This window comes from Kitasatospora sp. NPDC059088 (assembly GCF_042738155.1).
GTDB lineage: Bacteria > Actinomycetota > Actinomycetes > Streptomycetales > Streptomycetaceae > Kitasatospora.
This window is the reverse complement of the sequence record NZ_JBHYGR010000057.1, coordinates 4139-48259: the sequence shown is the minus strand read 5'-3', so window position 1 is coordinate 48259 and position 44121 is coordinate 4139. Positions and strand designations below refer to the sequence as shown.

Annotated in this window: 38 protein-coding genes and 1 pseudogene; 26 read left to right on the top strand and 13 right to left on the bottom strand. The window is 72.1% G+C overall.

Annotated features, from left to right (window positions below):
• Window positions 1-131 precede the first annotated feature (131 nt).
• Entirely contained in the window at window positions 132-1709 is a 1578-nt protein-coding gene (locus tag ACFWXO_RS24720) for an FG-GAP-like repeat-containing protein (protein ID WP_380525994.1), read from the top strand.
• A 77-nt stretch (window positions 1710-1786) separates the two neighbouring features.
• Here ACFWXO_RS24720 and ACFWXO_RS24715 read toward each other — a convergent pair whose 3' ends face one another.
• Window positions 1787-3151 (bottom strand): BTAD domain-containing putative transcriptional regulator, encoded by a 1365-nt coding sequence (locus ACFWXO_RS24715; protein ID WP_380525992.1) that lies wholly within the window; start codon window positions 3149-3151, stop codon window positions 1787-1789.
• A gap of 490 nt (window positions 3152-3641) precedes the next feature.
• On the opposite strand from ACFWXO_RS24715, the gene ACFWXO_RS24710 reads away from it, so the two are divergent.
• Together ACFWXO_RS24710 and ACFWXO_RS24705 are read left to right on the top strand one after the other, a co-directional pair.
• Complete coding sequence (locus ACFWXO_RS24710) at window positions 3642-4472, top strand: hypothetical protein (RefSeq protein WP_380525990.1); 831 nt, start codon at window positions 3642-3644, stop codon at window positions 4470-4472.
• A 102-nt stretch (window positions 4473-4574) separates the two neighbouring features.
• Window positions 4575-5051, top strand: a complete 477-nt coding sequence (locus ACFWXO_RS24705) for a hypothetical protein (RefSeq protein WP_380525988.1) — start codon at window positions 4575-4577, stop codon at window positions 5049-5051.
• A gap of 301 nt (window positions 5052-5352) precedes the next feature.
• Here ACFWXO_RS24705 and ACFWXO_RS24700 read toward each other — a convergent pair whose 3' ends face one another.
• Window positions 5353-5664: a hypothetical protein gene (locus ACFWXO_RS24700; RefSeq protein ID WP_380525986.1), complete on the bottom strand. Its 312-nt coding sequence runs from the start codon at window positions 5662-5664 to the stop codon at window positions 5353-5355.
• A gap of 152 nt (window positions 5665-5816) precedes the next feature.
• A complete protein-coding gene (locus ACFWXO_RS24695) occupies window positions 5817-7241 on the bottom strand; it encodes a S1 family peptidase (RefSeq protein WP_380525984.1) in 1425 nt (474 codons plus the stop codon).
• Window positions 7242-7572: 331 nt separating this feature from the next.
• Here ACFWXO_RS24695 and ACFWXO_RS24690 point away from each other — a divergent pair, with 331 nt between their 5' ends.
• Window positions 7573-8298, top strand: coding sequence for a hypothetical protein (locus ACFWXO_RS24690; protein WP_380525982.1), 726 nt, complete (start codon window positions 7573-7575; stop codon window positions 8296-8298).
• On the opposite strand, the gene ACFWXO_RS24685 is transcribed toward ACFWXO_RS24690, so the two are convergent.
• Complete coding sequence (locus ACFWXO_RS24685) at window positions 8291-9370, bottom strand: ParB/RepB/Spo0J family partition protein (RefSeq protein ID WP_380525980.1); 1080 nt, start codon at window positions 9368-9370, stop codon at window positions 8291-8293. The genes ACFWXO_RS24690 and ACFWXO_RS24685 overlap by 8 nt on opposite strands.
• Window positions 9371-9817: 447 nt before the next feature.
• Here ACFWXO_RS24685 and ACFWXO_RS24680 point away from each other — a divergent pair, with 447 nt between their 5' ends.
• The 6 genes from ACFWXO_RS24680 to ACFWXO_RS24655 all read left to right on the top strand — a co-directional run bounded on the left by ACFWXO_RS24680 (window position 9818) and on the right by ACFWXO_RS24655 (window position 14793).
• Window positions 9818-11776: an SMI1/KNR4 family protein gene (locus tag ACFWXO_RS24680; RefSeq protein WP_380525978.1), complete on the top strand. Its 1959-nt coding sequence runs from the start codon at window positions 9818-9820 to the stop codon at window positions 11774-11776.
• An 83-nt stretch (window positions 11777-11859) separates the two neighbouring features.
• Window positions 11860-12066 (top strand): hypothetical protein, encoded by a 207-nt coding sequence (locus tag ACFWXO_RS24675; RefSeq protein WP_380525976.1) that lies wholly within the window; start codon window positions 11860-11862, stop codon window positions 12064-12066.
• A gap of 105 nt (window positions 12067-12171) precedes the next feature.
• The gene (locus ACFWXO_RS24670) at window positions 12172-12960 is read left to right on the top strand and encodes an AAA family ATPase (RefSeq protein ID WP_375896427.1); all 789 of its coding nucleotides are present in this window, start codon (window positions 12172-12174) and stop codon (window positions 12958-12960) included.
• A gap of 145 nt (window positions 12961-13105) precedes the next feature.
• A complete protein-coding gene (locus tag ACFWXO_RS24665) occupies window positions 13106-13759 on the top strand; it encodes a helix-turn-helix transcriptional regulator (RefSeq protein ID WP_380525974.1) in 654 nt (217 codons plus the stop codon).
• A 32-nt stretch (window positions 13760-13791) separates the two neighbouring features.
• Window positions 13792-14262 (top strand): DUF3291 domain-containing protein, encoded by a 471-nt coding sequence (locus ACFWXO_RS24660; protein ID WP_380525972.1) that lies wholly within the window; start codon window positions 13792-13794, stop codon window positions 14260-14262.
• A 147-nt stretch (window positions 14263-14409) separates the two neighbouring features.
• Window positions 14410-14793, top strand: a complete 384-nt coding sequence (locus ACFWXO_RS24655) for a peptidoglycan-binding protein (protein ID WP_380525970.1) — start codon at window positions 14410-14412, stop codon at window positions 14791-14793.
• A 215-nt stretch (window positions 14794-15008) separates the two neighbouring features.
• Here the strand turns inward: ACFWXO_RS24655 and ACFWXO_RS24650 are convergent, their stop codons facing one another.
• Window positions 15009-15638 (bottom strand): CGNR zinc finger domain-containing protein, encoded by a 630-nt coding sequence (locus tag ACFWXO_RS24650; RefSeq protein WP_380525968.1) that lies wholly within the window; start codon window positions 15636-15638, stop codon window positions 15009-15011.
• A gap of 184 nt (window positions 15639-15822) precedes the next feature.
• Here ACFWXO_RS24650 and ACFWXO_RS24645 point away from each other — a divergent pair, with 184 nt between their 5' ends.
• Both ACFWXO_RS24645 and ACFWXO_RS24640 read left to right on the top strand, forming a co-directional pair.
• A complete protein-coding gene (locus ACFWXO_RS24645; RefSeq protein WP_380525966.1) occupies window positions 15823-16890 on the top strand; it encodes an alcohol dehydrogenase catalytic domain-containing protein in 1068 nt (355 codons plus the stop codon).
• Between the two features lie 102 nt (window positions 16891-16992).
• Window positions 16993-17976, top strand: coding sequence for an alpha/beta hydrolase (locus ACFWXO_RS24640; RefSeq protein ID WP_380525964.1), 984 nt, complete (start codon window positions 16993-16995; stop codon window positions 17974-17976).
• Here the strand turns inward: ACFWXO_RS24640 and ACFWXO_RS24635 are convergent.
• Window positions 17882-19066 (bottom strand): hypothetical protein, encoded by a 1185-nt coding sequence (locus ACFWXO_RS24635; protein WP_380525962.1) that lies wholly within the window; start codon window positions 19064-19066, stop codon window positions 17882-17884. The genes ACFWXO_RS24640 and ACFWXO_RS24635 overlap by 95 nt on opposite strands.
• Window positions 19067-19312: 246 nt before the next feature.
• Between ACFWXO_RS24635 and ACFWXO_RS24630 the strand changes: the two are divergent.
• Window positions 19313-19840: pseudogene (locus ACFWXO_RS24630) on the top strand (transposase); the annotation flags it as partial.
• Here the strand turns inward: ACFWXO_RS24630 and ACFWXO_RS24625 are convergent.
• Together ACFWXO_RS24625 and ACFWXO_RS24620 are read right to left on the bottom strand one after the other, a co-directional pair.
• A complete protein-coding gene (locus ACFWXO_RS24625; RefSeq protein WP_380525960.1) occupies window positions 19833-20318 on the bottom strand; it encodes a hypothetical protein in 486 nt (161 codons plus the stop codon). The pseudogene ACFWXO_RS24630 and the gene ACFWXO_RS24625 overlap by 8 nt on opposite strands.
• 624 nt (window positions 20319-20942) lie before the next feature.
• On the bottom strand, window positions 20943-21794 hold the full coding sequence (locus ACFWXO_RS24620) for a ribosome-inactivating family protein (RefSeq protein WP_380525958.1): 852 nt from the start codon (window positions 21792-21794) through the stop codon (window positions 20943-20945).
• Window positions 21795-23003: 1209 nt separating this feature from the next.
• On the opposite strand from ACFWXO_RS24620, the gene ACFWXO_RS24615 reads away from it, so the two are divergent.
• From ACFWXO_RS24615 to ACFWXO_RS24600, 4 genes are all read left to right on the top strand, one after another.
• The gene (locus tag ACFWXO_RS24615) at window positions 23004-23177 is read left to right on the top strand and encodes a hypothetical protein (RefSeq protein ID WP_380525956.1); all 174 of its coding nucleotides are present in this window, start codon (window positions 23004-23006) and stop codon (window positions 23175-23177) included.
• 380 nt (window positions 23178-23557) lie between these two features.
• Window positions 23558-23962: a peptidoglycan-binding protein gene (locus ACFWXO_RS24610; protein WP_380525954.1), complete on the top strand. Its 405-nt coding sequence runs from the start codon at window positions 23558-23560 to the stop codon at window positions 23960-23962.
• A 215-nt stretch (window positions 23963-24177) separates the two neighbouring features.
• On the top strand, window positions 24178-24567 hold the full coding sequence (locus ACFWXO_RS24605; protein WP_380525952.1) for a peptidoglycan-binding protein: 390 nt from the start codon (window positions 24178-24180) through the stop codon (window positions 24565-24567).
• A gap of 1704 nt (window positions 24568-26271) precedes the next feature.
• Window positions 26272-26910 carry a hypothetical protein gene (locus ACFWXO_RS24600; RefSeq protein WP_380525950.1) on the top strand — a complete coding sequence of 213 codons (639 nt, stop codon included), beginning with the start codon at window positions 26272-26274 and terminating at the stop codon, window positions 26908-26910.
• Window positions 26911-27213: 303 nt separating this feature from the next.
• Here the strand turns inward: ACFWXO_RS24600 and ACFWXO_RS24595 are convergent, their stop codons facing one another.
• Complete coding sequence (locus tag ACFWXO_RS24595; protein ID WP_380526004.1) at window positions 27214-28488, bottom strand: hypothetical protein; 1275 nt, start codon at window positions 28486-28488, stop codon at window positions 27214-27216.
• Between the two features lie 912 nt (window positions 28489-29400).
• Between ACFWXO_RS24595 and ACFWXO_RS24590 the strand changes: the two genes are divergently transcribed.
• Window positions 29401-30738, top strand: coding sequence for a hypothetical protein (locus ACFWXO_RS24590; protein ID WP_380525948.1), 1338 nt, complete (start codon window positions 29401-29403; stop codon window positions 30736-30738).
• Window positions 30739-30995: 257 nt separating this feature from the next.
• A complete protein-coding gene (locus tag ACFWXO_RS24585; protein WP_380525947.1) occupies window positions 30996-31421 on the top strand; it encodes a hypothetical protein in 426 nt (141 codons plus the stop codon).
• A 102-nt stretch (window positions 31422-31523) separates the two neighbouring features.
• On the opposite strand, the gene ACFWXO_RS24580 is transcribed toward ACFWXO_RS24585, so the two are convergent.
• Window positions 31524-31655, bottom strand: a complete 132-nt coding sequence (locus ACFWXO_RS24580; RefSeq protein ID WP_380525945.1) for a hypothetical protein — start codon at window positions 31653-31655, stop codon at window positions 31524-31526.
• 346 nt (window positions 31656-32001) lie between these two features.
• On the opposite strand from ACFWXO_RS24580, the gene ACFWXO_RS24575 reads away from it, so the two are divergent.
• Entirely contained in the window at window positions 32002-32391 is a 390-nt protein-coding gene (locus ACFWXO_RS24575; RefSeq protein WP_380525944.1) for a hypothetical protein, read from the top strand.
• A 13-nt stretch (window positions 32392-32404) separates the two neighbouring features.
• Window positions 32405-32578: a hypothetical protein gene (locus ACFWXO_RS24570; RefSeq protein WP_380525943.1), complete on the top strand. Its 174-nt coding sequence runs from the start codon at window positions 32405-32407 to the stop codon at window positions 32576-32578.
• A 617-nt stretch (window positions 32579-33195) separates the two neighbouring features.
• On the opposite strand, the gene ACFWXO_RS24565 is transcribed toward ACFWXO_RS24570, so the two are convergent.
• Together ACFWXO_RS24565 and ACFWXO_RS24560 are read right to left on the bottom strand one after the other, a co-directional pair.
• Window positions 33196-35424 (bottom strand): hypothetical protein, encoded by a 2229-nt coding sequence (locus ACFWXO_RS24565; protein WP_380525941.1) that lies wholly within the window; start codon window positions 35422-35424, stop codon window positions 33196-33198.
• Window positions 35425-35593: 169 nt separating this feature from the next.
• Complete coding sequence (locus ACFWXO_RS24560) at window positions 35594-36784, bottom strand: hypothetical protein (protein ID WP_380525940.1); 1191 nt, start codon at window positions 36782-36784, stop codon at window positions 35594-35596.
• A 177-nt stretch (window positions 36785-36961) separates the two neighbouring features.
• On the opposite strand from ACFWXO_RS24560, the gene ACFWXO_RS24555 reads away from it, so the two are divergent.
• Window positions 36962-37606, top strand: coding sequence for an SAVED domain-containing protein (locus tag ACFWXO_RS24555; protein ID WP_380525938.1), 645 nt, complete (start codon window positions 36962-36964; stop codon window positions 37604-37606).
• Window positions 37607-37700: 94 nt separating this feature from the next.
• Here ACFWXO_RS24555 and ACFWXO_RS24550 read toward each other — a convergent pair whose 3' ends face one another.
• A complete protein-coding gene (locus ACFWXO_RS24550; RefSeq protein WP_380525936.1) occupies window positions 37701-38144 on the bottom strand; it encodes a hypothetical protein in 444 nt (147 codons plus the stop codon).
• Between the two features lie 636 nt (window positions 38145-38780).
• Here ACFWXO_RS24550 and ACFWXO_RS24545 point away from each other — a divergent pair.
• The 4 genes from ACFWXO_RS24545 to ACFWXO_RS24530 form a co-directional block, all read left to right on the top strand.
• On the top strand, window positions 38781-39407 hold the full coding sequence (locus ACFWXO_RS24545) for a DNA-binding protein (protein WP_380525935.1): 627 nt from the start codon (window positions 38781-38783) through the stop codon (window positions 39405-39407).
• A gap of 7 nt (window positions 39408-39414) precedes the next feature.
• Window positions 39415-41643: a hypothetical protein gene (locus tag ACFWXO_RS24540; RefSeq protein ID WP_380525933.1), complete on the top strand. Its 2229-nt coding sequence runs from the start codon at window positions 39415-39417 to the stop codon at window positions 41641-41643.
• Window positions 41640-42347: a helix-turn-helix domain containing protein gene (locus ACFWXO_RS24535; RefSeq protein WP_380525931.1), complete on the top strand. Its 708-nt coding sequence runs from the start codon at window positions 41640-41642 to the stop codon at window positions 42345-42347. The genes ACFWXO_RS24540 and ACFWXO_RS24535 overlap by 4 nt, the downstream gene beginning before the upstream one ends.
• A 121-nt stretch (window positions 42348-42468) precedes the next feature.
• Window positions 42469-44121, top strand: a 1653-nt coding sequence (locus ACFWXO_RS24530) for a DEAD/DEAH box helicase family protein (RefSeq protein WP_380525929.1), incomplete at its 3' end; no start/stop codon positions are given.

The following is a 44121-nucleotide window of genomic DNA, read 5'->3' as shown; positions in this document are numbered from 1 at the left end:
GGTCACCGCCCCCCCGCGCGCCGGCCCCGGTCCCCGGCCGCCGGCCCGCCTCCCCCGGGCCCCGGGGGCTCGCCGTACCCCACCCCGCCCCCCCCTCCGCAACCGAACGACCGCACGTCATGGGGGAGACCTTGAAACGCATCCTGGCCCTCGGCCTGAGCACCCTGCTCGCCGCAGCCGCCGCACCGGCCGCCCACGCCGCCGCACCGGCCGCCCACGCCGCCACGCCGGCCACCACCACTACCACCACTACCGCCTTACCCTCGCTGCGCGTGATGCCGCTCGGCGACTCGATCACCGCGGGCGCCGGCAGCGCCACCGGCTCGTCCTACCGGGCCCCGCTGTGGAGCCTCGTCGCCGGCCAATCCCGTTACACGGTACGGTTCGTGGGCTCCCAGGCCGGCGGGCAGCTGCCCGACCTCGCCCACGAGGGCCACTCCGGCGACATGGTCGACGACCTGCGCGCCGGCATCGACCAGTGGCTCGCCGCCGCGCACCCGGACGTCGTCCTGCTGCACATCGGCGTCAACGACCTCGACCGCGGCGCCGACCCGGCGCACGCGCCCGAGCGCCTCAAGGCCCTCCTCGACCGGATCTACGCGGACCGGCCCGGCACCGCCGTGGTCATGGAGGGCGTGATCCCCACCACCCAGGGCCTCCAGGAGTCCCCGGCCGTCTACAACGACCGGGTCCGCCAGCTGCAGGCCGTCGAGGCCCAGGCCGGGAACTCCTTCCGGTACGTGGACCCGCCCGCCCTGGGCCCCGCCGAGATGTCCGACCGCCTCCACCCCAACGACAGCGGCTACCGGCGGATCGCGCAGGCCTTCTACGGCGGGCTGGACCAGGCGTTCTCCGACGGTGCGGCGCGGGCATCCGTGGCCTCCGACACCGCCAGCGAGTCGGGCGGCCTCGGCCGCGTCCGGTACGCCGACTTCGACGGGGACGGCAAGGCCGACTACCTCACCATCGGCGCCGACGGCGCGGTCGACGTCTGGCTGAACAAGGGCGGTGACGGGCGCGGCGGTTGGCAGTCGCTCGGCCAGGTCGCCACCGGTGTGACCACCGACCCGGCCCGGGTGCGCCTGGCCGACTTCGACGGGGACGGCAAGGCGGACTACGAGGTGATCAACCCGGACGGCTCGGTCCGCGTCTACCTGAACAAGTACACCGGCGGCCAGGGGAGTTGGCAGGACATCGGGGTCGTCGCCACCGGTCTGACCACCGACCCGACCAGGGTGCGCCTGGCCGACTTCGACGGGGACGGCAAGGCCTACTACGAGGTGATCAACCCCGACGGCTCCGTGCACGCCTACCTCAACAAGTTCACCGCAGGTCAGGGGAGTTGGCAGGACCTCGGGACCGTCGCGAGCGGTCTGACCACCGACCAGAGCCGGGTGCGCCTGGCCGACTTCGACGGCGACGGCAGGGCCGACTACGCCGTCATCGACCCCAGCGGCGCCGTACGGATCTGGCTGAACCGCGGCGGCGACGCCAGCGGCGGCTGGCTGGGCATCGGCCAGGCCGCCAGCGGGCTCACCACGGACCAGAGCCGGGTGCAGTTCGCCGACTTCGACGGCGGCGGCAACGCGGACTACATCCGCACCGACCCGCCGTCCAACGCCGCTCTCGTCTACGCCTGGAACGGCGGTGACGGCCGCGGGGGCTGGACCGGCCTCGGCCAGGTGGCCGGCGGAGTGCCCACCGGCTGACCGTACGTGCCCCGCGCCGCGCGGCCGACCGTACGTGCCGCGCGTGCCGCCCGGGCCCCCGGGCGGCACCGGCACGTTCAGCGCCGCACGCCCCGGAGCTGTTCGAGGCCGTCGAGGCTCCGCCGGAGCAGGGCGGGGATGGAGTGGTCCCGGCTGATCCCGGCCGCCTGCTCGAAGCAGGCACGGGCCTGCGGGAGCCAGCCGAAGTGGGCGTGGGCCCGGCCGGTGATGATCAGGCAGTCGGCGATGCCGCTCATGTCCCCCAAGCCGCGGCGGATCGCCAGCGACTCGTCGAGAGCGGCGAAGGCGTCCTCCTGCCGGCCCAGTCCGACCAGGCAGTCGCCGATGTTGGCCAGCGTCACGGCGACGTGCGTCAGGTTGCCGCGGGCCCGGCAGGCTTCGAGGACCCGGCGGAAGTGGGTGTGGGCGGCCTGGACGGCGAGAGCGGTCTTGCCGATGCCGCCCATGCCGGAGACGACCGCGACCCGGGGGAGGGTGCCGGCGGGCTCGGCCGCGAGGAACTCGGTCAGGGCTCGCAGGTCGCCCTCGCGGCCGGTGAAGTCGGCCAGGGCGGCGGGGAGTTGGGCCTGCGGGCGGACGGTTCTCACGGGCCGCCCGGTGGCGCCGGGCTCCCCGCCCCCGCCGCGTCCGCCGTGTTCCGCACCGCCCGCGCGGCCCTCCCCGCCCGCGCGTTCCCCGTACTCGTCCTCGTCGCGCAGGACCCGCTCATGCGCCGTCCGGACGGCGAGCCCGGGCCCGATGCCGAGCTCCTCGGCCAAGGCGCGGCGCAGCCGCTGGTGGACGGCGAGGGCCTCGGAACGCTGTCCGAGGCGGTGCAGGGCGCGCATCAGCTGGGCGTGGAAGGCCTCGTGCAGCGGGTGCTTGTTCGCCAGCGCGGTCAGTCCGGGCACCAGCCCCCGGACATGACCGAGGCGCAGCTCCGCCTCGATGCGCCACTCCAGGGCCTCCAGCCGGGCCTCCTGCCACTGGCGACGCGGAACCTGCGCCTCGGGAAGGTCCGGGAACTCGCCCAGCGGAACGCCGCGCCACAAGGCGAGCGCCGCCGCCGACTCCTCCCGCACGGCGTCCCAGTCCTCCCGCAACAGCGCCTCGCGGGCCCGCCGGACACCGAGGTCGAAGACCCGGGCGTCCACCTCGCCCGCGGCGACCTCCAGGACGTAGCCGAGCGGGGTGGAACGCAGGCGTTCGCCGCGCTCGTCGCCCAGCTGCGCGCGCAGACGGGCCAGCATGTTGTGCAGCGAGGCACTCGCGGAGGCCGGCGGGCTGTCGCCCCACAGGGCGGTCCTGAGCCGGTCCGACGGCACGGGCCGGTCGGGCTCCAGCAGGAGCACCGCGAGCAGCGTGCGGACCTTGGCGCCGCCGACCGCCCGCTCCTGGCCACCGATACGGACGAGAAGCGGGCCGAGCAGGCTGAAGTACATGATCGATCCCCCGGTCTGACACACCCCGCCGGCTGTTCGACCACGGTGATCACGGACACCGTAGGGGACAGGTGCCCGGGGCCTTCAAGAGGGCTCACCCGACGCGGTGCCGCCGCCCAGCGCTGTCCGGCGGCTGCGACCGCCGCGCCGCTGCTGCCCGGCCGTCGGCCTGGTCGGCCGTCAGGCCTTTCCGCTGCGGGCAGGCCTGACGGGCGGCTCGGGGTGGGGGAGGTGCTCGCCCGCGCCGGGGCCGCCGGGGCAGCGGTTGTCGGTCCGGGGACGAAGGATGTTATCGTCAAACTGACCTTAACCCGGGGTCGCCCGCCGTTTCGCGGGTGGAGCGGCCCGCCCTGCGCGGGCGGGTGGTGCTTCGGGAGGCGGACGCTCGAGATCGTCGGCGGTCCGGCCCGGCCCGGGCAACAACCATGGTCATGCAGGTCGAAACGACCGAGGAGGAATCAGAGCTGTGCGGGTGATGAGGAGGGGCGTCGTGGCGGCGGCCGCGGGGGCGGTGCTCGCGCTGGCGCTGGCAGGCTGCGGCGGGGAGTCGCACGGCGGTGGGGAGCCCCACGGCGGCGATGCGGCCCGGAGCGGGACCGAGGCGGCGACGAAGCGGGCCGACGCCCGGACCGACGCCCGGACCGTGCTGATGGCCGCGGCCAGGAAGACCGCGGAACAGGCCTCCTACAAGACGGTCCAGACGGGCGGGGGCGGATCCGACAGGTCCGAGATGTTCTTCCAGCAGCAGCCGTACGCCTCGGCCATCAAGTCCTGGGGGGAGAAGTCCGAGGACAACCCCAGCGGCTTCAACCACATCATCGCCACCGGCGACGGCATCTACATGAAGTCGGACCACGTCCCGGGCAAGAGCTGGTACCGGATGGACCAGAAGACGGCCGGCAGCCCCGGCAGCGCACGGGCGGCGGGGTTCGTCAACGAGATCGCGGGCTCGCTCGCCTCGACCGGGTCCACCTCCTGGGTCGGCGAGGAGCAGGTGGGCGGCCGGCCGGCCGACCACTACCGCGGCACGGTGGTCTTCGACGAGCTGGCCCACTACACCGGGCCCGCCATCAAGGACGAGGTGCGCGACTACTACGTCCAGTTGGCCAAGCGGCGGGGCGAGACCTCGGCGGACCTCGACATGTGGGTCGGCAAGGACGACCTGGTGCTGAAGTCGCAGCAGGTCACCACCGGCAGCAAGGGCCGGAGCGAGGTCGTCGAGGAATACTCCGACTTCGGCGCCGTCCCGGCCATCACGGCGCCCCCGGCCGACACCGTCGCCACCTGGGACGAGTTCGTCGCCGGCAAGGCGAAGCCGTAGCCGGGAGCACGGCCTCGGGCCGGCCGACCTCGGCTACGGCAGGGGGCGACGGTGACGCTTCCTCAGATGCGTCCGACCTGCCAAGATCCGCTGGTGAAACACGTGACCTACCGTCTCCACCCGGCACAGATACGCCGTCAGTGGATCTTCTCGACGCTCTTCCTGGCCGGTGGCGCCTACCTTCTCCACCGCGCTTCGTCCGTCCCGGCGGACCTCCGGACCGTCATCGTCGTGGCTTTCGGCGCTCTCCTGATCATCGGTGGGCTCCTCCAGGTGAGGGGCGCCTTCATCAGTGTGAGCTTCGACGAGCGCGAGATCTGGTGGACCGGGGCCCTGGGCTCCCGCAAGCGGTTCGCCTGGGCGGACGTCACCAACGTCGCAGTCGGGAAGAACCGCAACCGCCCCGACTCCGGGGACGTCGTGCGGGTCACCCACCGCGAGCACGGCGACTTCAAGCTGCCGGCGGTGATCGGCATGCCGGGCGCCTGGCGCGACCTGGACTTCGAGACCAAGGCGGCCGACGTCATCGCCACCTGGCGCGCGGCGACGGCGACGGCGACGGCCGGGCCCGCGACGTAGCCGGGCACATGCGCCCCGGCCCCTCGCTCGCCCTTCGGCCGAGGGGCCGCCAGGCCGAGGCCGCCGTCCTGGCCCTCTGCGACGACCCCGCGGCGGCCCTGACCGGCCCGGTCACCCGACCGCGGCCGCGCGCATCGGCGCCCTGTGCGACCAGGCCGGCCTCCGGGCGGCCGAATCGCAGTCCCACTCACTCCCCGCCCGACCCGCCCGCGCCGACCGCACGCAACCCGTTCCCGTGTGACACCCCTGCCGGTGTGCCGGAGTCGCGTGCGGTGTCGCCGCGACGCGGCGTCGGTGACGGTCAGTCGCTGCCCCGCCGCTCGACGACCAGGATGCGGGCCTCGGGGGCAGGGCGGGCGACGTGTTCGTCCCCGGGCTCCACGCAGCACACCTGGCCCGGTGTGAGGTGCTCGACCCGCTCGGTGCCGTCGACGCGGTAGTGCATGTCGACGGCGCCGTCGAGGACGACGAACACCTCCGGTCCGTCGTTGACGTGCCAGCGGTAGGGCCGGTCGGTCCAGTGCAGGCGCACGGTCGCGTCGTCCAGCTCCGCGAGGTCGAGCGCGCCCCACGGGCGTTCGGCGGTGAAGGAGGAGGAGTCGAGGAAGCGCACGGAGAACCTTTCCGTCCGGCGGCCACGCGGCCGGTCCTGCCCTTCATCCTGGGTCGGGAAGCGGGTCGGCGCGATCGGCGGAAGCGACTCGTCGCATCGACATCCTGCCACCCGGCGTCACCACTCCCGCCGGGTCCGGGCCCGGAGCCGGATCAGCTCGTCCTGAGGGTCCAGCCCATGTCGGCCAGGGTCTGGGAGATGGGGACGTACCACATCGCCTTGAAGCACCACGGGGGGCGGTAGCCGCCGTCGGACAGCTTGCGTCCGTTGCAGTTCATTTCGTTCTCCAGGGACGTGATGGTCCCTCGGGCCTGGTCCTTCCTCCCGCCGTCGGTCAGGGCGAACACCGGGCCGCCCGAGTCGCCGTTCGCGGCGGCGATCTCGTTGGGGTCGGTCTGGACGACCTTGTCGGCGAACTTGCGCAGGACCTTGTTCGGCCCCACGACATGCCGGTCCACCTCCTGGACGCGGAGACCGCAGTGGACGCCGGAGTTGGCTGCGGAATGGCAGACGTAATCGCCCACGTTGTTGCCACCGTATCCGGCGACGGGTTTGGCGTAACCGGTGCTCTCGTTCCAGGGGCCGTCGTAAACGTAGGCACCCGATCTTCCCGTGTGCGGGGCGATTCCGATGGTGTCGTCGGAGGCGTTCCCGTCCTTCTTCGAGGCGTTGCCCATGGGTTGCCTGCTGTACCAGGTCCGGTAGTTTCCCTCGCCGCAGTGCCAGGCGGTGGTGACCAGGTCCCTGGAATTGGCGCCGTACACCCCGAAGCCGGTCGAGCAGATCGTGCCGCCCGGGGTCTCGACGCCGGCGCCGCCGTGCCAGGGGGATCCGTCCTCTCCCCGGGTCAGGTCGATGACCTGGGCTTCCCGCCGGGCGTGGACCTCCACGCCGGCCAGGGCCGACGCGAGGGATTCGATCCGGGGCGTCAGTTCCTCGTCCGAGAGCGGGGCGGACGCGGAGTGCGCGCCCCTGGCCCGTTCGTCCTCGGGCTCGTAGCCGAGGTCGAGGCCGCTGCCGTCCAGAGACGGGCCGATGCTGCTGATGTGGCTGGGCCTGTCGGCGGTGAGGACCAAGGGCGTGCCGTCGGGCACGAGCCTGGCCCGGGCCGCGTGCAGTTCCGCCTTGGAGTACTTGGCCGGGAGCACCTCGACCTTCACCCCGTCCGGCAGGTCGCGGATCACGGCGGCCACCGGCTGCGGCAGGTCTCCCTTCCAGTGGAGCAGGACGCGGTTGGCCGCCGGGTCGACCTCCACCTCGGAGAAGCCCGGTATCCGGTCGCGCTCGAACTCCTCCCGTCCACCGGTGATCAGCTCCACGGCCCGGTCGAGGACCTCCTGTCTCCTCATCAGCTCGATGATCCCGGGGGCGACCTTGCCCGTCAGCGCCTCCTCACCCGAGGCCGGAACCGGCGCGGGCCGGTCCGTACCGCGGGCCTGGGCCGGACGGGGAACGTCCGGCGCGCCGCCGCCCGGGGCGGCCAGGGCCGGGACCGTGGCCGGCACGGTGGACAGCAGGGCCGTTGCCACCAGCAGACGCGTCCGGCCGGAATTCTTCCAGTGCTTTACATGCTTCACAGGGCTCCTCGGGAATGCGGTGCGAGGCCACTTGCGGCCCGCTGCACGGAACCTAGGCCGAATGATGGGGAAATCGAAGGCACGCCTTTCACCCAAGTAGATCGAATGCGATCTTTTCGGGCGTGAACAGGGCCCCTCCATCGATTCTTCACCCGTGCCGCCGGGAATCCCCCCGATCCGGACCGGGGCGCGGTCGGCCCGAATTCTTTGACTCTCCCGGCCGAAAGGGGAACCATTCCCCTCGACATCGGGAGGAATCATGGGGCAGGCGGGCAGCCGTCGCGGGACGCGCCCGGGGCGGCGCGGGTGGCCGGTCATCGTGGCGGCGGGGGTGGCAGGCGGTGCGGTCGCGCTGACCACATGGGCGACCGGGTCCCCCGGCGCGCGGGTGCACGAGGGCGCGGCCACTGGCCAGTTGCTGGCGAGTGCGGACGGACGCACCCTCACCCTCAGCGTCGGCTGGGGCTGCGAGTCGCGGCCGGAACTCGTGGTCCGTGAGCTGCCGGACAAGGTGAGGGTCTCGGTCCGGCACACGGTCCCGGTCACCGACCCGCCGGGGCTCTGCGACCCCATGGGCGGCTACGCGCGCATCACGGCCCGGCTGAAGGCACCTCTCGGGGACAAGCCGCTGATCGACGCGGTCACCGGTCGCCCCGTCATCCACTTCGACGGCCGCGACCTCGCCCTGCCGACGTACCTCCCCGACCAGTACTTCCCCTACCCGGAGGACCAGATCGCCCAGATCCCCGGCCTGGCCCCGTTCCCCGAGGACCGGCCGAACTGGGCCACGGGCTACCACGTCGGCACCGAACCCAGGGCCGGGGCCTCCCTGATCATCCGCCAGAGCAGGGGCGGCGCCGACCCCGCACCGACCGACCGGCCCACCGCCACGACCACGGTCAAGGGGCATCCGGCGGCCTTCACCAGCGCCGACCCGAACCTCGGGCCCCGGTCGCTGAGCTGGTACGACGGCACCTACACGTTCACCGTCTCCACCGGTGCGCCCGTCGCCCTCACCGACCAGGAGCTCGTCCGGGTCGCCGAAGGCCTCAAGTAGCCCGGGAGGCCCTGGTCCCCTCCTGCGCCGCCGCCTCGCGCGCCTCCAACTGCCGGGCGAACTCCAGCCACTCGGCGGCGTACCGGCGCGCGAGGCGCTGGACCTGGCCCCCGCAGTGCGGTGGCACGGCAGCGAACAGACTCGGCCAGTCGGCGGCGGCGCTCCGGTGCAGCAGCCACAGGAGCCTGCGGCCGTCCTCCTTGAGGACGGGCGAGGGATCGCGGGAGAGCCTCTCGACGAGCAGGTTCGCCCTGGGCCCCGGCAGGGCCGCTCCCCGCCCGTGGCCGTCGGCGTGCGGCGGAGGCGGCGTCGTGACGGGGACCGTCACGGCCGTGGCCGTGGCCGTCGTCGCCGGAACCCGGGCGCCGGGGGTCGACCGATCGGGAGGACCGGCAACTCCGGCCCCGGCCGACGACGCGGCCGGAGGCCGTCCCGCTCCGCGAACCACCGCCGGAACCGTCACGGGCCCCTCCCCGTTGCCGAGACGCCTGCGGACGTCGGCGACCGTCCCGGGTGAGATGCCCGCGAGCCGCGCGACCGTGCGCAGCGATGCCTGCGGGTCCTCGGCCATCAGGTCGGCCGCCCGCAGCCGCCCTTGGGTGGCGTCGAGGGCCCTGGTGCGACCGTCGAGCCCGATCCGGGCCGCCGGCTGGGTGTGCAACTGCGGCGAGGCGGCAGTTGCACGGCGTCGCGCGGACGCCACCGCCTTGGCACCGAGGCCCGACAGCCTGGCGATCGCACGGTCGGACAGTTGCGGATGGGTCACGAGGATCCGCTCGACCGCAGCGCGCCGGTCGGCCGGTGAGAGCGGCAGGCCGTGCCGGGCATTGGCCTCGACCGCGAGCAGGAAGGCCTCGTGGGCCGTGCCGTCGAAGAACTCCACGTCGATGAACGCCCGCCCCCGCTGCCGCGCGGCCTCGACGCGGTGCATCCCGTCGATGACCCGCAGGTCCGCACGGCGCACCAGTACGGGGGGCAGAGCTTCGTCGAGCGAGGCCAGGAACCCGACGTGCTCCGGGTCGAGCCCGCGGCCGCGCAGGGCGACCCCGGGCCGCAGGACCGAGAGCGGCACGGAACCCGACTCCCGTACGCCCCGCCCGGAGGGCCGGTGCACACGCGCTCCCCGCCGTGCGGCGGCGGCCGTGCGGACGGTCTGCTGGAACATCTGCTCTGCTCTCCCCATACGACACATGCGCCGCGGGCGCGCCGCCAAGGCGCACGGCCGCCGGCCGACGGACCGCCGTCGGCGGACCCCTCGAAGGCCCTGCGCCGGGCCGAAGCCGGATCCTAGGAAAGGCAGCTGCGCCCGCGCCACTCTCCTGGGCACCCCCTCGGGCACCCCTCGGACACGTCCGCCTGTCCGGCACCGTCCCGAGGGCACGGAACCGCCCGGCCCGGAGCAGGCCGGCGTGGCCCGCGCCGACTGCCCGCCCCAGGCGGGGCGGAGCGAGGAGAGCCGCTGCGCCCCCGTCAGGGACGGTACGGAACGGTGTCAGCGGCGGCTGACAGCATCGGGCGCATGACGCACACGACACCGCTCGACTGGCGGCCGTTCCTGCTCGGATGGAGCGGGGAGTGGTCGGACTCCCTGGCCGATGGCGGGACACGACGCGAGGAGGACGAAACGGCCCGGCGGGCTCGCTGGCTCGGGTTCCCGTCGGCCTCCGAGGAGCGGATCGTCGCCATGGAGGAGCGCCTCGGCCGTCGGATGCCCCCGTCGTACCGGGAGTTCCTCGAGGTCAGCGACGGATGGCGGAACGCCGGCGGGTTCATCGGCCTGCTGGCGGGGACGGCGGACGCGCGCTGGCACGACAACGAGTCCGCACTCGCGGACATCTTCGAGGAGCGCCTGGACGACGACGCCACGGACGCCGAGCGGCGGGGGGCGGGCATCTGGCGGCGAGGGCTCCAGCTCGATGTCGAGTCCGACATGACCCACGTCCTGCTGGATCCCGGGGACGTGGATGACGACGGCGAGTGGGCTGTGTACACGTGGGCGAGCTGGCGGGCCGCGCCGCCCGAACGGTACGCGAACTTCGCCGACTTCATGCGGGACATGCACCGAGAGTTCCACTGCCTGCGGGCAGGCCGCACCGACGGGGGACCGGAGTTCGCCAACGACCTGACGCGGGAGCTGGACACGCGGGTGGAGCGGGCCCGCCTGGAGGCGCTGCGCGGCGACTGGGAACGGGCCGGGCACGTGCTGGACGAGGCGAAGGGGTACGGCAGGCCGCGGGCCGCCGCACTGGGGGACCAGATGCGTCGCCTGCTCGGACGCACGTACATGGTGTACTTCGACGGCATGGCGGCCGACCCGCGTTACGCGCCCGAACTGCTCCCGGTGCTGGCCGCCGAGCACGTGGTCCGCGGGCACAGGGACGACTCCGCCCTGCTGTTCCACCTTCGGGGAGCCGGGCGGGAGGTGGTGTCGCTGGCGTTTGCGACGCTGGAGCGGGTGCGCAACGGCACGTACCGGTACACGGCGGCCGGACCGTTCGGGGAGGCGGTCGAACGGGCGAGGGAGTCGGCGCGGTGGGGCGACACCGACGGGGCGTGGCGGATTCTGACGGACGCCCTGCCGGCGTGGCAGCCATCGGGACCCGACCACTTGGCGCCGCTGGGATGGGTGGCCGACCCCCTGCTCGGGCCGCTGCTGACCCCGGAGCGGGGCTGCGAGCTGCTGTCCACCCCCAGGGGCGGACAGGCGGGCGAGGCACCGGGCCGCTCGGCCGACCGCGACCCGGGCGACCTGGCATGGCTCGCGGACCCGGACACCCCCGGCATCCCCACGTCCTACCGCTTCGTCCTGGTCGAGGGAGTGGCACCGGCGGACCTGCCGGGGCGCCTCGCGGACGGCGACGGGACGGTGCTGAACCGGCCCATGACCCGCGACGAAGCACGCGGCTTCGCGTCCCGCGGACCGGGGGCCGTCCCGTACGTCGACGACACGGCCCTGGCGGCGGTCGGTCGGGCCGGTCCCTGTTGGAGCTTCGCCTTCGAGGACGACGTCGCGTACTTCGACCTGCGGCGGTTCGTCTCCCCGGCCGCAGCGGCAGCCGGCGAGGGTACCCGCGCGGTGGTCGGGTGGGGCGGCCTGAGAAGCGGGCACGGGCGGCCCTTCTTCCATCTCTCCGTGGCACAGGACGGCGTCGAGCAGTACGCCTTCACGTACGCGGACGGGGAACTGCACCGTACCGGGCGGACGCCACCGGCGCTGGACCCGGACCGGTTCTTCGGCGAGGGGGAGGAGGTCACCGCCGCGGAGCGCCCGCTGCTGGAGGCCGTGTCCGGTGAGTTCGGAGTCCACCTGCCACGCCACGCGATCATGAACGGGCGACTACACACGTTCACCACTCGCCCATGGGCGCGGCCGCCCGGGAACGGGGAGCCCTTCGGAGCCGTTCCGGCCGACACGGTGCCCCCGGCGGACACCATCGCCACCCGGGACGAGTTCGTCGCCGGCCGGGCAACACCGTAGCCGGGCCGCCTCCGTACGGATACGGAGCCACTGGTCCGGCTTCCACCCGACGCCTCCACCCGGTCGTCGCTGGTACGGCGGCGGTGCGCGCCTCCAGGGTTCGGCGCGCGAACGGCAAGCCCACAGGGGGTACGAGGATCGGGGCAGGACGTGACGGCGACTTCAAGCTGCCGGCGGCGATCGGCATGCCGGGCGCCTGGCGCGACCCGGACTTCGAGACCAAGGCGGCCGCCACCATCGCCACCTGGCGTGCGGCGACGGCGAAGGCCACGGCCGAGCCCGCGACGTAGCCGGGGCACATGCGGCCCGGCCCCTCGTCTCCCGCTGCACCGGGCGGCGAGGGCCGACCCCGCCGCCCGGCGGCCGGTGTCGGTGCCCCGGCCTACGATCGTTCGATGAGTGTCTTCGCCCCGGGGTTCCTGCGTCACGTCCAGGTCGAACCGGGCCCCGAGGCCGGCGGCTACCCGTTCGACCTGCCCGTGGTCGCCCGCCTCGCCGAGTCGGGGCGGATCGAGTTCGCGCCCGGGGCGACGTTCCTGGTCGGCGACAACGGCTCGGGCAAGTCCACCCTGATCGAGGCGATCGCCACGGCCGCCGGGTTCAACGCCGAGGGCGGGTCGAAGTCCTTCCGCTTCGCCACCCGCTCCAGCGAGTCCGTCCTGGGGGAGCACCTGGTGCTGCGCTGGAACCGGCGCCCGCGCACCGGATACTTCCTGCGCGCGGAGAGCTTCTACAACGTCGCCACCGAGATCGAACGCCTGGACCGCGAAGGCCCGACCCCGCTGCTGCCCGCCTACGGCGGCCGCTCCCCGCACGAACGCTCCCACGGCCAGTCGTTCCTGGACCTCGCGCTCCACCGCTTCGGGCCGAACGGCCTCTACGTCCTCGACGAGCCGGAGGCGGCGCTCTCCGTGCAGGGCTGCCTGGCCCTGATGGTCAGAATGCGCGAACTCATCACCCAGGGAAGCCAGTTCGTGATCGCGACGCACTCGCCGATCCTGCTCGCCCTCCCCGGCGCCCGGATCCTGCAACTCGAAGCCGACGGCACCATCGAGCAGGTGGGATACGACCAAGCCGAGCCCGTCACGCTGACCCGCGCCTTCGTGAACCGGCCCGAGCGCTTCCTGCGCGACCTGTTCGGCGAGGACGAACCGGGCCCGACGGACGCATCCGGACCGTCCTGATCGACAGCAGCCTCCGCAGCCTCGTCGCCGACTGCCGTGCCCGTGCCTGTGCCCGCGTCGGCGCGCCGGGTGCGTTCGCCCGGGCCCGCCGGCCCCTGCGACCAGCCCCTCTATCTCCAATGGCCATTGTTCCTAGAATGGCCGCATGGAGCACATCGAAGCGATCGCCGCCCTGCACGACCCCGTGCGCCGCCGCCTCTACGAGTACGTGTCGGCCCAGGGCCGCGAGGTGGGCCGGAACGAGGCGGCGGAGGCCGTCGGGGTGGCGCGGACACTGGCGGCGCACCACCTGGAGAAGCTGGTCGAGGCCGGGCTGCTGGAGAGCGGCAGTCGCAGGCTCACCGGGCGGTCGGGGCCGGGGGCGGGGCGGCCGGCGAAGGTGTACACGCGCACGCGCGCCGAGCTGGGGGTGTCGCTGCCCGCGCGCGACTACCGGACGGCCGCCGAACTGCTCGCCGAGGCCGCCGAGCGGGCCGGGTTGGACGACGGGCTGCGCGCAGCCGCGCGGCGGAGGGGGGAGGCCGAGCGCGAAGCGGCCGCGCCCTGCGGGGGACTCGACGAGGCCGTCGCGCTGCTGGCCGCCCGCGGGTACGAACCCCGCCTGGAGGAGGGGGCCGTCCGCATGCGCAACTGCCCCTTCCACTCCGTCGCCGAGCGCTTCCCGCCCCTGGTCTGCGGCATGAACCTCGCCCTCCTGGAGGGACTTCTCGGCGCGGACGGCACCCTCCGTGCCCGGATGGACGCCCGGCCGGGGGAGTGCTGCGTGGTAGTCGAGCCTTCTAAAAACAATACTGATTGACATAGAAAGAAGGCCCGTGCTGGGATGGCGCCATGACCTCCCACCACCTCGCCCAGTTCAACGTTGCCACGCTCCGCCACCCCGTCGACGACCCGCGCATCGCGCCGTTCGTCGAGATGGTCTCCCCGATCAACGCTGCCGCCGACACCGCCCCCGGCTTCGTCTGGCGGCTCACCGCGGACGGGACGGACGACGCGAGCGCCCTGCGCCCGGCGGGCGAGGACGTCATCGTCAACATGTCGGTCTGGGAGAGCCAGGAGGCGCTGTGGGAGTTCACCTACCGCAGCGGGCACCTGGAGGCGATGCGGCGCCGGCGCGAGTGGTTCGAACGCAACGTCGAGGCGCACCTGGTCCTGTGGTGGGTCCCGGCCGGACACCTGCCGGACGTCGACGAGGCCCTGGAACGACTGGCCGACCTGCGCCAGAACGGCCCCTCCCCACGCGCCTTCACCTTCAACTCCCCTCGCACCCCGGACGCGGCCCCACCACCCACGGGCGCGTGAACGGCCGCTCCCGCCGGCCTGAGGACCAGCCCCCGGGGGGCAGGTCCTCAGGCCGTCCAAGTTGCGGGCGTTCAACCTGCGGCGGCGGAGCGCCGGCGCGTGCACGCCGTTCGGTAGGCCGGCGGCCCCGCTCAAGGAGCCGCGTCCGTGGCGACTGAGAGCACGCGCGCAATAGCACGGATCGCTGCGGGCCTGACGCTGTCGCTGTCCGTGGTCATCGGCCTCAGCGGAACGGCCGAGGCCTCCACCAGCGCCCCTTGTGTGCAGAAGGGGTCGCACGGACCCGCGGTTTCGTGTGTCCAGGCCTTCCTGAACGGTGTCGGCCTCGGCCACAGGATCGCCGTGGACGGCGGCTTCGGGGCGGACGCGAAGAGCACGGTCGAGGACTTCCAGCGCGTGTACGGCAACGGCCTTGACATCGACGGCGTTGTCGGGCCCAGGACCGGCACCGCCCTGTGGAACTCGTACTGGAAGATCAATCCGCTGGGCGTCATGGGCTATTGCCACGACTGCATCCCGACGACTTCGTAGCTTCGTAGCCTCGCCGATGATGCCAGACGGCCCTGCCACTCCTGCGAAGGAGCGGCAGGGCCGTCTGGCATCGTGGACGCGTCGATCGCGAACGCCCGCAGCCGGCGCCGCTGGTAGCCCGTGCCCGCGGTGTACGCGAGATGGGCGGCGGGCCGGTACGCCCCGGCGCCGCCGCCGGGCAGCTCCGGAGCGCGGCGGCGGCCTGGGAGCCCCGGTCAGGCGTCGTCGGCGGGCGTGTGCAGTCTCGCCCGGTAGGCGCGCTTCTTGACGAGGGCGCCGCAGGTCTTCATCGAGCACCAACGGCGGGCGCCCGCGCGGGAGGTGTCGACGAAGAGGGCGCCGCAGCCGGGGTTGCCGCAGACACGGACGCGGGTGCGGTGCTCCGAGGCGCAGAGGGCGATCAGGTCCCGGGCGACCATCGAGAGCACCGCCGCGATCGAGTCGCCGTGCCGGCGCACGGTGGCCGCGTCGGGGGCGAGTTCGGGCCTCGGGGGCGGCTCGGCGGCGGCGCGGTTGACGAGCGCGATGTCCGCGGGGGAGGGCGGGACGGCGTCCGCCAGGGCGCGGCCGGTTCGCTGGATCGCCTCGCGCAGCTGCCCGGCGTGGTCCAGGTCGGCTTCGGTGCAGGGCGGCGCGGCTGTCGTGCAGGCGCTCTGCACGGCCCAGCGGCTCAAGTCCTCGGGCCGGGCCAGCCGTTCGAAGGGCGTGCCGGTGCCGCGGTCGGCCAGGGTGCCGGCGAAGGCGAAGCACAGCCGGGCGTCGTCGAAGCGGAAGTCGGTCTTGGCGCGCTGGCGTCCCTCGCGGCCGCCGTCCTTGCCGCCCGTGTCCTCCACACTGCTCTCCATGTCCACCACTTTATGCGGTTGACATGTTTTCGGGCAAACGGCTAGCTTTCAGGTCCACCGCTTGAACCGGTGGACTTTTGACGTTCGGGCGATCGCTCCCCGATTCCCCCCGACTCACCCCCGCTTCCCCCAACTCGCCACCGCTTCCCGCAACTTCTCCCCCCCAGCACGAGGAGGCCGCGCCATGCGCGCCGCAGTCATCGAGGAACTCCGCAAGCCGCTCGTCCTCCGCGACGTGCCCGACCCCGTCTGCCCGCCGGACGGCGCGATCGTGCGCGTCGGGGCGAACGGGATCTGCCGGACCGACTGGGCCCTGTGGGCCGGGCAGTTCTGGACGGGCGGACCGCGGGTCGAGGCCCCGTTCGTCCTCGGCCACGAGTTCGCCGGCACCGTCGTGGAGGTCGGCCGCGAGGTTCGGGGGTGGAAGGAGGGCGACCGCGTCATCTTCCCGATGAACCCCGGCGAGGGCTCGTGCGAGATGTGCCGCAGCGGCAACCAGCACGTCTGCGACCACGTCGACGCACTCGTGCCCGGGGTCTCCTACTGGGGCGCCTTCGCCGAGTACGTCATGGTCCGCTTCGCCGACGTCAACCTGGTCGAAGTGCCCGAGGGCGTCGGTTTCGTGGACGTCGCCGCGCTGGCCTGCCGCTACATGACGGCCTTCCACGGGGTCGTCGACCAGGCGCGGATCCGCGGCGGCGAATGGGTCGCGGTGTACGGCGCCGGCGGCGGCATGGGACTGTCGACGGTGGAGATCGCCGCGGCGACCGGCGCCAACGTCATCGCGATCGACATCACGCAGGACAAACTGGACGCCGCCCGCGCGCTCGGCGCCGTCCACACCGTCAACGCGGCCGCGACCGACCCCGTCGAGGCCGTGAAGACCCTCACCGGCGGCGGCGCGCACGTGTCGGTCGACGCCGTCGGCATCGCCGCCGCCTGCCGCAACTCCGTGCTCTCCCTGCGCACCCGCGGCCGCCACCTCCAACTCGGGCACACCACCGCCGCGGAACAGGGGGACGTCGCGCTGCCGGTCGACGTCATGATGGTCAAGGAACTGGAGTTCCTGAGCGCCTTCGGCATGCAGGGCCAGCGCTTCGGCACGATGCTGAACATGATCGCCGCCGGCCGGCTCAGCCCCGGCCGCATCGTCTCGCGCACCGTCGGCCTCCACGAGGCGAGCGAGGTCCTGGAGTCCCTGGAGACGTACGGGCCCACCGGCATCGTCGTCATCGATGCCTTCCGCCCCTGAACCCTCCGAACCGGCCTGAACCAGTCCGAACAGGCCTGACCGTCCGAACCCTCTGAACCCTCTGAACCGTCCGAACCGTCCCCCCGAAGAGCAGGCACACCCATGCCCGATTCCCGCCGACTGATGGACCAGGAACTGAGCCTGGCCCTCGACGCGGTCCCCATGACCCCCAACGGTGCGTTCGACCTGACCGACCTCGCCACGACGCGCGCCGCCTTCCGCGCCCAGGCCGAAGCGGCCGCCGACAGCCTTCCCGCCGACCCGTCGGTCACCATCGAGGAACACCTCGCGAGCCGAACCGACGGCCCCGACGTACCGGTCCGCCTGCTACGGCCCACGGCCGCGCCGGGACCGCTGCCGGTGCTGCTCTGGTTCCACGGCGGCGGACAGGTCCTCGGCTTCGCCGCCCAGGACGACCCGTGGCTGACCCGGCTGGGCGCGAGCCTCGGCTGCGCCGTCGCCGTCGTCGACTACCGGCTCGCCCCGGAGACACCCGCCCCCGGCGCCGCCGAGGACGGCTTCACCGCCTACCAGTGGCTCGGCCGCGAGGCGGACGCCCTGGGCCTGGACGGCACCCGCATCGGCATCGCCGGCCAGAGCGGCGGCGGAGGCATCGCGGCGGCCACCGCCCTCCTGGTCCGCGACCGCGGCGGCGCGACACCCCTGTTCCAGTCACTGACCTATCCCATGCTCGACGACCGCAACCGAACCGCGTCGAGCCACGAGATCACCGACATCGGCATCTGGGACCGCTCGACCAACCTCCTGGCCTGGCAGGCGATCCTGGGCGACCGCGCCGGCACCGACGACGTCTGCCCGTACGCGGCCCCCGCCCGCGCCGCCGACCTCGAAGCCCTGCCGCCCACCTTCATCACCGTCGGCGACCTCGACTGCTTCCGGGACGAGGACCTCAGCTACGCCACCCGCCTGCGCGCCCAGGGCGTCCCCGTCGAGCTCCACCTCTACCCCGGCGCCTACCACGCCTTCGACCTCATCGCCCCCGCCTCCCGACTGGCCGCCACCTTCCACCGGACCTGGTTCGACTACCTCGCCCGCCAGTTCCACACCACACCGGCCCCCACCTGACACCGCACCCCACCTGACACCGACCCCGACGGACACCGCCCGCCGAGTTCCCCGGCCGGCTCGCGGCCGCCCGGCCCCGGGCCGGGGGACGGAAGTCATTGCACCACCTCGACGCACGGGTGTTCCAGGGAGAGCGGGCAGCGGTAGAGCTGCAGGACGTTGCCGCGCCCGATGGCTGTCCCGAGGTCGAAGTCGAGGCGCCGGTCCTCGACGGGGCCCAGCCGCCGCCACCCACGACGTCGGGGTCGATGGTCAGCAACGGCCGCATGACGGCCCGGCACTCCTCGCAGTACGCCGTGTACGGGTCCATGGAGGCACACGGGGCCCAGCCGCCGACCTTCCACCCGGGGGCCACCGCCAGCTCGAACCGGTAGTAGGCCCGGTACTCCCCGATATTGCGGTACAGCGGGTCGGTACCGGCCAACTCCCGCTCGCACCAGCCCTCACACCAGCCCTCGATGCGCTCCGCGAGGCCGTCCGCCAGCTCCAGCGGGGCCGGGTACTCCGTCACCACCTCGGGGTGCAACACGCACGGCTCCGGCAGATACTCGCCGTGCCCGGCGACCTCGGCGGGTAGCGGCGGCGCGGTCAGCAACTCACCTACCAAGGCGGAGGAGCGCCACAGAACCTTCGGCGCCGGCGCCCACTGGGGGTCGTGTTCCAGCGGGCACCACAACACCTGCATCACATCGGCGTCCCCAGGACACGGCAGCAGCGGTACGTCCCGCGCGTAGAGCTGGGCGACCGGCAGCATCGCGTTCGGCCGCCCGCTCCACGGGTGCCCGGCGAAGGTGGCCTCCAGCGCCGCGTCCTGCTCCGCCGTGCGGCCCGTCGTCCCGTACAGCGCCCGCCGAAGCCGGACGTCGGCGACGGACACCGCGGTCCCGCCGTCGTGCTCCTCCGGGTGCGGCCCCGCGCAGACCGGCCACGGCTCACCGGCGGGCCACAGCAGCGGCCCGCCGACCGAGCTGTCGCGCACGCCGGGTGCGCCCGGGCGCGGATGCAGCCGGACCGCCTGCCGGGCGAGCGGCGCCAACTCCGGGAAGACGGTGGCGATGTCGACCGGGCGCGGCGGCGTGACACGGACCATCGGTGGCTCATCCCTCCAGCGGTGAACGGGTGCACGGACCATAGCCCCCACCCCTGACACCACCGCAGCCGGAGCCAGCCCCCGTTACCTTCCTGGTGGCCCCGCAACGGGGCTCCCGGCCTCCGGTCCGGCATGACTGTTCCCCCCTGTAGTTCGCATGATCCGGGGGGTGGTGTCACCGGGCCGGAGGCATCGGTAGACCGCTGATAGAGGCAGGACCACCAGCGTGCTGGGAGGCTCTTCGTAGAGCAGACCGTGGTCGTCCCGGGTACCGAGGCGGCCGCGCTGATCGTGCCGAGCCTGGCCGGCTCGCTGCGGGCCGTCCTCGACCAGCGCAAGCTCCTGGAGAAGCGGATCCAGGAACTGCTGGACGAACACCCGCTGTCGCAGATCCTGACCTCCATGCCCGGCATCGGCACCCGGACCGGCGCCCGCGTCCTGATCGACGTCGGGGACGCGAGCGCGTTCCCGACCGCCGCCCACCTCGCCTCCTACGCCGGCCTCGCCCCCGCGACCCGCAGCTCCGGATCCTCCATACGCGGCGAGCAACCCTCCCGGAGGGGCAACAAACAGCTGAAACGGGCATTCTTCCTGGCCGCATTCGCCCCGCTCGGCGACCCGGCCTCCCGCACCTACTACGACAAGAAGATCGGCCAGGGCAAACGCCACACCCAGGCCCTCCTCTGCCTGGCCAGACGCCGAGTCGACGTCCTGTTCGCCATGCTCCGCGACGGCACCTTCTACGAGTCCCGGCCCGCCGAAGCGGTCACCTGAACTGCGGGTCCGCCATCAGGAGCACGCGGTCTGCGTCGGGATCGAACCCGAGCACCGGGTGCCCGTAGTCGCCTTCGGCGGTCATGACCACGGGCTTGCCCAGCCGGCGGCCGACCGCGGTCAGGAGCCCGCACAGGACGTCCACTCCCTCCTGGCCCTGAAGCTCGCGGAGGTCGACATCGAAGTCGATCCCCTCGGCAGACCACGGACGGAAGATCGCCAGCACGCCCGGGACCGGCCACACCCGCAGTTCGACCGTCTCGGCATCGGCCGGACGCGTCAGTACTTCCACAGCCAGAGGCAACGGCCCGGCGACTCCGCCCTCCGTGAACTCCCACGCCCAACCATCCGAGCGGACCAGATCGAACACCGCCTGCCAGTCCGCCGCCGAGGTGCCCTCCACGAACACATCCGGCAGAGCACCCATCACGTCAGGGTCGAAGAAGTTCCTGACGTCGTCCCACAGCAGATCCGGCATCCCACCATGCTGCCCGCCCACGGCTCCAGAACGCAGCCCGATTTCCTTGACGAACCCCATAGAGGCACCCCCCGGAAACACCGACAGCAGCCCCCGGCCCGGCGGCTGTCGGTGGCTGTCGACGGCCGAGCTTCCCGGCTGATGATCGATACGGAATCAGCAGGGTTTCTCCGTTGGGTCTTTCGTGCTTTCCGAGCACGGTGTCGACGTCCGGCCCGTCCCAGCGGCCTCGTGGCCTTGCCCGGGTCGTCGTCCTCCTCGTCCGCCCCCGCCCGGTCCCGCCTCGCGCCGGGCTCGACCCCGGCCGCCGCCCCGTTCACTGCTGCGCCGCTGCCGTCACCCCCGAGGATCCGTTCCGGCCCGCAGGCCCCCGCCGGCGAGCCCGCCGGCCAGGACGCCGTGGTGTGCCCCGCCCCCGGGTCGGGCTGGGGCCGGCCGGTGCCGTGTCGGCGTCCTGGGGCTTCCTGGAAGGACTCGACGACTCCAGCGCGACCCTGCTTCCCCCGCAACCGGGCCGCCTGACCCGTCTCCGCCATCGCGGCCGACGGCTACCGGGAGCCGACGGCCGGACAGGCCGTGCTGTTCGGCGCGGAGCGGGCCGGCCAGGACTCCTTCCATCAGGGATCAGAGTTGGGCGACGGAGCCCATCACCTCGACGAAGGAGAGCCGGGTGCGCAGGTCGTTGAAGTTGCGGACGGTGTTGCCGAAGAGGTTGAGGTAGGACGAACCGTTGCGGCGGACGTCGTGGGCGAAGCGGGAGATCTCGTCCCACTGGTTCTCCAGCCCGGCGAGGTCCCGGCCGAGCGGGGTCTCGTTGTGGTTGTAGATGTTGTTGTAGACCTGGGAGAAGATCGGGCCGAAGCGGGCTGCCTCGGAGAACGCCTGGATCATGAGCAGCAGGGACGCGCCGACGCTGTCGTTGTAGCCGGTGGCGTGGCCGAGCACGTAGGCCGCGTTGTAGAGCGTGGCCGGGGTGATCCGGAGGTTCTCCCGGTTGTTGCCGCCGGGCAGGCTGGTGTAGTTGCCGGTCCGGACCAGGCTGCGGGTGCCGACGCCGAGCGAGGCCCCCATGTCGCGGCCGTCGGCGAAGGAGAAGTGGTGCCGGCCGGAGGCGGCGTCGCCGCCGTACGGGGCGTAGAAGCCGGCCAGGTAGAGGTTGTCGGCCCAGAAGTAGAGGGAGACGAGCTCGTTGCCGCCGGTGTCGCGGATGCGGATCTGGACGATCCGGGAGGGGTCGGTCGTGGTCTGCATGACCGCGTTCTCGTGGGTGGCGTTCCCGTAGGTGTTCTGGTGCAGGCCGTCGACTGCGTGGTAGTACCGAGCGGCGTGCTCCTGGCCGCCGTCGGTGACCCGGGAGATGTCCCAGTCGACGATTCGGTAGTTGGTGGCCGACGCGGTGCCGCTGAGACCGGTCACCAGCCCGAGGGCCAGGGCGACGCAGATCAGCGCGGAGTGCAGCTTCTTCAGGGGGTTCACAGGATTCAGGGGTTCCCGTCAGGTGGATCGAGGCCTGGTGGCGGCCCGTTCGGTGAGGTCGGCTCAGCCTAAGTACCCGATTCACACCCCTTCGTTCCCACCACGCACACGCCATCGCCCGTGCGCGCACAGGGGCATCAGGTGTGCTGCGGCTCCCGGACGGACGCGCCGTCGGCAGGTGCGCTCTCTGCCGCTCGCTCCAACGCCGGATCCTGCCCGAGCTTCTGGCTGACCAGGCCGTGGAACGGTGTGACTCGGTCGGGTCGAGTCAGCGGCGGCAGGCGGAGAACCGGCCGGCCACACGGCCTCGACGGCCTCAGCCGAGGCGGTCCCCGGGGGAGGGGAGCGGGCGGCGCTCGCCCGCGCGAGGAGCGCCAGGGCCTGCTCGGAGGCGGAGTCGGCGGGGGTCGTGCACACGACGAGCACCTGGTCGGGCGAAGGGGCGCGTGGCAGGAGCAACGCCACCGGCCGGCAACCGACTTCTGGAACCCGCGGACCAACGAGTGCGGGTCGCACGCAGCGGGCCGACGTTCGCCGTCAAGCAGTGGGCCGGATTCTCCCGCCTGTCCTGACCCTTGACCCCTGAGCCCTGAGCCCGCCGAAAGGACCTACCCCCCGTGCCCCGACAGGAAGATCCGCTCGTCAAGACCCCGGCGGGGGCCGTGCGCGGCCTGCGCACCGCGACCGCCGCCGACCCGCTGGCCGGGCTCAGCCCGTTCGGCCTGGTCCTGCCCGTCCAGCTGGCTGATGCCCTCGCCCACGGACCGACCCGCGACGTCGACCTGCCCATCGGCACCAACACCCGGGAGGCCCACCTCTCCCTCGTACCGCAGGACGCGCTGGAACCCACCACCGAAGCCGACCTGCTCACCCTCGCCGCCCGCCTGCACACCGACCCGCACGGTGCCCTCACCGCCCACCGCACGGCCCGCCCCGACGACACACCGGGCGGAACTGCGCTCGGCCCGGCTCGGAGCGGCCCTGTTCGAGACCGGCACGGCGCGCATGGCGGCGGCCCACGCTCGGATCTCCGGCGGCCGCACCCACCGCACCCACCGCACTCGCCGCCCGCGTCCACGGCGCCTGGACCACCTTCGCCGGCAGCGGCGACCCGGGCTGGCCCCGCTACGGCCCGCTGCGCCCCGCGGCGGAGCCCTCGGCCGCGGCGCGGCGGCGTTCCGCTGAGTCGTCGCGTCCCACGATGCCCGGGTGGTGGGCCGGATCACCGAGCTGCGCGCCCACCGCGCCGAGCCCCAGTTCACCACCGCGGCGGGGGCCTCCGCCGCCGGGGCCGGGGCCGGGGCCGGGGCCGGGGAGGGCGGGCCGCCGGCCCCCGCCAACCGCACTGGCCTCGGCGACGACCCGGCCTTCCGCCCGGGCTGAGGGTTTGCGGTTGGTTGAGAAGCATCGGGTCGTGCGGGGTGGTGTTCGGATGCCGGCCCGGCGCGGTGAGGCCGTGGCGGCCGCGCGCACCGGGGCGAACCGGCCGCCGGGAGGGCTCAACTGGCCTGGGGCCGTCTCAAGATGGGGGAAGGCCCGCGGAGTGTCCGCAGGTGAGCTCGGTGGGACGGGCCGTTGGGACGGGGGAGGGGCGTGTTGAGACGCCGAACCGTCGCGGGTGGGGCCGACCGGACCGCACGATGATCAAGCCCGGCGCCGGGATGCCGATGGTCGCACCGCGCAGCCGCGCCACCCGTCATCCCCTGCGAAGCCGGCCCGCCCGCAGCCCACGCAGCGAGCGGCGACTACGGAGGAGCCACGTCATGAGTTTCCGCAAGCGCATCGCCACCACCCTGGCCACCGCCGCCCTGGCAGGCGCCGCCCTCACCGCCGGCACCGGTACGGCCGACGCGACCCCGGGCGCGTCCTACATCACCCAGGGCCAGAACGGCTTCCAGGTCTACTGCGTGCAGGTCGGCATCAACTGGGCCACCTGGAGCAGCGCGCACGTGTGGCCCGTCGACGGCTCGTTCGGGCCGGACACGCTCGCCCAGCTCCAGCAGTTCCAGCACGACTCCGGCCTCAAGGCCGACGGCATCGTCGGGCCGGACACCGGTGACAAGCTCTGGCAGGCGCTCCAGATCGACATCTCCAAGAACAACAACCCCCAGAGCGGGTACGGCCTTCCGGTCAGCAGCTGCTACGACGTGCTGCCCACCCACGGCTGACGGCTCCGCCCTTCGCCGTGACACCTCCGCAGGCGGCCACAGGCCCGAACAGCGAACGCCCGCCGCCTGACGGCCGACCGGAAAACGACGAGCCGTCAGATCGTCGGCCCCGGGGCCCAGCTGCCATCACGCGACGGCGGCCGACAACGGCGGACTCGCCGGTCCGTCCGTGGCCGCACGAAACGATCCTCCCCATCACCACCCAAGGAACCCACATGATCAAGAATGTCATCGGCCGCGGTCTCGTGGCCGCCGCTGCCCTCACGCTCGCCACGGTCGGGCTGACCGGTACCGCGCAGGCGTCGACCACCGCACCCTGGCTCGGCTACGGCCACACCACCTCGGGCACCGGGGTGTGGTGCGTGCAACACCTCGTCAACGACTACCTGCGCGCGGGCAGCAGCCCGACCATCGACGAGGACAGCCAGTGGGGTCCGAAGACGGACGGCGCCGTGCGGGACTTCCAGGCGCACGTGTACGGCAACCTGCAGCAGGACGGCATCGTCGGCCCGCAGACGGGCAGCAAGCTGCTCAACTACGACTGGACCGACCCGTACGCCGGACCCAACGGCTCGTGCCGGCCGTTCGTCCCGACGGTCAGCTGACAGCCGGAACCGGAAGGTGCGGGTGAGCCCCGGACGACTACCGCCCAGCAGCCGTCCGGGGCTCACCCGCGTCGAGAGGCGGTATCGCCCCAGAGCGGTGTGCGGCACGCTCGTCTCCCCACATGCGCGCGCTGACGAAGGCGCAGGAAGAGATCCTGCGGAACCCCTTTCGACGTGCCCGACCTAACGCGGGGCCTCGCGGAAGCCGTGCGCAACGACACCGACCGCGACAGCACCGGCGCCATCCCGACGCGACTCCTGCCGTAGCTCCTGCTGTGACTCCCGATGCGGCTCCCGATGCCGGCACCCCGGACCCGGGCGGTCGACGGCATCGGTGCAGCTCAACCGGCCCGTCGCCGGGGCCGGAAAATCCGACATCCCTCTGCGCGCCCCTGTTGTCCCGGTGGTGGTTGGTGCGCTGTCGAGCCAGGTGGGCCTGTGGCGCCGGTTGACGGCCCCGGCGGCCGGGTGCCGCCGGGCGGTCGTCCGTCCAGCCGCAGGGCCGCCCTGCCGGGCCGGCACCCGGGCTCGCCCCCGGGCCCGCCGCTGCGCCGGCGACTGCTGGTTGTCCATCGAAGCCGCCCTGGGCGACCCAGCCGGCGATGCGCACGTTCGGCTTCCGTTCCAGGAGCGTGCCGGGGTTCTTCGGCGGTGCCCCCGTGAGCAGCGTCGCGTCCTGGCCGACACCGCCGTCACGTCGGCGCCGGGCCGGTGCGCGCCGACCGGTGCGCTCACCCCGAGGCGCGCGAGGAGGTGCTTGACGACGCCGACCTGCTCGTCCGTTCCGGGCGTGAGCGTCACGGCCACCAGGCGTGCCCACGGATGGGTCGCGAGGGCGCACAGGGTGAAGACGTCGTCGGGGTCGCCGGTCTCCATGTCGAGCACGATCGGGATGGCCATGCCCGTGACCGTGCCGATCCGACGGGGCGTCACCAACGGGATTTCGGCGGGGCGGGGCCCGCGTCGGGCGCAGGTGTGTTCGTAGACGAAGCGATCTGGAGCCCGGGCATCATGGGCAGCTCGCTCCTGGACATCCACGTCGACCAGGAGAAGACGGACGCCCGAAGGCGCCCGTCACCGTTCGGTGGTGGTCGGCGCCTTCGGGCCCGTCGGCCTGTCCGCCGTCGGGGTCGCCCCGGGGAGCCGCTGCGCCGTCGCGCCCGGGGCCGTGTCGTCGATGCGCATGAGTCGGGTGCGGGCGTAGCTCCCGGTCCCCGACCGGGAGCTGCGCCCGGAACGGGTGCCCCGTGGCTGCGTGGGCGGCCTGCCGTTCGGCCTCCTCCAGCCGGGAGGACTCGGCGTGCTGCTCCTCGCTCACCCCTTGCCGGGCGGCGGCCAGGTCGCCGTCCCACCGCGGCAGGCCGGCCAGGAAGGCGGCCCGCTCGGCACGCACCGCTACCAGGGCGCGCCGTGCCTGGCGGAGATCGTCGGGGGGTGCGCGCATCCCAAGCAGGCGGGGGAGCCACCGCGACGGGGACACCTCCGGGCCGGAGTCTGGGGAGCGTCACCCGGCAAAGGCCCACAAGGCAGACCCTGTCAGGGTGCGGACCGGGTCCCGTCGCCCTGGCGGCGGCCCGAGGGCACCGGCCGCCCCCCCCCAGGCCCGGGGCACAAGGGCATGCTCCGGCAGGGGAGGAGGGGCCCACGGGGAAGGCGGACGGCCCGCGGGACCGGCGCCCGTGGCGCGGACCGGCGGCGGGTCAGGTGCTGCGCGGCCTGATCGCCGTGCTGGGGCTGGCGATCGTGGTGTTCGGCTTCGTCCGCTACCACGATGCCTACGACGAGGGCCGGGCCTACCTCGACGCACCTGTCTGCCGTGCCACGGCCGACGGGGTGGCACAGGCGGACTGCCTGCGTCCCGAGAGCGGCCGGGTGACGAAGAAGTGGGTGGACACCGACAGCGACTCGACCTCGTACCGCCTCGCGGTTCTCCGGGAGAACGCGCCGGGCCGCACCTACACGGTCGACGAGTCGTTCTACGACGCGGTGGACGTTGGCTCGACCGTGGAACTGCGCTTCTGGCGGGGCCGGGTGGCCGAGGTCATCCACCAGGGGCACCGAACCGACCCGCAGACCGCGCCGTGGGCCCTGATGTTCCGGATCGGGCTGCTGGTCGCGGCGGGCACGGCGCTGCTGGCCGGCGGCCTGGCCGGGGCGTTCCTGAAGGCATGGAGGATCCAGACGGTGATCCTGGTCCCGTTGTTCCTCCTCACCTGGGGCGCCGGTGCGCGGCTGCTGGCCTGGCGCTGGCCACAGGCCCTCACCATGGGCCTGCCGGCGCTGGCCTGGCTGATCGCCGCCGCCCTGGCGACGGCCGTGGCCGTGGCGGCGGCGCAGGACTGAGCGGCCGCGACCGGCTCTGGGCGCAGCCGCGGGTGGTCACCCTGGGAGCGGGTCTTCACCGCCCTGCTCGCCCAGGCCGACGCCGAGGGTGACCCGGAGCGGATCGTCTCGGTCGACTCCACGATCGTGCGCGCGCACCAGAACGCAGCCTGGGCCCGCCGAAGGGGGCCCCGGCCGGGAACTCAGAGCCGCTCAGGCGCCTACGGCATGTCCGTGGAGTAGGCCCAGGCCGTCCGACCTCGGTCCACGTGAGAGGGAAGTCGGGCGGCCTGGGCCGGGGGCACCGCGTCAAGCGGGGAAGAGTCAGACCTTCACCAGGTCATACGTGCCCGTACCGTCCTGCCTGCCGCTGGAGTACTGGCGGATCAACTCCCCGTCCGCGTAGCGGTCGTGGCCCAGCATCGAGCCGGTGTACTTGTTCTGCAGGCCGATCTTCGAGCCGCCAGGTACGTCGCGGTAGATGGAGAACCGCTGGAGGTCGTCCTCCCCGCAAGGGGCCGTTGTGAGGTAGGCCTGCTCCTGGTTGGCGATGTTGGCCGGGATGGTCGCGCACCCGCCATTGCCCCAGTTCCACAGGGACGCCTCGACAACCCCGTTGCGCTCCGTCACGTTGCACAGCCGCCAGTTGTCCAGGTGGGCGCTCGTCCAGTTGGATTCGCGCAGCCGGACGCCATCGTTGGCCAGGAGCGGTGCACTCCAGTTCAGGGGCTTGCCGGGGACGTGGATCCTGTAGACGTCAGGTTGGCAGTTCAGGGCGGCCCGCGTGGCGGGCGCACTGGCCCGCGAGGTGGCCGTCTTGCCCGCTGTGCCCTTCGCTGCCGCGTCCCTGGCCGCGGTGGCCTTGGCGGAAGCCACCGGCCCTGGTGCGTGTCCGGCCCGGGGCGGGGTCTCGCAGTCCAGGAGACCCTGCGCCTTGCGCATGATGCTGTTGGCGGGCACCTTGTCCTCGCAGCGCACCGCGCCCTCTTCGAGGGTGGTGTAGGTGGTGTAGCTGCCGCTGTCCGGTCCCTCGATCCACTGCAGCGCCCAGCTGCCGTCGCCCTGTTGGACGCGGTTGCAGTTGAGGCTTCCGTAGGTGCCGGTGACCTTCTTGGTGCCCTTGTAGACGCCGTAGTAGCCGGGGTCGTTGAAGTTCCAGCTGACCGAGGTCGACTCGCTGCTGGTGGAGGAGTAGTTCACCTGTACGTTCAGGCCCAGCATCGCACCGACGGTGCCGAGGGCTTCGACGGCGAAATCGCCCTTGATCTCGCCGTTGAGGCCGACGGAGACCGAGACGGTGGTTTGGGTGCTGGTGGTGACGTTCTGGTAGCCGGTCGAGCCCGCGGTGACGTACCAGCCCTTGAAGTGGGTGATCGTCGGGGCGACTTCGGTCGACTTGATGAACGGGTGGCGCTTGCCCAGGTCGGCCGCCGTGCAGGACTGCCCGGCCTGAACGACGCCGGCGCCGGCGGCGGGGGTGGCGTCCTGGGCGGCGGCGGGGCCGGCCACGGCAACCATGGCGGCGAGCGTCGATGCAGTGGCCGTGGTGAGGGCGATCAGCCCTCTGGCCCAGCGGCCGGAAGCTCCTAAGTGGCTCATCATGCCCTTTCCTCGGCCGGGTGCCGTGACGCCCCGGGCCGGAACCCTGCCAGCTGTGTGGTGGGGAGCGGTGGTCGGTGAGGCGAATTTAGCGTCGGCAGCGATGCAGTGGCGATGACGGAATCGGACGGTCCGAGGCGGAACTCATTGCCTTTCAACGGCTATAGGAAAGTCTTGACCTGACCGAGGTTCATCAGGATTTCATCGGCGGAGCTACAATCCGCCACCGCCGCCGGACAGATTGGCTGTTCGGTCGTGATTCCGCTGCCGTCACCCCGACGGCCGGCGACTGCTGGAAAGGATTTCATGGTCTGCCGGCGCGGCCGGCCGCCACCAAGCCGTCACGTATTCGGCCATCTCGCGCAGTCTGAAACCTAGGGCCTTCAACGGCCGTGGCGCTTTGACTGTTTGCGCGCCGGCGGGAACGGCCCTATGAACCATGGGGGGCAGGCGATCGCCGGCATGACAGAAGAGAATCCAGCGGGTGGCTGGCGGTGAGCTGGAAGGAGGAGCTTCGATTCCGACAGCCGATCCGGCAGCGTCCGTATGATCCCCGACCGCATCCAGCACGGGCACGGAACGCAACCAATCGGAAAACAGGGAGAAAGCGAACCGCCCTTATCAGGTTTGCATCGCAACCACGAAGGACGAGACCGAAGACCGAAGAGGCGGTGCAGGGCCCTCTCAAGGGCGACGCCGGCAGCCGCTGTCGCCTTCGGCGGCCCAGTGACGGCCGCCGTGTCCGCGCATCCTGCCGACCGCGGGGGCGCCGTCGCGAGGACGGGCGGCGGCGTGAGGCCTGAACAGGCCGAAGGACGACCACGGAAGACCAATTTCTGGCCGGCTCAGGGCACTACGCCGGTTCGATCCCGAGTGGATTTACGTGCCACCGGAAAATAGGGGGGACCACCTTTGAAACGCGTCAGTCGACTGCTGGCGGCTATAGCCGCACTCGCCCTCACCGCAGCCCTTCTCACCCTGGGCTCCTCACCGGCCGCCGCCGCAGGCCCCAAGCCTGCCGCGTCGGGCCCGGGCATCGAGTACACGGCCCAGCCCGGCGACGTTGCTCAGCGCAGCACCAACGGCAAGGGGACGGCGGAGATGCCGATCTTTCCCGACAACCCCGCGGGCACCGAGTGGTTGAACGACTGTCTCGGTTCGTCGGACGCCCAAAACCCAGGCGGTCGCGTCTACAACCGGTTCAGGTGGTGCCAGGAATACGAATTCAAGAACAGGTACTACAAGAAGGTGGACGGCAAGCCCGTCCTGAAGGGCACCAACACGATCAAGTTCCAGGCCGCCGCCATCGGCTACAACGACACCCGCGCCACCCGCGTCTTCTTTCGCGCCAAGACCGGCCAGGTCAACTACGACGGGTGGAACTTTCTGGAGAAGCGGACCGTCGCCCCGAACCTGAAGCTGGAAGTCACCCCCGAATGCGTTCCGGGCGCCAATCAACCCACGACTGCCACGTGCGGCGTCGGGCGGTCCCCGGCGAAGATGGAATGGGCCCAGTGGAGCAACTTCCCTGACTGGGTCTACTGGGACGTCTCCTCCAGCGGTGGCGAGGGCCAGGACCAAGTCGCCTTCCACCAGTGGCGCTTCTACATGGACGGCGCGAGCCCGGGATACGAGCAGAGCACCGAGCGCGGCGAGGGCCCCCCGATCGGTATCCGCTGCGACTCGGCGGACTACTTCACGCAACGCAACAAGAGCTACCCGCACGCCTGCATCTACACCAACGCCTTCCCGGTGCTGACCTACGGCGACAACCGTCCCAACATCCGCCAGCACATCCGCGACGCGCAGAACGCCCCGGCCACCGACGGCGTCACCTACCCCAAGGAGAACCACCCCAAGAAGGTCCCCGGCAAGTGGTCGCCGACCGCCGGGTCTCGGGGCGCGCCGCTGCACCGCGTGGTGAGCCGAGGGAAGGGCGGTGCGATCGCCCTGGCGAACGAGCAGGTGAAGAAGGCGGCATGCGGACAGAAGGACGGGGCCAACCCGTGGGGCCCGGACTACAACGCCGCGACCGGTCTTCCGCCGTACAACACCTCGGTCGAGGACTGCGACGAGTACCCCTTCAGTTCCACCTACGAGGGCGCATCGTCGATCGAATGGGACTTTTCGGTGCGCAACATCGCGAACGGCGAGAACCGGGGGGCGGGCACCGATCTCGGCGACTTCTACGTCGACGACCGGATCCTGGCCTGGCCCCTGGAAGATCCGTACTGGGTGAACGTCGACTGACGTCACGCCCGGTTGATCGCCGGTGGTACAAGTGCGGCCACCGTCCCTACCTCCCCCGGGGCGGTGGCCGGATTCGGCCGGTCGGCGACCGGGGCCTTCCATGGACGAGATCGCCGATTCGTTCGCACAAGCGGGGACGCCTGCCCGAGACTGGCATGCACCCGAGAGGCGAGGAGGACGTTGATGAGCGACTGGCAGGTGTACGAGAGCGGCGAGTGGACCGTCCTGGCCAAGGATCCTGTCCCAGGAGGTAGTCGGTGAGCGCCCCCCGGTTCATCGGCCACAGGGTAGTGCTGTCGGCCGTCGTGGTGTTCTGGTGGGCTGTCAACGTGCCGTGCGCGGCGGCCGGGCTGATCGCGCTCGGCACAGCGTGGCCGATCAGCTGGCTGGCCGCGATCGTTCTGCCGACGAGCGGGATCTCCTGCGCGCAGTTGCTGCACCGGATCGACGCCTCGGGCGGCCGCACCGCAGGAAGCCGCCTGATCACGGTCCTGCTGCTGTTCGTGATGGCCGTCGGGTTCGCGGGCGTGTCCTACCCCGTCGGAAACCCGGGCCGCCTTTCCTGGTACATGACCGGCTTCTCCGCCGCGGTCGACGTCCTGGTCGCCTACCAGTTCCCGCGTGTCATCATCGCGCTCGCCCACACCCGCTCGGATCGCGGCCAGGACACGGCAGCTGCGTAGCCGGGTACTGGCCACCCAGCGGCGCTGGCCTGTGGACACTGAGGGGGACCGGTCGCCGTCCGGGCCCCCGAGCGGGCGGCGGGCCGGTCCCCTGTCGGGGTGTCAGTGCCAGGTGATCTCGATGTGCTGGACCAGGGCCAGCAGCAGGGTGACGGCCAGTGCGGCGCCGGCGTTGGCGAGGACGGCGCCGGGCATCCGGCCGGGGTCGCGCCAGGCCGGGCGCCGTGGGCGCACCGTGGGGGAGTGCCGGGGCGTGGTGGTGGTGCGCGGTGCCGGGCGCCGGAGCCGCGGCCTTCCTCCACACAGCCCACCGCGTTGTTCGTGAACGTCATCCCGCCGTCCAGCGACACCACCGAGGACGCCGGACAGACGTCCACCGGCACCGGTCCCGTCGTCTCCGCGACCAGGGCGGCCCTTCCCTGCGAGAACCCACCGGGAACCAGCCGATCCACGGGGCACCCCCCTGGGCACCTCTGGATCCCTTCCCGCAAAGGATCTTCCATTCTTAGTCTTACCCCAGGCAATGAGGAATGGGGTCCTGGCCGGAACCGTTCCTCCGAAGCGTATGGAGAATCTGCAAATGAAGCGCGCCATATCCGGCATAATTTCTACTGCCCTGCTCGGCGGTATTCTCGTGACCGGCACTGCGGGTACAGCGTTCGCGACAGGCCAGCCCGTTGGGAGCCGAGCCGTCATAACTGAGGTCAAGGACGTATCCCCCATCGCCCAGGTCGACCCGGTCGGCGAGCGGCGGTCAATGTGTCTATGGAAGCATGATGAGAACGACTGCGCATCGCTGCTGGTAAGCAAAAAGATGACTGACATGGTGAAGAATTGCCTTCTCAAGGCCGGGATCGGCGGAGCGGGGGCATTCGTTATCGGCAAGTATGTCAGCAAGGATGTTGCCAAGGATATCGCGGCAAAGGTCGTCGGCGCTGGGGCGACAGCCTGCCTGTCATCCTTCTCGTAACGGCGAGCATGCAATGGCGATCAAGATAATTGCCACGCTCGTCTGGACGGCTGGGCTCATCGGGGTTGTCAAGCTGCTGAGCGGAAACGACTTGGCGCAGTGCGCCGCCATCTTCGTTCTGAGTGGCCTCTATGCCCTGCTGATAGACAAGTTGCCCTCGCCAAGGGATCGCGACGAGGGCAACTGATCGGAACCAAGGTGCGCACTCCAGCCCCCGGCCGATTTCTGGCCGGGGGCTGGAAGAAGTTCCTGGACAGCCGGCGCAGACAGGACAGCGGGCCTCACGCTCGGCTGCCTTCTCACGGTCTATCAGGTCATGTCCGACGGCCTTCCGGCCCTCGGGGGAACGTCATCCGATCACCGCTGGAGTTTCCAGGCCAGTGCCGGCACGGCGCCGACCGGGAGGGCGAACAGGCCCACCAGGATGCGGTTGTGCAGGGTGTACGGCAGACCCGCGACCACGGGTGCTCCGTCCCGGCTGCTTTGAAAGATCTTGTCGATTGATCATGTGTTGACCATTGGACTTGCAGGATCCGGGACTTTGAATCTTGGCTCCCGGGCCTGCGGTTTTGCTGTCATGATCGACATTTCAAGGCCTGTGGCCTGTTGCTTTGCAGAATCTGGGACTGCTGTTCAGTCCGGTTGGGAAAACCCACAGGTATGAGGGTGGGATCGCCTCAACGCTGTTGATCTTGATTCGCCAGGATGACCACCTGAACGCCTCCTCATGTCGGCTCGTGTGTGCGTGTCCTTGGACTGCCGCTGGTTCGGCCGAGTCGGCTCGGGTGCTCGCAGCCGGCTGGTTCAGTCCATGGTGAACGGCTTGCCGTCGAGGGTCAGGACCTTCGGGTCGGTGCCCAGGCCTGTCAGGAGGAGTACTTGGGGGCTGCTGGCGCCGTGTGCCGCGTCGCCTTGGAGTTGCTTGTCGATGGCGTCGATGGTCGCCTGCTTCCAGGCGTTCTTGGGAGTAGCCAGGACCAGGTGCGTCGCGCCGAGTGTGCGGCATCCGTTCAGGAGCTTGTTGAGCTCGGTGAGGGTCGCTTTCGCGGAGTCGGCGAGGCAGTCGTTCTTCTTGGACTCGCCCAGGAAGAGTCCCTCGACGGTCGCTGCGGCGAAGTCGAACTCCACGACGGCTTTGCTGTTTTGGACCAGCTCGAACTCCTCGGTGACAAGGCAGGCGCCAGCCCACGCCTTCGAGCGGAGGAACTGGGTGGCGAGCAGGTCGTAGTTGCCGTCGTTGGCGATCAACTCTGTGATCGCCGGGTGCAGTTCGTAGAACCAGGTGGGCTCGTTGCGGGCTGGCTTCCACCGTGGTTGCTCGAGCGTGTTGCTGCTGCCGCAGCGCCGGCAGGTGTATTGCTGTGCCACTTCGGCGATGGGGTAGAACTCGACCCGTGGGCAGTCGTGGCAGCCGAGCACCAGTCCGCGGCGCAGGAGCCCGCAGGTGCTCCACGCGTCGATCCGCGCCCGTAGCTCTGCCTGGGCCCAGTCGCCGGAAGCGGCGGCGATGGCCTCCCACGTCAGGAACACCCCGGACTTGAGCTCCCAGGCACTGTTTGCTGGAAGGGCCGAGCGGTTGTGGCCGGGCAGCCAGTGCGACAGCAGCGCCCACGGCGCTGGTGCGGCCAGGGCTTCGACGGCAGAGCGTGACCCGAGCAGCCGCCTCGCGACTCGGGCTCGTTTCCCGGCGGGGCTGGGGCGTACCTCGTCGGGCTCGGCGGTGAGGCGCAGAATCCGCTCAAGGGAGGGCCAAACGAGTCTGGGCCCGGCGAGGGAGCCGGCCAGCGACGCACCGGCTGGGACGAAGTCGACCCGGGTGGAGGCGTAGGTGATCCCGCCGTCCGCGGCTCGCACGAATGTCTCCCGCTCGTCGCCGGCTGCTACCAAGCTGGGGCCGAACAGGTCGGAAAGGGGCGGGACGGGGTGGCTGGTGGAGATCATCCCCACCTGCCAGCGGTGCCGTGCCGCGTCGAGCGGGGCAGGGACCTGGATGGGCATCCGCACGGCCGAGACCAGGGATCCGTCCGAGGTCTCCTCCATCGGGAGGGACAGCGGCATGTCCCAGGCGTTGAGTAGCGCGACCTGGTCGCGGCCGGTCGGCCGGAGCTCGCCGGGGGAAACGATCGTGACCGGCATACTGTCCTCGCCGTGCATCCGGATGCCGCGGGCGTTCCAGCGGTCGGTCAGATGAGCGCGGATTTCCTCTTCCGACAGGGATGCGCTGACCACGGTGACCGGCTCTGGGCGCCGGGAGAGGGGCAGATGACGCCAGGCCAGCGCGCTCCCGGGCAGCCAGCGCGCGGCGCCGTAAACCTGGCGGGCGAGTTGGGCCAGCGCGAAGTCCTCGGGCCGCTCGCCGAGCACGACGACATCGCTTGACCGGTCCGTGTCGTAGCCGCGGTGGATTCGTGCGCACAGCGCGGCGGCCGTATCGAAGGGGCTTGCTGTGTCGTCGGCGTTCCACGGGGTCCCGGCGACCTGCGCGAGCCAGTCCGTGTCGGACTCGGTAGCCTGCGCCTCGTCGCCGGCCGCCGCGAGGAGGACACCGAGCCGTGCTGCGGCGGACAGGGCTGCAGGCGTGCGGATCTGCCCGATCGGCACGCCGCCGGTCGGCTGCGAGGTGACGTCCTTGAGGGCGGTGAAGCCGCTTTTGTCGGGATCGTCAGCGAGGTGGAACAGCCAAGGGTGGGAACGGTCGAAGCTGTTGACGCCGTGCGCCGCCCGCAGCCGTTCCGCGGCTACCTGCAGGGCTGCTCCATCGGCGTGACCGTCCCAGGTATCGCGTGCCAGCAGCTCCTTGTTAAAGGAAAAGCTCTGCTCATCCAGGTCGAGTCCCCTCAGCTCCCGTTCCAGGATGCCTGGATGAATCAGGTCAGCCGTCGTCCACGTGGGCTGGTATTCCAGGATGTGGTCGGGCTGGTATCGGGAGAGGAAGGGCGCGAGGGCCGCATGACTTGCGGCGCTGACCGGGACGACGGCGCTCGCGCAGCCTCCCCAGACCTTGCCGACTGCGCCCAGCGCGGCTGCTGACATCGCCACCCAGTCCTCGCCCTCGGGGGGCGAGGACCAGCAGCCTGGGAGGGCGGACGAAGGACTGTAGCGACAGGTAGGAGAAGGCCACCTGTTGATCCTGCCAGGTGCGGGGAGCCGGCGTGCCGTAGGCAGGCAGGTCCAGCCCGCCCAGCGCATTTGGAAGGCCGTACTACGAGTGCGACTGTTCCGCTTCGTCCAGCCTCGCCTGGTCCTGCGAGCTGCTGTGCCGGTGGTTGTCCCGGTCGCTGGCGGCCGGTTCGGCCAGGGCAGGGAGGCAGTCGTATGTCGGGTCGTTGTAGCCGGTGAGGATGGTCTGCAGGAGTTCGCGGTCGATGGCTTCGGTCTGCTGGAGGATGCTGGTCTGCGCGGCTTGGCACAGCAGTTGGTTCAGGGCGTGCATGGAGCCGTCGGTGCGCTCATGCAGGTAGGCGGCCAACTGCACCAGGGTGCCGGGCTGGTGTTTGTACAGGCGCAGGTTCTTCTCGGCGTCGTCGAGGACGTTGCACCACTGGTCGGGTTCGGCGGCGGTGTAGGGGACTGGCCTGACCCACAGCGTCGGGATGCCCAGCGGTGCTGGCTTGTCGATGCCGGCTGCGGGGGCCTTGCTGCGGTGGTCGCCGAGGGCGCGGTGCAGGATCTCCTGCGCGCCGATGCCGCAGAACAGGAAAGTGATCCTCGGCAGGGCGTCCTGGAGGTGGAACAGGTAGTCGAACGCGGTCTGCCGTTCGTTGTCCCTGATGTACTCGATGCCGTCGACGATGACCAGGCGCGTGCCGGCGCGTTCCATGACGCGTGTGATGGGCCCGGTCATGTCGACGGAGCGGTGGTTCATCGTCTCGGGCGAGCGGGAGTGCTCCAGACCGAAGTACTCCGCGAACGGCAGAGACCAGTGCAGGGCGTCGCCGCGGTCGTGCGGCACGTGGATGTACACCACCGGGTGCCGGTCCGTGTCCGGGGGGAAATGGTGGTCGACCAGGCCCTGGAAGGCGAACCCGATCCTGGCGGCGAGCAGCGACTTGCCGGCAAGGCGCGGGCCGTCGACGGCGAAGTTCGGGCTGCGGCCGGGGGAGTCGTACAGGTTCTTCACCAGCATGGTCCGGGCGAGGTGCACTCCTCGGGTGAAGTCGTCGGTCTCCAAGGGCAGCAGAGCGCCGTGGTAGGCCAAGCGCGGGTCGGTCAGCCGCACCTTCGTGCCCAGGGGCGCGCTGTCCTGGAGGCTCGGCGGGGTGACAGTGCGTCGAGCCCGGGCGAGGAAGCCCTCCTTGGTCGCCAGCGGCCCGGGATCGGCCAGGTGCAAGGAGTGCGGGGCGGCCTTGGCTGCGGCCTCCGGGCGGGCGTGGGCGCGGACACGGTCGTTCATGTGATCTCCTCGTCGCCGAACGGTGCCGGGCTGTCGCTGTCATCGGAGGGCGGGGCGAGGCTGCGCAGGAACAGGTCGGTGGCGCGACCGGAGAACGTGCGCGAACGCCACCGCCGCGGATCGGGAGCCTTCGCCGGCCCCGGTGGGGCCGCGTCGGTGTCCGCGTCCGGGGGCGCGTTGCCCACACTGTTCGCGCCCGCCGGTGCGGGCGAAGCGGGCGGGGACGACTGGGGATCGGCCAGGGCCGCGCTGGCGAACAGCAAGTGGGCTGGGACGTTCAGCGGCCTGGTGGGGCGCACCCGGGCCGGCAGCATCCGCCTGGCCCCGGCCTTCCTCGTCGGCACCGCCTTCCGCATGGTGACCGGCGCCGACCTCGCCGTCATGCAGCGCGGACAACTCTGGTCCACCAGCGACCCGTACGACATCACTCTGGCCCCCGGCGCCCAGGAGTACTCCGTCGAGCAGGGCGGCGAACTCGCCGCCGCCATCGCCATCGCCACCGACCCGACCAAGGACGTCATGGCGTACCTACGCGAGCAGCACGTCCCCGTCTCCAAGCTCATCGTCCTCACCCCGCCCGGCGGGCCCGCGAAGGACGGCTCTGTCGCCGACAGCACGGCCGCCAACGCCCTGGCTGTCGGTATCCGTGACCACCTGCGCGGCGTGACCCGCCCGGTCCGGCGCATGCACCTCTTCCTGGCCTGCCCGATGGGACTCTCCCTCTTCCTCGGCCACCGATGGAACCGGCTGTGCCAGACCGTGGTGTACGAGGACATCAAGGTCGACGAGGGGTACGAGCCGGCCTTCACCATCGAGGCCTGACACACAACCAGCTCCGAGTAGGGGACGGGCTGGGGCCATCGCGGTGCCCGGGTGCCGCGGCTGCCGGGCACCGGCCAGGTGGCCGTGCACGCTACTACACGCGGTGGCCGGCGCGGGCGAGCTCGCCGCGCACGTCCTGGTCCATGACCTGGCGGACCTGGGCCGCCACCTTCTTGGCCTGCTGGTACATCGTCTTAACGGGGACCGCACCCCCCGGGCCCTTGACCTGGAGACCGTCGAAGGCGGCGGCCAGGCGCAGCAGCCCGGAGACGATATGGGCCGCGCCTTCGGCCGTGTGGCCGATGTCCGAGTCGAGGACGTGGCCGATCTCGGCAGCGGTCCGGGCCTGGCGCAGGTGCAGGACGGTGGCCCAGTCCTTCCCGCCGTTGACCATCTTGTTGGCGGCGGCGTAGCCGTGCAGGACCGCCGGCACGGTGTTCGGGCCCTTGGCGACGAGCTCCGCTTCGATGGCACCGAGAAGAGCGCCGAGAACGTCATTGGACCGCCGCCCGGGGCTGGCGGCCAGGACGGTCGACACCAGGTGGTTGGCGTCCTGCGGGTCCGTCAGATCCAGCGCGGGGTTGGAGGCTGGGGCGGGGTCTTCCTCGAAGAGGTGGGCGGCCCAGTCTTTCGCGCGCTGCTCCCTCTGGTCGCTGTCGGCGCCGGTGACGACGACGTGCTTGGGGTGCTTGTTCGCATCGACCAGCGAGATCTGTGGCGGCTAGTAGACGTTGGGAGCGTGCAGGATGACGGGGCCAGGTGACCGGCGCAGACGACTGGTTCCGAGTCGAGGTGCCGGTGGATCACGAACCGCGCCGGCTCGGGGCAGCGCTCACGGTCAGTGGGGCCGCTGCGCTGCACCTGGCAGAGCTCGGCCTGGGGGTGCGGTGATTCGACCATGTCCGCAGGGTGACAGGCCCCTGCCCGGCCAGCCGCAGCCGTTTCCGGTGGGTCCTTGCGGCTCGGCCCGCTTCCCACTGGACAGCGGGGCCGCCGGGGGCGGCCGGACGGTCCCCCGAAGGGCCGGTGGTGAGCGAAGGCGCGGGCGTTGACGACACCGCTCAACATGCTTGTACGACTTACTAAAAAGGCGTGGACGGTGTCGGTGGGGGAGGCGTAGAGTCGCCTAGCGTTTTAAGTTAGATGAATAGGCGTGGAGGTTGTGGGTGTGTTCGTGACGACCGGTCAAGCCGGGACGGCACTGGGGTGCTCGATCCCGACGGTGAAGAAGCTGATGGCCACCGGCGTGGTCCCCGGCGTACGCGAGCAGGGTCGCCAGGTGTTCCCGCTGGCCGCGCTCCAGCAGTTGCAGGCCAGGCCCGCCGCCGACCTGACCGCGTTCGGAACGGCCGAGGTCGCGGTGCTGCGCTCGGACGCCCCGGCGAAGGTGGACGAGCCGGACCGCGAGTGGATCGGCTTCGGCACCGGCCTGGACCAGGCGCAGCTGCTGGCCGCGCTGTCCGGCTGGTGGCGGTGCGACCCGGCCCGCGTTTCGGCCGGCGGAGTTCTGCCGGTGACGGTGGCCGGGTTCGTCGTCGCCGTGCTGACCGGTCTCACCGAGTGGGAGGCCGACGGCACCGTCGGCACCGCAGGGCGGTACCGGTTCCCGAAGGCCAGGCTGGCCGGCTACCTGACCGACCTCACCGCCCCCGCCAACGCCGCCGACCTCACCGCCCCCGAGGACGCCCGACTGGCGGGCCTGTTGCTCGGCACCCGCCTGGCGTCCGTGTCCGGCGGCCCGATCGCCTACGTCCCCACCCGCCAGACCACCACCGACCAGCCCGCCACCGAGGGGGAGTGACCCGCTGATGGACCGCAAGACGTACACCGCCGAGCTCGCCGGTCTGCGCGAGCTGCGCACCGAGATCACGGCCGCCGAGAAGCGGGTCGCGGCCGCGCAGAAGGAGCTGGACAAGCTCACCGCCCAGCGCTCGCGCCGGGTGGCCGGGCTCGCGGGGTACGAGGGCGCCCAGGCGCCGGCCATCGCGAAGGCCGCGGGCCTGTCGGTCGGCGACGTCGTGCGGATCGCCCCGCTGCTGGACCCGACCCCGGCTGCCGTCCGCGCCGCCAAGGCCGACGACCAGGCCGCCGCCGCTCCCGCCCAGGCCCCGGCGCCCGTGGCCGAGCCGGTCGCCGAGCCCGCCGTCGCGGTCGCCCCGGCGCTGACCCGCCCGGCCCCCGTGCTCGAGCAGCCGGCCCCGGCCGCCCCGGTAGCCGAGGCGCCGACCGAGGTCGAGGACCAGGCCGCCGCCGTCGAGCGGCCTGCCCCGGCCGCGCTGGTCGTCCCGGCGGCCTCGGTCGCTCCGGTCGCCGCGGTGGAGCGTCCGGCCGTTGCCGCCGGTCCGCGTGAGCTGCCCACCCTCCCGGAGGGTCCAGCCGGGGCCCGGTTCGAGGCCGTCACCACGGGCCTGGTGTCCAAGCGTCCGAACTTCGTCCAGCAGGCCCGGGCCACGGTGTTCCTGGACGCGGCGGCCGGGATGCTCGCGGTCCGCGACCAGGTTGTCCGGGTCGACCTCGGCGCCCGCACGCCAGGGGAGATCCTGGACGCCGTTCTGGCCACCGCCCCCGGCACGGAGCGCATCTACATCACGGCCGGCGCCCCGTGGCACGACGGCGCCGAGCGCTACAGCACGCTCAAGGACGCGGTCGCGGCCTGGCTGAACACCCCCAGCGAGCGGTGGACCACCGCCGTCGGCTCGGGCCGGGACAAGCTCGCCGGACACTTCGTCCACCAGCGCCAGCCCGTCGGCCGCTACGCCCCCGCGAGCGCCCCGGACAGCGCCACCACCGAGATCCGGAGCATGGGGGAGTGGTTCGACCCGGACGGCGCCGACGTCGTGACCTGCCGGCAGGCGTTCACGCTGCTGTGGCAGGCGCTGCGCCGCCACTGGGACGACGCCGTGCTGATGGGCTCGCCGAGCCAGACCGGCCGGGACCTGTGGTCGCGCACCATTCCGACCACGGGCAAGTGGGCCGGGGGTTACCCGGTGCTGTCCGAGGAGCTGCGGGGTCTGCTGCACGCGACCGGCGGGCAGGGCCGCACCGAGCTGATCCTGCCCCCGCGTGTGCCGGAGCAGCTGCCCGCTCTCGTCGAGTACGACCGCACCTTCGCCTACGCCAAGCACTTGTGGAAGAGCCCGGTGGGCACGCCGCGCCGCGTCACCGCCGCCGCGTTCGCCGCGATGACCGAGGCGGAGCAGACCAAGGCGCTGATGTCCTGCTCGCACTGGAACGTGCGCGTGACCGTCCCGCAGGGGTGGAACCACGTCGGCCTGCTGCCCGCGCCGGTGACCAGGGACCGCGCCTGGGTCTACCCGTCCGAGCCGGGCACCACCTTCACCACCTGGGCGGGCGGCGCGGAGATCCACCTCGCCCTGTCGAACCACATCGCACCGTGGCGGATCGAGGTCCTCGGCGGCCTGCTCTTCGAGGACGGCAAGCCCTTGGATGAGTGGGGCAAGCGCCTCAAGGCCGCCTGGGCGGACCTGACCAACCTCTCCAAGCTGCACGGCGACGAGCGCCAGCGCACCGCGGCCTACCTCGCCTCCCGCGCGGTCCGCAGCGTGCTGCTGTTCGGCCTGGGCGGCTTCGCCCAGCGCCCCCGCCTGGTCTCCGGCACCACCCCGCTCGGCGAGACCCTCCCCGCCGGGGTCGAGATCCTCGGCCAGGACGACCAGGTGGTCACCTGGCAGCGCCAGGCCGGCTTCTCCCGCGACCCGTACGCGCACCCCGAGTGGGCCGCCTACGTGTGGTCCGGGGCGCGGGCGGCGCTGCTGGACATGAAGTACCGCCAGGGCAAGGACGTCATCGGCTACGCCGGTGCCCTCCACGCGAAGCCGGGCACGGTCGTGTACTTCGGCACCGACGGCATCGCCCTGACCGAGTGCCAGCCCTGGCCGTACCGGGGCGAGCCCGGCGACTACCTCCTCAAGGGCCACCTCACGGGCCCCGTCGAGCACCCGACCAGCCAGGAGCAGTACCTCAAGCTGCGCGGCCTGGGCCGCGCCGAACTCGCCGAGAAGGGAGCTGACCAGTGAGCCCGGCCGACCCGAACAACCCGAACGAAGCCGCCCAGTTGACCCAGGAACTGCTGGACCAGGGCTACACCAAGCGCCAGGTCGCCAGGATGCTCGGCCGCGACACCTCGCTGGTCTCGCAGTTCTTCACCAAGGGCAAGGGCGCGAGCATGGTCAACGCGCTGCGCCAGGTGGTCCGCGCGGTGCGCGGCGGCGAGCGGGACGAGGAGGCGTTGTCCGGGATCGCCGGGGCGAACACCAAGCGGCGCACCACCAAGACCGGGCAGAAGGCGCGGGTGCGGGGCAAGGACACCGTTGGCGAGGCGGGCGGGTCGATGGCCGGCCGCGCTGGGAAGCAGGCCATCAAGTCCGGCGCCTCCCACCTCGCCCCGGTGGTGCACGAGACCGGGCAGGCCGGAGGCCGCCTGGCCTTCACGGTGAGGATGAAAGCCAACCAGTACGTCTACTCGGCCGGGTCGGAGAAGGACTCCGGCGGCGTCCGGCGCGGGTTCATCCCCCGCGCGGACGGTACCGAGGAGCGCACCTACGGCTCCGCTTCCACCGGCGGGTTCGACGCTGCTGAGTGGTCCCAGCGGGTCGCGGACCACCACGGCGACGTGACCGAGGCGATGCGGGAGTGGCTGGTGGAGACCGGCCGCGCGGTCGAGGACGCCGACATCGCCTACCTCGAGGTACGAGGTTGGATCCCCGAGGACCAGCAGTAGGTCCGGTCGGCCTCTCCCCATCCATGACCTGGCCCCGGGGAGAGGCCGCCCGCCCCTGACCCTTCCACAGCCCCGCCCGCCCCGCCGAGCCGTCTCAGCATCCGAAGGAGAAACCGCCGCCGTGGAGACCACCACCGCCACCGAGGCCGACGTGCCGGCCGCGTTCCGCGCCGCATCCGGGCAGCCGGTCCCGGCGCAGCCGTCCGGCACCGCCGCGGTGAACCCGCTGCCGCTGCACTGGTTCCAGAAGGACGCCGTCGCGGCCGCGGTGCGCGAGGTGAAGGACGGCGGCCGCGCCACGGTGGTCGCCGCGACCGGCTCCGGCAAGACCCTCATCGCGGCCGGCTGCGCCCGCCGTCTCGCCGCGCGGGGCCGGGTGCTGGTGCTGGTGCCGACGATCGAGCTGCTGGAGCAGACCGCCGAGGCCTGGTCGCTGCGGGGCGGACGCCGCGGGCTGGCCGTGGCGGCGTGCTCGCGCGAGGAGGCGCTGGAGAGCGCGGAGGCCGGCGGCCGGATCCACGCCGAGGTGACCACCCAGGCGGCCCGGCTCACCGACCTGGTCAACGGCGCCCCCGACAACCAGCCGGTCACCGTCTACGCCACGTACGCCTCGCTGGAGCGCATCGTCCAGGCCCACCAGGGCTGGGGCCTGACCCGGTGGGACCTCGTGATCATCGACGAGGCCCACCGCACCGCAGGCGCCGAAGGGAAGGCGTGGGCCGCGATCCACAACGACGCCCAGGTCCCGGCGAAGCGCCGGCTGTACTTCACCGCCACCCCGCGGATCGCCGACGACCGGCGCGCGAAGGACGGCCTGGCCGACCTCGCCGACGGCGCCGACACCGAAGGCGCCGAGCAGCTGCCCGCGCTGTGCTCGATGGACGACGAGAGCATCTACGGCCCGACCGTGTTCACCTGGACCCTCGGGCAGGGCATCGAGCACGGCTACCTCGCCGACTACCGGGTGCTCGTCCCGGTGGTGACGGACGAAGACCTGCGCGAACTGCTCAACCTCCCCGCCGTCGCCGACCTGCGCTCCCAGCGCAGCAACGAGGAACTCCTGCGCCTCGCGTTGCAGATCGCGGTGCTGCGCGCGGTCGCGGACCTGGAGCTGCGCCGGGTGATCACGTTCCACTCGCGGGTGACCGGGGCGCGGGAGTTCGCGGACAGCCTGCTTGCGGCCGCGGAGCTGTTGAAGGACCCGGACCGGCCGGAGCGGATCTGGGCGAAGGCGGTGGCGGGCACGGACCGCCTGCGGGACCGCCGCCAGGCGTTCGCCGAGTTCAAGGCCCACACCGGCGAGGACGGCGAGGAGTGCGGGATCCTGTGCAACAGCCGCCTGTTGACGGAGGGCGTCGACGTCGCCGCCGTCGACGCGATCTGCTTCGCCGACCCCAAATCGTCGGTGATCGACATCGTCCAGGCCGTCGGCCGGGCGCTGCGCCAGTCCTACCGGCAGGGCAAGGTTTCGTGGGTCATCATCCCGGTCTACCTGCCGACGCCGGAGGTCGGTGACGACGGCACCGCGGCCGCGGACCCGGCCGAGGTCCGCGACGCGGGTGCGGCGGTGCGGGCGGAGGCCGACGCCGAGATCGAAGCGTCGTCGTTCCGGACGATCTGGCGGGTCCTGCGGGCGCTGGCCGCGCACGACGCCCGGGTGGTCGGCCGGATCACCGAGCTGCGCGGGACCCGTTCCCAGGACGCCGCGCACACCACCACCCCGGCCTCGCCCTCGGGCCAGGCCGCGCGGGGGGCGGGCGGGCCCGCGGCGCCC

Coding starts and splice junctions, on each gene's coding strand:
- ACFWXO_RS24715 (WP_380525992.1), bottom strand. CDS start 3,151: ATGTACTTCAGCCTGCTCGGCCCGCTTCTCGTCCGTATCGGTGGCCAG.
- ACFWXO_RS24680 (WP_380525978.1), top strand. CDS start 9,818: ATGACGCACACGACACCGCTCGACTGGCGGCCGTTCCTGCTCGGATGG.
- ACFWXO_RS24670 (WP_375896427.1), top strand. CDS start 12,172: ATGAGTGTCTTCGCCCCGGGGTTCCTGCGTCACGTCCAGGTCGAACCG.
- ACFWXO_RS24665 (WP_380525974.1), top strand. CDS start 13,106: ATGGAGCACATCGAAGCGATCGCCGCCCTGCACGACCCCGTGCGCCGC.
- ACFWXO_RS24660 (WP_380525972.1), top strand. CDS start 13,792: ATGACCTCCCACCACCTCGCCCAGTTCAACGTTGCCACGCTCCGCCAC.
- ACFWXO_RS24650 (WP_380525968.1), bottom strand. CDS start 15,638: ATGGAGAGCAGTGTGGAGGACACGGGCGGCAAGGACGGCGGCCGCGAG.
- ACFWXO_RS24645 (WP_380525966.1), top strand. CDS start 15,823: ATGCGCGCCGCAGTCATCGAGGAACTCCGCAAGCCGCTCGTCCTCCGC.
- ACFWXO_RS24640 (WP_380525964.1), top strand. CDS start 16,993: ATGCCCGATTCCCGCCGACTGATGGACCAGGAACTGAGCCTGGCCCTC.
- ACFWXO_RS24635 (WP_380525962.1), bottom strand. CDS start 19,066: ATGGTCCGTGTCACGCCGCCGCGCCCGGTCGACATCGCCACCGTCTTC.
- ACFWXO_RS24625 (WP_380525960.1), bottom strand. CDS start 20,318: ATGCCGGATCTGCTGTGGGACGACGTCAGGAACTTCTTCGACCCTGAC.
- ACFWXO_RS24610 (WP_380525954.1), top strand. CDS start 23,558: ATGAGTTTCCGCAAGCGCATCGCCACCACCCTGGCCACCGCCGCCCTG.
- ACFWXO_RS24605 (WP_380525952.1), top strand. CDS start 24,178: ATGATCAAGAATGTCATCGGCCGCGGTCTCGTGGCCGCCGCTGCCCTC.
- ACFWXO_RS24595 (WP_380526004.1), bottom strand. CDS start 28,488: ATGAGCCACTTAGGAGCTTCCGGCCGCTGGGCCAGAGGGCTGATCGCC.
- ACFWXO_RS24575 (WP_380525944.1), top strand. CDS start 32,002: ATGAAGCGCGCCATATCCGGCATAATTTCTACTGCCCTGCTCGGCGGT.
- ACFWXO_RS24570 (WP_380525943.1), top strand. CDS start 32,405: ATGGCGATCAAGATAATTGCCACGCTCGTCTGGACGGCTGGGCTCATC.
- ACFWXO_RS24565 (WP_380525941.1), bottom strand. CDS start 35,424: ATGTCAGCAGCCGCGCTGGGCGCAGTCGGCAAGGTCTGGGGAGGCTGC.
- ACFWXO_RS24560 (WP_380525940.1), bottom strand. CDS start 36,784: ATGAACGACCGTGTCCGCGCCCACGCCCGCCCGGAGGCCGCAGCCAAG.
- ACFWXO_RS24540 (WP_380525933.1), top strand. CDS start 39,415: ATGGACCGCAAGACGTACACCGCCGAGCTCGCCGGTCTGCGCGAGCTG.